This window comes from Dethiosulfatarculus sandiegensis, assembly GCF_000931935.2.
In the GTDB taxonomy this organism is placed as follows: domain Bacteria; phylum Desulfobacterota; class Desulfarculia; order Desulfarculales; family Desulfarculaceae; genus Dethiosulfatarculus; species Dethiosulfatarculus sandiegensis.
Map to the genome: position 1 here is coordinate 1 of NZ_AZAC01000005.1, position 56,564 is coordinate 56,564.

63 protein-coding genes, 1 tRNA gene and 1 other RNA gene are annotated in these 56,564 nt (G+C 51.8%); 52 read left to right on the forward strand and 13 right to left on the reverse strand.

Going from position 1 to position 56,564, the window contains the following annotated elements; all coding sequences use genetic code 11:
* The 3 genes from X474_RS25480 to X474_RS04950 form a co-directional block, all read left to right on the forward strand.
* The coding region (locus X474_RS25480; RefSeq protein ID WP_492226171.1) for an iron-sulfur cluster-binding protein at positions 1-124 on the forward strand (124 nt) is incomplete at its 5' end.
* Positions 125-197: 73 nt separating this feature from the next.
* A complete protein-coding gene (locus X474_RS04945; RefSeq protein WP_044347225.1) occupies positions 198-1,469 on the forward strand; it encodes a (Fe-S)-binding protein in 1,272 nt (423 codons plus the stop codon).
* Positions 1,470-1,662: 193 nt separating this feature from the next.
* Positions 1,663-1,950 (forward strand): hypothetical protein, encoded by a 288-nt coding sequence (locus X474_RS04950; protein ID WP_044347226.1) that lies wholly within the window; start codon positions 1,663-1,665, stop codon positions 1,948-1,950.
* 204 nt (positions 1,951-2,154) lie between these two features.
* On the opposite strand, the gene X474_RS04955 is transcribed toward X474_RS04950, so the two are convergent.
* Positions 2,155-2,613 carry an OmpA family protein gene (locus tag X474_RS04955; RefSeq protein WP_052514879.1) on the reverse strand — a complete coding sequence of 153 codons (459 nt, stop codon included), beginning with the start codon at positions 2,611-2,613 and terminating at the stop codon, positions 2,155-2,157.
* Between the two features lie 12 nt (positions 2,614-2,625).
* Complete coding sequence (locus tag X474_RS04960; RefSeq protein WP_044347227.1) at positions 2,626-2,925, reverse strand: hypothetical protein; 300 nt, start codon at positions 2,923-2,925, stop codon at positions 2,626-2,628.
* Between the two features lie 331 nt (positions 2,926-3,256).
* On the opposite strand from X474_RS04960, the gene X474_RS04965 reads away from it, so the two are divergent.
* The 3 genes from X474_RS04965 (at position 3,257) to X474_RS04975 (ending at position 6,866) form a co-directional block, all read left to right on the forward strand.
* Positions 3,257-3,805, forward strand: a complete 549-nt coding sequence (locus tag X474_RS04965; protein ID WP_044347228.1) for a YeeE/YedE thiosulfate transporter family protein — start codon at positions 3,257-3,259, stop codon at positions 3,803-3,805.
* Positions 3,806-3,815: 10 nt separating this feature from the next.
* A complete protein-coding gene (locus X474_RS04970) occupies positions 3,816-4,370 on the forward strand; it encodes a YeeE/YedE thiosulfate transporter family protein (RefSeq protein ID WP_044347229.1) in 555 nt (184 codons plus the stop codon).
* 147 nt (positions 4,371-4,517) lie between these two features.
* The gene (locus X474_RS04975) at positions 4,518-6,866 is read left to right on the forward strand and encodes an AsmA family protein (protein WP_044347231.1); all 2,349 of its coding nucleotides are present in this window, start codon (positions 4,518-4,520) and stop codon (positions 6,864-6,866) included.
* Positions 6,867-6,913: 47 nt separating this feature from the next.
* On the opposite strand, the gene X474_RS04980 is transcribed toward X474_RS04975, so the two are convergent.
* The gene (locus X474_RS04980; RefSeq protein ID WP_044347233.1) at positions 6,914-7,303 is read right to left on the reverse strand and encodes a hypothetical protein; all 390 of its coding nucleotides are present in this window, start codon (positions 7,301-7,303) and stop codon (positions 6,914-6,916) included.
* A 417-nt stretch (positions 7,304-7,720) separates the two neighbouring features.
* Complete coding sequence (locus tag X474_RS04985) at positions 7,721-8,728, reverse strand: hypothetical protein (RefSeq protein ID WP_156360631.1); 1,008 nt, start codon at positions 8,726-8,728, stop codon at positions 7,721-7,723.
* 977 nt (positions 8,729-9,705) lie between these two features.
* On the opposite strand from X474_RS04985, the gene X474_RS04995 reads away from it, so the two are divergent.
* Positions 9,706-10,443, forward strand: coding sequence for a tetratricopeptide repeat protein (locus tag X474_RS04995; RefSeq protein ID WP_052514880.1), 738 nt, complete (start codon positions 9,706-9,708; stop codon positions 10,441-10,443).
* A 495-nt stretch (positions 10,444-10,938) separates the two neighbouring features.
* Here X474_RS04995 and X474_RS05000 read toward each other — a convergent pair whose 3' ends face one another.
* Positions 10,939-11,658: a helix-turn-helix domain-containing protein gene (locus X474_RS05000; RefSeq protein ID WP_156360632.1), complete on the reverse strand. Its 720-nt coding sequence runs from the start codon at positions 11,656-11,658 to the stop codon at positions 10,939-10,941.
* 151 nt (positions 11,659-11,809) lie between these two features.
* Between X474_RS05000 and X474_RS05005 the strand changes: the two genes are divergently transcribed.
* The 15 genes from X474_RS05005 (at position 11,810) to X474_RS05065 (ending at position 20,504) form a co-directional block, all read left to right on the forward strand.
* Complete coding sequence (locus tag X474_RS05005; RefSeq protein WP_044347239.1) at positions 11,810-12,148, forward strand: helix-turn-helix domain-containing protein; 339 nt, start codon at positions 11,810-11,812, stop codon at positions 12,146-12,148.
* Positions 12,145-12,582, forward strand: a complete 438-nt coding sequence (locus X474_RS05010; RefSeq protein WP_044347240.1) for a hypothetical protein — start codon at positions 12,145-12,147, stop codon at positions 12,580-12,582. The genes X474_RS05005 and X474_RS05010 overlap by 4 nt, the downstream gene beginning before the upstream one ends.
* A 2-nt stretch (positions 12,583-12,584) precedes the next feature.
* Positions 12,585-13,079, forward strand: a complete 495-nt coding sequence (locus X474_RS05015) for a hypothetical protein (protein WP_044347241.1) — start codon at positions 12,585-12,587, stop codon at positions 13,077-13,079.
* 157 nt (positions 13,080-13,236) lie between these two features.
* Positions 13,237-15,204, forward strand: coding sequence for a DNA-binding domain-containing protein (locus tag X474_RS05020; RefSeq protein ID WP_231688288.1), 1,968 nt, complete (start codon positions 13,237-13,239; stop codon positions 15,202-15,204).
* On the forward strand, positions 15,201-15,896 hold the full coding sequence (locus X474_RS05025) for an AAA family ATPase (protein WP_044347242.1): 696 nt from the start codon (positions 15,201-15,203) through the stop codon (positions 15,894-15,896). The genes X474_RS05020 and X474_RS05025 overlap by 4 nt, the downstream gene beginning before the upstream one ends.
* A gap of 65 nt (positions 15,897-15,961) precedes the next feature.
* A complete protein-coding gene (locus X474_RS05030) occupies positions 15,962-16,525 on the forward strand; it encodes a helix-turn-helix domain-containing protein (protein ID WP_156360633.1) in 564 nt (187 codons plus the stop codon).
* On the forward strand, positions 16,506-16,682 hold the full coding sequence (locus X474_RS26010; RefSeq protein WP_156360634.1) for a hypothetical protein: 177 nt from the start codon (positions 16,506-16,508) through the stop codon (positions 16,680-16,682). Before X474_RS05030 ends, X474_RS26010 begins: the two co-directional genes overlap by 20 nt.
* Entirely contained in the window at positions 16,682-17,185 is a 504-nt protein-coding gene (locus X474_RS05035; protein WP_044347244.1) for a host-nuclease inhibitor Gam family protein, read from the forward strand. The genes X474_RS26010 and X474_RS05035 overlap by 1 nt, the downstream gene beginning before the upstream one ends.
* Positions 17,186-17,195: 10 nt before the next feature.
* Positions 17,196-17,477 (forward strand): HU family DNA-binding protein, encoded by a 282-nt coding sequence (locus X474_RS27205; protein WP_044347245.1) that lies wholly within the window; start codon positions 17,196-17,198, stop codon positions 17,475-17,477.
* 1 nt (position 17,478) lies between these two features.
* Positions 17,479-17,545, forward strand: an RNA gene (locus X474_RS25485) — hammerhead ribozyme type II.
* Positions 17,546-17,562: 17 nt separating this feature from the next.
* Positions 17,563-18,000: a phage protein GemA/Gp16 family protein gene (locus tag X474_RS05045; protein ID WP_044347246.1), complete on the forward strand. Its 438-nt coding sequence runs from the start codon at positions 17,563-17,565 to the stop codon at positions 17,998-18,000.
* Positions 17,990-18,343, forward strand: coding sequence for a hypothetical protein (locus tag X474_RS05050; RefSeq protein ID WP_044347247.1), 354 nt, complete (start codon positions 17,990-17,992; stop codon positions 18,341-18,343). The genes X474_RS05045 and X474_RS05050 overlap by 11 nt, the downstream gene beginning before the upstream one ends.
* Positions 18,344-18,706 (forward strand): hypothetical protein, encoded by a 363-nt coding sequence (locus tag X474_RS05055; protein ID WP_044347248.1) that lies wholly within the window; start codon positions 18,344-18,346, stop codon positions 18,704-18,706.
* A 116-nt stretch (positions 18,707-18,822) separates the two neighbouring features.
* Positions 18,823-19,860, forward strand: coding sequence for a serine/threonine-protein kinase (locus X474_RS05060; protein ID WP_044347249.1), 1,038 nt, complete (start codon positions 18,823-18,825; stop codon positions 19,858-19,860).
* A gap of 74 nt (positions 19,861-19,934) precedes the next feature.
* On the forward strand, positions 19,935-20,504 hold the full coding sequence (locus X474_RS05065) for a hypothetical protein (protein WP_044347250.1): 570 nt from the start codon (positions 19,935-19,937) through the stop codon (positions 20,502-20,504).
* 121 nt (positions 20,505-20,625) lie between these two features.
* Here X474_RS05065 and X474_RS05070 read toward each other — a convergent pair whose 3' ends face one another.
* From X474_RS05070 to X474_RS05095, 6 genes are read right to left on the reverse strand one after another with little or no spacing between them, the layout of a single operon-like run.
* Positions 20,626-21,915: a phage minor head protein gene (locus X474_RS05070; protein ID WP_044347251.1), complete on the reverse strand. Its 1,290-nt coding sequence runs from the start codon at positions 21,913-21,915 to the stop codon at positions 20,626-20,628.
* Positions 21,905-23,413: a DUF935 domain-containing protein gene (locus tag X474_RS05075; RefSeq protein ID WP_044347252.1), complete on the reverse strand. Its 1,509-nt coding sequence runs from the start codon at positions 23,411-23,413 to the stop codon at positions 21,905-21,907. Before X474_RS05075 ends, X474_RS05070 begins: the two co-directional genes overlap by 11 nt.
* Entirely contained in the window at positions 23,413-24,894 is a 1,482-nt protein-coding gene (locus X474_RS05080; protein WP_044347253.1) for a terminase family protein, read from the reverse strand. The genes X474_RS05075 and X474_RS05080 overlap by 1 nt, the downstream gene beginning before the upstream one ends.
* Positions 24,894-25,496 (reverse strand): hypothetical protein, encoded by a 603-nt coding sequence (locus X474_RS05085; RefSeq protein ID WP_052514882.1) that lies wholly within the window; start codon positions 25,494-25,496, stop codon positions 24,894-24,896. Before X474_RS05085 ends, X474_RS05080 begins: the two co-directional genes overlap by 1 nt.
* A complete protein-coding gene (locus tag X474_RS05090) occupies positions 25,493-25,795 on the reverse strand; it encodes a VpaChn25_0724 family phage protein (protein WP_044347254.1) in 303 nt (100 codons plus the stop codon). The genes X474_RS05085 and X474_RS05090 overlap by 4 nt, the downstream gene beginning before the upstream one ends.
* A complete protein-coding gene (locus X474_RS05095) occupies positions 25,795-26,118 on the reverse strand; it encodes a DUF2730 family protein (RefSeq protein ID WP_044347255.1) in 324 nt (107 codons plus the stop codon). Before X474_RS05095 ends, X474_RS05090 begins: the two co-directional genes overlap by 1 nt.
* Before the next feature lie 114 nt (positions 26,119-26,232).
* On the opposite strand from X474_RS05095, the gene X474_RS05100 reads away from it, so the two are divergent.
* The 27 genes from X474_RS05100 to X474_RS05230 all read left to right on the forward strand — a co-directional run bounded on the left by X474_RS05100 (position 26,233) and on the right by X474_RS05230 (position 48,816).
* The gene (locus tag X474_RS05100; RefSeq protein ID WP_044347256.1) at positions 26,233-27,084 is read left to right on the forward strand and encodes a hypothetical protein; all 852 of its coding nucleotides are present in this window, start codon (positions 26,233-26,235) and stop codon (positions 27,082-27,084) included.
* 17 nt (positions 27,085-27,101) lie between these two features.
* Entirely contained in the window at positions 27,102-27,461 is a 360-nt protein-coding gene (locus tag X474_RS05105; protein ID WP_044347257.1) for a hypothetical protein, read from the forward strand.
* 9 nt (positions 27,462-27,470) lie between these two features.
* A complete protein-coding gene (locus tag X474_RS05110) occupies positions 27,471-28,475 on the forward strand; it encodes a major capsid protein (RefSeq protein ID WP_082464156.1) in 1,005 nt (334 codons plus the stop codon).
* 65 nt (positions 28,476-28,540) lie between these two features.
* Positions 28,541-28,966 carry a DUF1320 domain-containing protein gene (locus X474_RS05115; protein WP_044347259.1) on the forward strand — a complete coding sequence of 142 codons (426 nt, stop codon included), beginning with the start codon at positions 28,541-28,543 and terminating at the stop codon, positions 28,964-28,966.
* A 2-nt stretch (positions 28,967-28,968) separates the two neighbouring features.
* On the forward strand, positions 28,969-29,415 hold the full coding sequence (locus X474_RS05120) for a phage virion morphogenesis protein (protein ID WP_052514883.1): 447 nt from the start codon (positions 28,969-28,971) through the stop codon (positions 29,413-29,415).
* Positions 29,412-29,924 carry a hypothetical protein gene (locus tag X474_RS05125; RefSeq protein ID WP_044347261.1) on the forward strand — a complete coding sequence of 171 codons (513 nt, stop codon included), beginning with the start codon at positions 29,412-29,414 and terminating at the stop codon, positions 29,922-29,924. The genes X474_RS05120 and X474_RS05125 overlap by 4 nt, the downstream gene beginning before the upstream one ends.
* Positions 29,905-30,231, forward strand: coding sequence for a hypothetical protein (locus X474_RS05130; protein ID WP_044347263.1), 327 nt, complete (start codon positions 29,905-29,907; stop codon positions 30,229-30,231). Before X474_RS05125 ends, X474_RS05130 begins: the two co-directional genes overlap by 20 nt.
* Positions 30,228-31,682 carry a phage tail sheath family protein gene (locus tag X474_RS05135; protein ID WP_044347264.1) on the forward strand — a complete coding sequence of 485 codons (1,455 nt, stop codon included), beginning with the start codon at positions 30,228-30,230 and terminating at the stop codon, positions 31,680-31,682. The genes X474_RS05130 and X474_RS05135 overlap by 4 nt, the downstream gene beginning before the upstream one ends.
* Positions 31,683-31,702: 20 nt before the next feature.
* Entirely contained in the window at positions 31,703-32,227 is a 525-nt protein-coding gene (locus tag X474_RS05140) for a phage major tail tube protein (RefSeq protein ID WP_044347265.1), read from the forward strand.
* Positions 32,228-32,266: 39 nt separating this feature from the next.
* The gene (locus tag X474_RS05145; protein ID WP_044347266.1) at positions 32,267-32,530 is read left to right on the forward strand and encodes a phage tail assembly protein; all 264 of its coding nucleotides are present in this window, start codon (positions 32,267-32,269) and stop codon (positions 32,528-32,530) included.
* A 150-nt stretch (positions 32,531-32,680) separates the two neighbouring features.
* Positions 32,681-36,580, forward strand: a complete 3,900-nt coding sequence (locus X474_RS05150) for a phage tail tape measure protein (protein ID WP_052514884.1) — start codon at positions 32,681-32,683, stop codon at positions 36,578-36,580.
* Entirely contained in the window at positions 36,573-36,779 is a 207-nt protein-coding gene (locus X474_RS05155) for a tail protein X (RefSeq protein ID WP_044347267.1), read from the forward strand. Before X474_RS05150 ends, X474_RS05155 begins: the two co-directional genes overlap by 8 nt.
* Positions 36,764-37,777: a phage late control D family protein gene (locus tag X474_RS05160; RefSeq protein ID WP_044347268.1), complete on the forward strand. Its 1,014-nt coding sequence runs from the start codon at positions 36,764-36,766 to the stop codon at positions 37,775-37,777. The genes X474_RS05155 and X474_RS05160 overlap by 16 nt, the downstream gene beginning before the upstream one ends.
* Positions 37,777-38,316 carry a phage baseplate assembly protein V gene (locus tag X474_RS05165; protein ID WP_052514885.1) on the forward strand — a complete coding sequence of 180 codons (540 nt, stop codon included), beginning with the start codon at positions 37,777-37,779 and terminating at the stop codon, positions 38,314-38,316. The genes X474_RS05160 and X474_RS05165 overlap by 1 nt, the downstream gene beginning before the upstream one ends.
* Positions 38,309-38,704 (forward strand): phage tail protein, encoded by a 396-nt coding sequence (locus tag X474_RS05170; RefSeq protein ID WP_044347269.1) that lies wholly within the window; start codon positions 38,309-38,311, stop codon positions 38,702-38,704. The genes X474_RS05165 and X474_RS05170 overlap by 8 nt, the downstream gene beginning before the upstream one ends.
* Positions 38,704-39,036 (forward strand): GPW/gp25 family protein, encoded by a 333-nt coding sequence (locus tag X474_RS05175; RefSeq protein ID WP_044347271.1) that lies wholly within the window; start codon positions 38,704-38,706, stop codon positions 39,034-39,036. Before X474_RS05170 ends, X474_RS05175 begins: the two co-directional genes overlap by 1 nt.
* Positions 39,023-40,144: a baseplate assembly protein gene (locus tag X474_RS05180; protein ID WP_044347273.1), complete on the forward strand. Its 1,122-nt coding sequence runs from the start codon at positions 39,023-39,025 to the stop codon at positions 40,142-40,144. The genes X474_RS05175 and X474_RS05180 overlap by 14 nt, the downstream gene beginning before the upstream one ends.
* Positions 40,137-41,453, forward strand: a complete 1,317-nt coding sequence (locus X474_RS05185) for a phage tail protein (RefSeq protein ID WP_044347274.1) — start codon at positions 40,137-40,139, stop codon at positions 41,451-41,453. The genes X474_RS05180 and X474_RS05185 overlap by 8 nt, the downstream gene beginning before the upstream one ends.
* A 2-nt stretch (positions 41,454-41,455) precedes the next feature.
* Complete coding sequence (locus X474_RS05190) at positions 41,456-43,726, forward strand: hypothetical protein (protein ID WP_044347275.1); 2,271 nt, start codon at positions 41,456-41,458, stop codon at positions 43,724-43,726.
* Positions 43,727-43,736: 10 nt separating this feature from the next.
* Positions 43,737-45,086, forward strand: coding sequence for a hypothetical protein (locus X474_RS05195; protein ID WP_044347277.1), 1,350 nt, complete (start codon positions 43,737-43,739; stop codon positions 45,084-45,086).
* A complete protein-coding gene (locus tag X474_RS05200) occupies positions 45,083-45,643 on the forward strand; it encodes a hypothetical protein (RefSeq protein WP_156360635.1) in 561 nt (186 codons plus the stop codon). Before X474_RS05195 ends, X474_RS05200 begins: the two co-directional genes overlap by 4 nt.
* Positions 45,636-46,232, forward strand: a complete 597-nt coding sequence (locus tag X474_RS05205) for a glycoside hydrolase family 108 protein (RefSeq protein WP_052514886.1) — start codon at positions 45,636-45,638, stop codon at positions 46,230-46,232. Before X474_RS05200 ends, X474_RS05205 begins: the two co-directional genes overlap by 8 nt.
* A gap of 102 nt (positions 46,233-46,334) precedes the next feature.
* A complete protein-coding gene (locus X474_RS05210; RefSeq protein ID WP_044347279.1) occupies positions 46,335-46,556 on the forward strand; it encodes a hypothetical protein in 222 nt (73 codons plus the stop codon).
* Between the two features lie 77 nt (positions 46,557-46,633).
* The gene (locus tag X474_RS05215; RefSeq protein WP_044347280.1) at positions 46,634-47,125 is read left to right on the forward strand and encodes a hypothetical protein; all 492 of its coding nucleotides are present in this window, start codon (positions 46,634-46,636) and stop codon (positions 47,123-47,125) included.
* Between the two features lie 3 nt (positions 47,126-47,128).
* Complete coding sequence (locus tag X474_RS05220; protein WP_044347281.1) at positions 47,129-47,347, forward strand: hypothetical protein; 219 nt, start codon at positions 47,129-47,131, stop codon at positions 47,345-47,347.
* 13 nt (positions 47,348-47,360) lie between these two features.
* Positions 47,361-47,909, forward strand: coding sequence for a C40 family peptidase (locus X474_RS05225; protein ID WP_044347283.1), 549 nt, complete (start codon positions 47,361-47,363; stop codon positions 47,907-47,909).
* 130 nt (positions 47,910-48,039) lie between these two features.
* Positions 48,040-48,816 (forward strand): DNA adenine methylase, encoded by a 777-nt coding sequence (locus X474_RS05230; protein WP_044347285.1) that lies wholly within the window; start codon positions 48,040-48,042, stop codon positions 48,814-48,816.
* Positions 48,817-49,290: 474 nt separating this feature from the next.
* On the opposite strand, the gene X474_RS05235 is transcribed toward X474_RS05230, so the two are convergent.
* Positions 49,291-49,367: transfer RNA gene (locus tag X474_RS05235), tRNA-Gly, on the reverse strand.
* Positions 49,368-49,604: 237 nt separating this feature from the next.
* Between X474_RS05235 and X474_RS05240 the strand changes: the two genes are divergently transcribed.
* From X474_RS05240 to X474_RS05250, 3 genes are all read left to right on the forward strand, one after another.
* The gene (locus tag X474_RS05240) at positions 49,605-50,900 is read left to right on the forward strand and encodes an adenylosuccinate synthase (RefSeq protein ID WP_044347286.1); all 1,296 of its coding nucleotides are present in this window, start codon (positions 49,605-49,607) and stop codon (positions 50,898-50,900) included.
* A gap of 437 nt (positions 50,901-51,337) precedes the next feature.
* Positions 51,338-53,332, forward strand: a complete 1,995-nt coding sequence (locus X474_RS05245) for a sensor domain-containing diguanylate cyclase (RefSeq protein WP_052514887.1) — start codon at positions 51,338-51,340, stop codon at positions 53,330-53,332.
* 166 nt (positions 53,333-53,498) lie between these two features.
* Positions 53,499-53,954, forward strand: a complete 456-nt coding sequence (locus X474_RS05250; RefSeq protein WP_044347288.1) for a hypothetical protein — start codon at positions 53,499-53,501, stop codon at positions 53,952-53,954.
* 273 nt (positions 53,955-54,227) lie between these two features.
* Here the strand turns inward: X474_RS05250 and X474_RS05255 are convergent, their stop codons facing one another.
* Positions 54,228-56,528, reverse strand: coding sequence for a Tex family protein (locus X474_RS05255; RefSeq protein ID WP_044347289.1), 2,301 nt, complete (start codon positions 56,526-56,528; stop codon positions 54,228-54,230).
* Positions 56,529-56,564: the final 36 nt, after the last annotated feature.

A 56,564-nucleotide genomic window follows, 5' to 3' on the forward strand; every position in this document is an offset into this window, starting at 1 on the left:
GGAAAACCGCATGAAATGCGGTATAGGAATTTGCGGGCGGTGCAACGTAGGGCCGGAGTATGTCTGCAAGGACGGACCGGTCTTCACAAAAGCCCAGTTGGAAAAAATGCCGGTGGAATACTGAGCTTGGCGCCCCCTCTCAAAAGGGGGGGGCGCATAACACAAAAACCAACTTTCCTTTAAGGAGTTTTATTAACATGAGCGAGAATATCGTTCCCAAGGATCTGGCCGGACAGATTCAGGAAAAGCTTGACGGCATGAACCTGAGTCAGTGCCTGACCTGCGGCACCTGTGCAGGGGGTTGCCCTGCCACAGGCCTGATGGATATGGACCCCAGAAAATTCGTGCGGATGCTGGCTCTGGGGCTCTATGAAGAGGCGGTTAACCACGACTGGGTATGGGTCTGCACCATGTGCAAACGCTGTCAGGCCGCCTGCCCCATGGATGTGGATATCCCCAACCTGGTCTTCTTCGCCAGGTCCCAGTGGCCCAGAGAAACCAGGCCCAAAGGCATTCTGGCCTCCTGTGACCACCACATCCGCTCCCGGGGCGGCGCCATGGGCGTGCCTTTGGATGACTTTAAATTCACCGTGGAAGACGTGGCCGAGGAACTGGCCGAAGAGCCTGGTTACGAAGACTTCAAGGTTTACGTGGATAAAAAAGGTGCTGAATACGCCCTTAACCAAAACTCCCGCGAACCCGTGACCGAGCCGGACGAGCTTATCCCCCTGTGGCGCATCCTGCACAAGGTGGGCATTGACTGGACCTATTACTCCGAGATGTGGGGCGGTGAAAACTACTGCATGTTCCTGGCCGACGACAAGAACTGGGAACACATCATCCGCTCCCAGGTCAGGCACCTGGAAGATTTGGGAGTCAAGTACCTGATCAACACAGAGTGCGGCCACTCCTTCTTCGCCCTTTGGGGAGGGTTGCGCAAATACAATATCTCCCACAACTTTGAGTTGGTCAGCATTGTCAACCTCTATGCCAAGTGGATCAGGGAAGGCAAGCTTAAGGTCAGCTCCGACTGGAACAAAGACCTTAAGATCAAATTCACGGTGCAAGATCCCTGCAACTCCACCCGCAAATCCCTGGGCAACTACTTTGCCGACGACCTGCGTTTTGTGCTCAAGGCCTGTGTGGGCGAAGAAAACTTCATGGAGATCACCCCCAACCGCAACAACAACTTCTGCTGCGGCGGCGGCGGCGGTTCCCTGCAGGCCGGATATCCCGAAGACAGACTGATCTACGGCAAAAAGAAATTCGACCAGATCATGAAGACCGGGGCCAATTATTGCGTGGTTCCCTGCCACAACTGCCACGCTCAGATCCACGAGCTGTCTGAGCATTACAATGGCGGATTTTACGTAACTCACCTGTGGACCTTTATCTGCTTGGCCATGGGAGAGTTGGGTGAAAACGAAAGGGTTTACCTGGGTCCGGACCTGGAAGAATTCGGTCTGTAGACAGGGTTTACAGGGGCAGGCGGCTCTGGGCGCAGAGCCGCTGATGCCTTAAAAAAAAATTAGTTTTCCATAGGGGGTACCCTGGCGGATATTTGTATCCTTTATCCCTAGTAAATAGATATTTTTTATATAAAAACATCCAAAAGGCTTTACCGCCCAGCAAAAAATTCTCGGGGGAAGCGAACTTAATCCAATGTTTACCATCAGCGACAAAGCCCTTAACCGATTGGAAAATTATTTAAGGGAAAAGAGCCTCTCAGGCATGATCCGCATCTCAGCCCAAAGAGATGACTCCGGATCCAGACTGGTGATGTCCTTGGACGCCCCCAAGCAAGAAGACGATCAATATCATTTTCACAAAACCACGTTCTTGATAAACAAAAAACTTGTCCGCGAGGTGGGGGAAATAAGGATTGATTTCATAGACCGGGAAGACACCCAGGCTTACTTAATTTCCTCGTCCCGCATTTTACCCAACTAGCTAATTTGAGCCCCAAGCCAAGGAAAAATTTTTCAACTCTAAAAAGTGTCTCATCCCCCCCATAAAAACCGGGGGCCGGCCTCATGTCCGCCCCCGGTTTTTATAATTCCTGCCTTAACCGGCCTATTGCCTGACCAGCTCCACCCGGCGGTTCTTGGCCCTGCCCTCTCCGATAACGTTTCCAGCCACAGGCTTGGTTTCCCCTTAACCCTTGGGGATAAACCGATTGGAATCCACCCCGAAGAGCCCCATAAAAACCACAACTGTCTCGGCGCGTCTTTGAAAGAGTTCAAGGTTATGATTGTCTGAGCCCTTGTTGTCGGTATGCCCTTGGACCTCCAGGTTTAAATCCGGATTCTCCTTGAGGAGGATGATCATATAGCCGAGCTGCTTTAGAGATTCGGGCACTAAGGTGGCTTTATCAAAATCAAAGAGAATTCCGTAAAGCCGCACTCTCCCGTCTGTGTCCAAGGCTTCTTCCATCTGGGCCGGGCCAAAGGCGAAGCTCTTCCTAAAAGGTTTTCCGCCTACAATGTTCAAATATTGCTGACCCAGGCCGGAATTGGCGGTCACCCTGCACCATGTTGTTCCGCCTTGTTGGTTGGGAAGAGTAAAGACCAGTTGACCCCGGTCTTCCCAAACCACCTTGCCTCCTTTTTCCAAGGCAGCGGCCTTTTAGTTCTCAAAAAACTCCAAGGTGTTTATATCCTTTACCCGGCTTTTATCGGGCTTTCTAAGTTCATACAATAATTGCCAACACTTGCCTTTTACATTTTTGTCCATTGGCTTTTTGTCGACCGGATTGCGCATCTTGAACTTGTATTGAATATATTTCATGTATTTACTCATACTTTTAGCCAAAACCGATCCGGGATAAGGCCTGATAAGGGGATGCTCGGGAACGGATTTGGCCCAAGCTAAATTGAGGCTCAGAACAAAAGGAAGAACAAGCATTGATAAAAGGAACTTTTTCATACTCTCTCCTTTCCTTGTACTCCCGAGCAGAGACACTAAACCTTAAAACATTACCCACCATACGACGTAATTATCAGGACATTACTTCTACAATCAAAAGCCTTTTCCAATCGGATCAGATAATCAACCGAAACAGATAAATTCCTTGCCTGAATATTTCCGATCTTCCTCCGAACACATGAATTATCCTTCTTTATATAATTCCATTCCCTCGCTCTGGTTTATGGTTGACGAAAGACAAAATCATGCCCACCATTTCAGGTGAGGGGATTTCATATTCCCGGCATTCTTTTTAGTTCCCTGATAATCACAAGAATACGAGGTGATGACCATGTATTGGAGCTGGTTTAAAAGCGGTTGCGCCTTGGGTGGATGCTTTCTCCTGGCTGTTTTACTGATCAAGCCCATAGGAGTCTCCACTCAATTTGTAATCTTTGACGGAATTCTGGCAAACACCTTCTCCCAGGCCCTGGTGGTTGAGGACAAAGAAGCAAAATCAGGTTACGCGAGTTCCAATCCCTATCTGAACAAATCGGGCGGTAAATATGCCAAGGCAGTGGCTAATCCCTTTAACTACAGTTTTCTGTTCGTGGTTTTCATGTTTGTCGGCGGTTTTTTGGGCAGGCTGAGCCAAAAGGGAGCAAAAATTGCCCAAATGCCTGATTATCACCAGGCCAATTTCGGAGGGGCCAAAACCACCCGCTATGCCCTGGCCTTTGTCGGCGGAATTCTGGTGCTCTGGGGTGCACGTCTGGCCGGAGGCTGCACCAGCGGTCACATGATGAGCGGCATGATGCAGACTTCCATGAGCGGGTATGTTTTTGCCTTGTCCGCCTTTGCCGCTGCCGTACCTGTGGCTATGTTGGTTTATAAAAAATAGGGGGATAAAAATGAACTTTATTCTGGCTGTCTTTTTGGGCACGCTTTTTGGGTTTGTGCTGCAACGGGTGGGGGCCGCAGATCCGGTCAAGATTGTGGGCATGCTGAGGCTTAGGGACATGCACCTGGCCAAGGCCATTTTCACAGGCATAGGGCTTTCTTCTACAGTTCTCTTTTTACTTCTTTGGCTGGGTGTTATTTCTCCCGGCCATCTCAGTGTCAAGGCGCTTTACTGGGGAGTGATTCCCGGAGGTGTACTGCTTGGGGCAGGTTGGGCCCTGGCCGGCTTCTGCCCCGGCACAGGGGTTGTGGCAGCAGGCAGCGGCCGCAAGGACGCCTGGTTCTTTGTGCTCGGCGGACTCTTTGGAGCGGGGCTCTACACCATGATGTACGGCAGTCTCAAAGACACCTGGCTTATGCATAATCTTTTGGGCGGCAAGGCAACCCTGGTCCTTACCGGCAAATCGGTTCCCTTAATCGACACTCCTTGGAGCCCTGTTCTTGCCATAGCCCTGGGTATTATTTTTTTGTTGGCAGCCAAGTTCCTGCCGGATAAGCTCCGCTGAGCCAAGGCGATTTTAACCCGACAAAAGCGCCTGGGCCTAACCCAGGCGCTTTTTTTATATCCAATATTCGAAAAACCGATAGCCCGCCTTGCTATAATGGCCCTAGCCTTGGCAAACTCCGATTAAACCCAGTTTAAATGAGACAGCATGCAAAAAAGGCTGCTAATCAAAACCATCAAATGGGTTCTGGGAATATTTTTATATGTTTTGGCAGGTTCAGTGCTTATATTGCTCTGCCTTATTTGTTTCCAGGTAGAGCTGGACCTTAGTGCACATAAAAACTTTCTGGCCCAAACCCTCAGTCGGCACCTGGCACATGACCTGCGCCTCAGCGGACCGGTTTTCCTCAGATTAGCTCCCATTTCCCAACTAAAGGCGCAACATGTGGCTTTGACTGTAAAGCCGGGCATCACCTCCGGCCTTGAAAGGGCTTCTTTGGCCAAGCTGGAACTTGCCTGGGATCTTTTTCCCTTGCTTAGGGGAGAAATCAGTTTCCAAAAGCTGTTCCTGGATCAAGCGGAGCTAGACATAACTCCATTGCAAAGATCAAATACCTCCCCAGGTAAACCCGTTCCCAGCCAAACCAACCCGAAAAGGGGCTTTTTCAACTTAACTCAAATTAAAGAAATCAAAATAAACCGCCTGACTCTTAAAACCAGATCTCCCCGAAAAGACACCCCGGTAAAGTTGGTCATTAAAACCCTGGATGGAGCCATACCGGAAAACCAGCCCGGTTGGCTTGACTTAAAAGGCGAGTATGAAAGGGAGGCGTTCTCCCTGGGTCTCAAAGTCGGACCGCCTGCCCTGCAATCAAAAGAAACAACCTACCTGCCTTTCAGCCTTTTTTATAAGGCCAGGGACGGACAATTGACTGCGTCGGGCAAACTATGGGAAAAACCGATGATACGGCTGGAGTTGGAGCTTGCTTTTCAAAACCTTGACCTGGCTGGAATTTTTCGAAAACTTAACCTGGGGCAAAGGCTTAAGGCAAAGGTCAGGCAAGTTGATTTAAAGGCCATGGTCAAGGGTTCAAGCCTCACGGAAATAGCGGCCCAATCCAGCCTGGAGATGATATTCAAGCGGGTGGATATTGAGTTCCAGGAACCTGCCCAAAAATCCGTCATTGCCTTTGAGTCCCCGGACGGAAGGCTCTCTATTCAACCTGGGAAACCTGTCTCTCTTATCCTCACCGGCAAAATAAACCGGCAACCGGTTTTGTTGGCGGCTGAGACAGCTACTTTTCCGGAGCTGCTGTCTTTAAAAACCGCTCCTTCCCTTAACGTGAAGCTGTCTGCAAAAGGAAACACCCTGAAGCTGAAAAAACAGAAACCCGGCCCTTTTAAAGGTGTCAAGGTGGCCCTGAAAGGCCGGGACCTCAAATCCCTGGAAGAGTTGACCCAAAAAAGGCTGCCTGCCATTGGACCTTATCATTTAAGCGGTTTGCTTAAGACCACTCCCAAAGGTTATGCCATTGACAACTTGCAAGCGAGGCTGGCTCAAAGCCGGCTGCAAGGCAATTTTGCCCTTTCCCTGGCAGATGCAAAGCCGAGCCTCAAAATAAACCTGTCCTCAGAATATATTCAGTTGAGAGATTTAGCCGGTCTTAAGCATGGGCAAGAACTTCCTAAAGCAAAACCAGATAAAAAACAAATCTCCACCAAACCCTGGTTCATATTTTCACCCGAATTTATGGAAGCCCTTGATTTTGAGGTGAGGCTCAAAGCGAGTAAGGTTCAGGCAGGCCAGGAAACCTGGGGCGGCGGGCTGTTGAACCTTAGCCTGCAAAACAAAAAACTCGTTTTAAATCCCCTGCACTTGGAGCTGCCCGGAGGCCTGGTAAAGATCAGGGGGCACTTTGCCAGACAGAACAAAGCCGCCATGGGTCTGTTTATTGATATTGAAAGGCTGGATTACGGGACTATTGCCAGAATGATTGCCCCTGAAAAGGATTATCAGGGGATTATCACCCTGAAAGCCAAGTTGAACTCCCAGGCCAAAGAGCCGCACAACCTGCTGAAAAATGCCCACGGCAAGTTTGATTTTGCAGTTTGGCCCACAGGCGTTGAAACAGACGCAATCGACCTTTGGGCCGTTAATCTGCTCTCTGCGGTCTTGAATCAATTCAAGAAAAATAAGGCCCGGCTCAATTGCCTGGTCTGCCGTCTTAAAGTGCAAAACGGCAAGGCAACCCAGGAGGATATCATCCTGGACACCAGCCAGATGCGGGTAAGGGGCCAGGCGGAAATGGATTTTAATACGGGAAAAATCTGGCTGCGTCTGGAACCGGCCGCCAAAAAACCCCAATTTTTCAGCCTGGCCACTCCCATTGAAGTCAAAGGCAGTTTCAAGGATTTTAAGGCAGGCATCCCGACAGGGGCAATATTATCGACAGCAACTAAACTCATAACCGATATGGCGGTGGTGCCCTTACAGATGCTCTTTCAAAAGACAGTTCCCCTGGATGGGAATGACGTCTGTACAGACCCCTTGAAGTAAGGCCCCTCCAGCCTGCTTACGCCCCCGAATTTGAGGCTAAACCCCATTTATCTGCAACGGGGCCTACCATTTGTGCGGGTAATCTGAGGTTGGATTTTAGTGGATGCGGTTGCCTTCTTTGGGACCCCTATCGCGGCAAACACACCGCTGATAAGGGCAAAAACCATGGGCATGACCATCAGGTGGCCGCCTACGATTATCCCCAGAATCGAGCAGATAATCAGAATAATACCGGGTTTTTTAGAGTTGGCACCCATGGCTAATCCTCCGAAAACAATGGTGAGCAAGGCAAACACAAGCTCACTCAAACCCAGCATTTGATTGCCCCCTCCCGCTTCAAATGTTCCGCTCAATTCGTTAAACGAAAAGGTGATCATGGCAGCCAAGACACCCAACACACCGCTTATTAAGGCTAAAATCCCCCCTACTTTTTGCATTCGACTCCCCCCATGCAAAATAACCTCAAGTCATAACCAAGTTTAACTTAACTTTGTTTTATTTACACCGTTTATACAGGGAAGACGATTATAAAGTACGAGATATTACCTTGACCTGGTTTTTTAGGCTTTTTTCCGGGAAAAGGACTTTTAAGACCATATGCAACCAGCAAGCACTCAACTTGCTGTAAAAATTAAATTGAAATAACAATGAGCTTAGAAGATCTAAAACTTGTTCCAGTATTAAGAGTGAAACTCATGCGCAAAAAACCTGACAGACCCAACAAATGCGGTCCACCGCTTCATAATACGCCTCCTTAAAAAAGCCATACGCTCTGCATAACCGAAGTAAAAAGCAACGCGACGATAAACAAGAGAGACATTTTTTATTGACCGCCTGTATGCGATTGTTGGCTATTATTTATACATGTTGAAAATTACAAAGCTGTTTACCATAAGATCAAATAGTTCTTCGTATTTTGCAAACCCACCCCGACCCGTTGACTTTCCATTTATTGATGTTATTACTTTGCCTTGGATTTGGATCATTTTGTTTTTGTATAAGAGAATATAACTAATTGCTTCCATGCCAAAGGTGTTTCTCACCCTCGACATATCCATTCTGAAATGCACCCACAAACCAGGCAAGTTCTCTAATGTTATTGCCCCACCGTTAAGATAGGTTGCATCATCAGGTATGTAATCTTGGATATTTTTCGGATTCAAAATGTCCAATACAACCTGTTCTGTTATTTTCTCTCCGGGCTGCAATGGAAGTTCTTTTATTAGGATCAGTAGAAGCTCATGCCCTCTGCCATTCTCACTAACAAATTTCTGTACGATATTTGGTCGATTTCCTTCTTTGGCAACCCAAGTTTTAGGGGACTCAATAGAAAACGCTACTCCCTTTGCTTTTCCGCTACCATTTATTGAATACTTAAATTTGTAACCGTCAAGAAATTCTCGCTCTGGATTATTTTCATAACCAGATTTAAAAAGCAGCAATGTCTCAATGACTGGTGATTCTATGGCTCCTTTTGCCCTTTCTCGGACTAATTCAACAAACTGACGAGCTTGGGTTTCTGATATTTGTTCAATGTTGATATGATTCTTAATTTGACTAGCAAGTTGTTTTTTAACTTCCTTCCATTCACATTGAACATGTTTCGCCATTAACGTATCCATGCCCTCAATAGAAGATTCGAAGGTTGCCCAAAATTCTAACTTTGCTATTTTTGCCAACCCTGATATGGATGGGTATTTTTTTGAAATTTCTCCCAATGAATAGATTTGACCCAAGTAGAAGCCATAAGCTTGGGCAATATCTTTAGCCAAAGCGTTAGAAAACCCAATTTCTGCAAATACATTTGGGGCCGATAATATTAAAACCAATAGCATTAAAATAAGGCAAATTGTATTTTTCATGGTCATCTCATATCATGCGACAGTTGCCGCGTTTCCAATTTTATCAGAGTCCTCACAGCCTCGGGTGGCGCCCAAATGCAGTCTTTTGATGCCCCAAGGCCGCAAATTAACATTACTTACTATTGGATACTATGAAAGTTGAAGGGCTATATCGATTCCCCCAATTTAAGTGCATGGTAACCCACCTCAATCCTCTCAGTCAATCGTTTGAAGTATTCATTTCAGCCTGTATTCAACACGCCCTTAACTGAAACTTGACTCCGGACTTGGGCAGCTCACCTACCGAGTGGTTATCTCTGGCTCCATGATCTTTTTCAAGGCATCAATCATTAAACAGCTATAGATGCGTGTTACTTACTAATATAAACAAATAGGATCTAAAGGAAAAATAGATTACTGAATTGGCTTGTCGAGTGTGGCGGCATGTACTGTTAAGCGATGTTTGGCATTGCAACCTTGGTTTATTATTTTAAAACTCTTGACTCTTTTATTTGGTTTGTATTGTACTTTATGGCGCTATTCTTTTATATTTCATACTCACTGTGCTGAAGTTGCATATTTCATAAGCAATTTATCAGCTAAATAGCGGTAAGATACGCTGTAATTAAAGCACGTTACACCTAAACAAAAAATTGGATTGGGGGGATAACAGTGAAAGATATATTGATTACGTTCTGCTGTAGAATATGTGACGCCCATGGATCGAGCGCGTCGTTCTTTGGGGTGGTATACCAGTTATTTACATCTATAAGTAGGCGCCCAAAACCAACTTGGCCGAGCATTTTGACAACCATGGTGCCAGTTGACTTTGTAGCCGCTATAGCGGTTTTTTTGTTTAGCCCTACACAGGCCCCCAACGAAAAATTGAAACATCTGCCTTTTGTGCCCACGGTGGAATCTTCCGCAATTCTCTGTACAGCTATGCGCCTACGCAAATTACAACCCCTTACAGCCTCAGCAAACAAAGGAGAATAACCATGCGGAAAACCATCTTAACCGCTTGTCTACTTCTGCCGGTACTGCTGGCCTACACTCCTGTTTGGGGTAACGATCAGGAATGCTTAGGCAAAAGGGGAGAACCACTCAAGGCGGTGGAATTGTACCTCAAGGACGCTGAGTTGGGAAATGTTGCGGCACAATTTAACGTTGCCAAATTGTACTTCCTCGGCCTAGGCACCCCCAAAGACTATAAACAAGCAGCTAAGTGGTATCGTAAAGCCGCCGAACAAGGATTTGCCGCTGCTCAATACTACCTAGGCTTTATGTGCTACCATGGCAAAGGCATGCCCCAAGACTATAGTCAAGCCGCGCAATGGTGGGTCAAGGCGGCCGAGCAAGGGGTTGCTAGAGCCCAATGCGATCTAGGCAGTATGTATAATGGATTTCTCCATGGGGTATCCGTTGACTATAAACAGGCAGCCAAGTGGTATCGCATGGCTGCGGAGCAAGGAGATATCGATGGGCTATATAATCTTGGCTCGTTCTACTTCTTAGGTCGCGGTGTCCCCCAAAACAATGTCTATGCCCATATGTGGCTCAACCTGGCAGCAGCGGGTGGCAACAAAAACGCAGTTTGGGCTCGTGATTTTGTAGCCGCATATATGACTTCAAAGCAAATCGCCGAAGCCCAACGTCTTGCCAGTGAGTGGAAACCAAAGATGGTCAATGAATTAGCCAACATGTTAATACCCACTAGCACGGGCTGGTATGAATAAAATTTGATAGGAGAGCTCTTTATGCTATCTCTGTTGCAGCCAACCAGTCCAAATCTGCGCTTCAGCCCACCCAGGAGTAATCCCGGGTGGGCATTATACGTTCGAAGCTGACGAAAAATATCTTTCCCCGCAACAGGTCACCGCATGGATGGACACGCCCCACTCTTTCGTTTTGGCCTCAGCCCCCGAGATGGGCGCCATAGCTCGGAGCTGGTATCCATAGTCTACTTTATGGAATTCGCGCCATAGGGCCCAGGGAAGTTATCCGGCGTGTAGCTAACGACATCTTCCGTCTGGTGATGGCCGATAACCATACTCTGTATAGGGTGCCAGGGGAGATGAGAATTGGCATGAATGGGGGAAAACGTAGGACTAAAATGGGACTAATCTAGGACAAACAGGGGCTTAGGATATTTTTGGGGTCGCAGTCTCGCGCAAAAATCGAAATGAGAAAAAATGCGAATATCAGCCCCAGTTTGCCAGATGATATGAGAATTACAGACTAGGTTTTATATGGGTAATCAGGGAGACTTTGGAAATCATTTTTGCGGGGATCTCCAAAGTTATCACTTCCTGAGGGAGTCCATCAACAGAGGGGGCGTAAGTTTCCAATGAAACGTCGCCTTTAGTGTCGCCCTCCCAATACATGCCGGTTGCCGCCAGAGAATCTACACGTTCCACAAATACTAAATTTCCATTTTGAGGCGCAGTTTCAGCGCTACAAAATATCAAATTTTTTGGGTCAATACCATAAGGGGTTAATGATGTATCCTCTGTTATCAAGGCAAATAAATCCTTGGCTTCAGGTGCTTCAAAAGGTTTTGGAGTTATCAGGGAAGTAGCTAATTTTACAAACCATCCCGGTCTCCCTGTTTCCCGTAGTGCAAAGGCTTTAACCATACCTGCGGGCGGGATGCCGCCATTTTTTACTGCTTGCTTTTTATCTGCCGCTTTTTGCAGATCATCAACCATTAACATCTCACCTTTACCGGTGAGTATCCAGTTTGCATTGATTCCCTTTTCAATCAACGCAGTAATGATTTTACCGCCCGGTACTTGCCCTCCCCGTTCGTAGTTTTGCCATGTGTTTCTTCCGGCACCAAGCAAGTCACTCATTTCTCGCTGGGTTACACCCAAATGCTTCCGTACCCGCATAAAACGCTCTTTTAACCCCTTATATAGGGAAACGCTAGCAGTATCATTAGTGTTACCCAAAGTGTTACCTTTCTATAAGCTAATATTTATAGTAGAAAAATAAGACATCTTAATAAGTTACGTAATGAAGAAATAAATTACGTAAAAAACTTAAGCGTTACCCTACAAAAACGTTTGACGGTCGTTTTAAAAGGGTATAACGTATAAACCCATGAACACTTATACACACCCTAAAAAAGCCAATCCCCCACAAGATTGGCACAAGGCAGACATCAAAGCTGCTCTGGAAAAAGCCGGATGGAGCCTTCGTCGTTTAGCCGAGGCTCGCGGTTATAGCCATTCAATGGTCAGGGCCGCTTTATACAAACCATACCCCAATGCGGAACGCATCATCGCGGACGCCCTAGGGTTAAGGCCCCAGGATATCTGGCCAAGCCGGTATGATGAGCGGCGTCCTAAACGCGGCATCGGCGGTTATGCTTTTCATAAGAATAACATCAACCGCCGGGTGCGCCGCAACATAAATAAAGACGAGGTGAATAGACAATGAGCCGCCGTGTGCGAGACACTTTGACTTTGAACCTCTTTAATGTTCCCACCCCGGCACCGCCTTTAACGGGTAATCTGGACCTGGATGTGCCGTTAAGAACGGCACTGGCTGACGCCCTAAAGCATGCAGATGACGACCGCCATAAAATCGCGGCTGAGATGAGCCGGTTAACGGGGCGTGAGGTTTCCAAGTTCATGTTGGACGCTTACACCGCCGAGTCACGTCAAGATCATAATTTTCCCTTTAGATATGCCGCTGCTTTTGAACAAGCAACCGGATCTTACTGCCTGACAAATCTTTTGGCCCAGGCCAGGGGGTGTGAGGTGTTGGTGGGTGAGGACGCCCTTTTTGCCGAGTTGGGCAGGATTGAAAAAATGGAGACCGAACTAAAGCAGCAAAAAGCAGCGCTTAAGCGCTTTATGAGGCGGAGATGACCATGAAAAAAGAGGGGGCTTTTAAAATAGAATTTCCGCCGGGAATTATGCTGGTCAAGTTTTTGGAGGTTTTTAACCTGGGGGCCAATGCCGGGTTGGACGGCGCTTGTCATACGACCTGTCCTTATGGTCTACCGGAACTGCCTGAATGGTCACAACGGGAATTGCTACTGGGTGACAACCCCGAGCAGACAGCCTGGTTGCTGGGTTGGCACACAGGCGAACTACGCAAAGCATATAAGGGCGAACGGTTTATTAACGAGGAAATTAATTCCGCAGGCATGATGGCCGCTCTTCTCTGGTATGGGCTTTGGGAAAAAGGACATGGCAGTAAATGCCCTGATCCAAGCATCAGGAGGGTGATTCTGGAGGGCAACCGCGAGGGCATACCGAGCTGGATTAAAAACAACGGTTGGACCTTGCCTCGTATCCCACATCACCCAGATCACTATATCGGCACGACCATCCAGTACGCTTCCGAGGTGGGAAATGCCTAAAGACATTATCCGAAAGCCAGACGATAATTATACAGATTTAAATGAGATAGCTACCGCTTTAGGGGTCTCAAAAAAAACGGCTTCACTCAGAGCTACTCGGGAAGGATGGTTTTTTAGAAAGGAAAATGTGCGAGGGGGCTCGAAGAGACTCTTTGCTTTGACTGATATTCCTGACGATGTGCGCGCGGCGGTAATCATTTTTAGGGCACGGAACCTGCCTACGCCCATATTACCTGCTGAGAACAAGAAACCCATTCCTGAAAAGAAACATGCCGAAGGGTTGGCCCGTTACCGACTGGTTGGTCTTTGGCGACAGTATCGCAAAGACAATAAGCCCAAATCCAAGGCGGATTTGGCTTTTCGTACTGCTTACAACTCCGGCGAGCTACACCCCTCCATCTTTAAAACGATAGGCCCGATCACGCAATCCACCTTGTATAGATGGGATAAGGATTTAAGGGACGCGGGTGATGACTACCAAATACTTTGCGACACCAGGGGCTGGGCGCAAGCTGATGGGGTGCAGGGGCGGATAGGGGATGATGCTGAAGAGGTGTTTCTCAAGCTTTGGCTTGTAGATAATCAGCCTTCGGTGAGCTTGGCTTATCGCGGCATGTGCGCGGTTTTGGAAAGCCGGGGTCTGCCTATACCAAGCAGGCGGAGCACTTATCGGTTTATGAAACGATACGATAAAGATCACCACGACATAGTTGTGCTTATGCGTGAGGGGGAGAAGGCGTTAAAGGACAAGGTCGGCCCATATATCACACGCGACAGCGGCATTTTAGAGGTGGGAGACGTGATTTTCTCGGACGGTCACCGCCTTAATTTTGATGCCATCCACCCCTTAACCGGTCGCCCGGCGCGGATGACCTTAATTTGTTGGTTTGACTGGGCCTCCCGCATACCCGTGGGATGGGAGGTGATGCCTGAAGAAGACACCATCTCCATCGCTTCCGCCCTTTACATGGCCATAAGGCACCTCGGGAAATACCCCAAAGTAGCCTATATCGATAACGGCAAGGCATTTAAATCCAAATACTTCTCGGAAAAAGCAGACCTTGGCGAACTGGACGGCCTTTACGCCCGCCTGGGAATAGCAGTACAGCACTCAAAGCCCTATGAGGCCAGAACCAAAATAGTTGAACGGTTTTTCGGGAGCTTTGACTCCCAATGCGCCCGCCTTCTACCCAGCCACCGGGGATCATCGGTGGCAAACAAGCCCGCATATTTAATGCGCAACGAAAAGTTCCACCAGGCGCGACACAATAACTTCGTTCCCACCCTGGCCCAATGCATGGAGATCTTCCGGATCTATGTAAATTGGTACGGAGATCAGCACCATCGCGGAATCAATAAAACGCCATGGGAGATTTTCAACGCAGGCAAAGGGCCGGGTGTGGACACCACCGAGTTGACCCGCCACTTCTTGTGGCGCAAGGAAGTCAAGCCCAGCCGCTGCCGGGTGAAATTTGCCGGGATCAGCTACGAAAGTGACGCTCTTTACGGGCTGAGTCAAAAACTGATCGCCATGTTTTCCTGGGCCGACATGAGCGTGATCCATTTATACACCAAAGACGGACGCTACCTTGGCCCGGCCAAGCCGGTGGAAGCCTTGAACCCACTGGCCGCGAAATTCGGCACTGACCTTGATTTACAAAAGATATCCGACGCAAATAAACGCCAGGCGCGCCTAAAATCCCAAACAATGCGGATTGTCAAGGAAATGGACCTGGGGCCTGAGGCCTTGCACGCCTTCCCCTGGATTGCGCCCCAAGAAGAGCGACGCCAGCCCTTGCGATTGGTCGAAAAAACATCTGCTGAACCGCCTCAAACCGAAGAAATTACTCAAGCCGAAACAAAAGCTATTGAAGATTTGCAGCGTAAATACCTTGAGCGCAAATCCAATCAACCAGGGTATGAGCGGCCTGAGTTTCGAACGCCGCTGGACCGATATAGCCATCTTTTCAATCTCAAGTTTTTCGAAAACACAAAGCTAATCGCCGAGGACTTGGAATTTATGACCAGCTATGAAGCAAGCGATGAATTCCAAGTCACCAGCCGCCGTTTTGAACAACTAAAAAGATTACGCCAAATACAGCTTGAAAGGAGCGTATCCAATTGAAACGCGACGTCTTTATTGAGACGGAAAACGTCTCCAGATTCGCGGCTGCCTTAACTCTGGCAGAGGACACTGATTTTGGCCGTCCCGGCATGATGATGGTCAGTGGTGAGGCTGGTCGCGGTAAGACTGTAGCCGCTAGAAGTTCCCATGCCGTGCGTGGCGGGATCTATTTAAGGGCTTGGCAAGACTGGACTCAAGCAGCCTTTTTACAAGCCCTTTGCCATGAGGTTTGCGGGGCAAGACCTCATGGCTCAAATCGCTGTAAAGTCCGCATCGTCGAAGAATTGGAGCATGAGCGCCGCACCATTTATATGGATGAGGCTGATCGCTTGGATATTGGAAGGCTTGAGGATTTACGCGACATTCATGATGAAACCGGCGCTCCTATAGTACTTATCGGTGAGCAGGGCCTGCCTGCCAGAGTTGCGGCAAGAAGTCGTATTGATGACCGCATTCCCGGTGAGTACCGCATTCCATTCGCTCCTGTAAGCCAACAGGATATCACTCTTTATGCCTTGGAAGCCGCCAATTTGGTACTGGAACCAAAGGCATGCAAGATCGTCCACACCTTTTGTAAAGGCAATTTCCGCCGGGCTCACAATGCAATAGTCAGTTTGGATCAAATGGCTAAAGCCGTACAGACAGATCAAGTGGACGCTGCCATGGCCAAGAAGTTGCGAGGGCTCAAATGAAAACCGAGGGGGCAAGCAAGCTTAGGCGGGCTCTTCAGGGCATGTGTCCTGATGGTGCATGCCAGGTGACGAACCGGCAACTTTTCGAAGCCCTGGGCTTGGAGACTGAGCCGGAGAAGGCGCGGCTTAGGCGCAGAATCGACACCTTGGTGCGCCGCAAGGAGCTTATCCGGATCAGCCCAGGCGTATACCGCTACAACGCCGATGCCGCGCCCAAGCGTAATGGCGAGGGGTATAAGCGGGTCTGGCGGGCGATTCGATCAAGCAAGCCCGGCTGGGGTTATGTGGATCTGGCCCGGATCACCCGCATGTCCTACACCATGGTGCGCCGCTACTGCAATTGGCTGGATGACGAGGGATACATAGCGGCTGTTGGTCGCAATGGGAACACACGCCTTTATCGTGCCACACAAAAAGCGAAATCAACACAGCGCACACCTTACCCACCGATAACTAAAGACCCGTTTGAAGCCGAACGCGGGGCCGCGTGCCGCATTGTGCGCCTGATGATGGAATCAAACCCATCCCAAAAGGGGTGCGCCAAAAAAATAGTTAATGATTGCCAATTATTACTGCGCCGTTTTGGCGGCGAAAAAGAGGGAGGCTCAAATGATCAGCACAAAGATTAGGAGATCGGTATTGGAGATAAAGTGCCTGGTTCAGAAGGCCATGTCCATGCAATACCTGGAGAAAACAACTCATCACCTCAACTCTATTCTTGCCGAGTGCGAAAGGGTGGAGGGGCTGGAAAAGGCGGTGATCCGACCGGATCAGGAGGCCGCTTAATGCCGCGTAAAAAGCCGACTGCCGTGATTATCCAGACCCTTGACCAGGCCAATGATGTGCTTGCGCAAATTGGCAAGCTCATGCGGGGGGTGAAAGAAGTTGAGTTGCGAATGGGAGAAGAGATCGCGGCTATCAAAACGGCGGCTCAGCAATCGGCTGCTCCCGCCCAGGTCAGGATTAAGGAACTGGAAACCGCACTAGCAACATTTGGGCAGCTCAATAAGCAGGAACTCTTTGCAAAGCCTCGCAGCAGGGAATTGCAATTTGGGGTCATAGGTTTCCGCAAATCTACGGAAATAACCACACTTACAAAGCTCAAGCTATCTAATGTCTTGGAAAAATTGAAAGAATACAACTTTTTCGAGGCAATCAAGAAAACGGAAAAAGTTGACAAAGAGGCCCTACGAGACTGGCCGGATGAGCGGCTTGAGTTGGTCGGCATGCGTAGGCGGGAAAAAGACGCATTTTTTTACGAGATAAAAACAGAACAGCTTAAAAAGTAAGGAGGGACCCATGAACAAGAGGGATCTAACGATTCAGGTGAGCGAAGCTGTGGGAAACAAACTTAGTAAAGCGATTTGTTCTCACATAATTGAGTGCATTCTGTCCTCAATCACGGCGGCGTTAATGAGGGGAGAAAGTATTAAAATTACCGGATTTGGCACCCTAAAGGTGACGGGGCGCGCCGCCCGAAGGGGACGGAACCCCCAAACAGGTGAGAAAATTAATATCCCCGCCCGGAAGACTGTGCGATTCAAGCCAGCCAAGCTACTGAAAGCAGTAGTTAACCGCTAAACCGCGAAACCGCCCGTTTTTGGGCGGTCGCAGGGGCGTGGTGGCCCTTGCCTGATGAGCAGCCACAACGGAAAGGACAATTACAATGACTCGCCGTGCTCTACTCGCAAAAGTTCATATCGGCAAGAAATCGCTCTGCTGGAGCGATGATGAATACCGTGACATCCTGCGCGCAAGGTATGGGCGTGACAGTGCTTCAAAATTAAGCAACGCCCAGTTGTTCGATTTATGCGCCCATTTTGCGCGCCACGGCGTTGATTACAAGGGCAAAAAGAAAAGCAAAAAAGGCGCGTATTACAACATTCCTGAAACCACCCCTTATTATCATCAAAAATTATACATCTTGGCCCTTTGGAACAAACTTGGCTGGAAGATAAGCGGTATTGACCTGCGCTGCAAAAAGCAGTTTGGGGTTGATAAATTGACCTGGCTTAACGATCAGTACTCGCTGCAAACCCTGGCCAAGGACCTTTATAGCCGCTGCCAAAAACGCGGCCTGGACCCAACCCCTCATGGTAACTGAGATCGAAAAAGTCGCAGCGGCTGTGCGGGAACAATATCCCAGCATACACGCCTTTTGCAGGGCCAGCGGCTTGAGCAGGACTGTGGTTTATCAGGTATTGGGTGGCCGGTATCAAGGCAATATCGGCCGCCAGCTCACCCGGATAAACCAGGCCCTTGCCTCCCAAAAACAGGAGGCAACAAAGTTGCCTTCCGTGGCCGAGCTTGAAGAAATCATCCGCCTGGCCGCCTGCAAGCGCTGCCCGGTCGCGGGCCAGGCGGAGATCTGCAAGAAATGCGCGCCCACCCACCTGCTGCAGGCGCAGGCGGTTCACGACTTTTTACAAGGTAAATTAGGAAGATAAATGGCCGGAAGCCTCCTGATGGAACTGATTGCATTGCTTGGGCGGGACAACGCCCTATTGCTGTGCGAACAGATCGGAGGCGCAAGCTATTACATCCCTGCAAAACCCCGGCATTCCCACCCCTTTATCCCCTATATCGGCATGGACGGCATGGAGGAGATAAGCAAGCGCTGGGGCGGGATTGAGATCTCCCTGCCCAAAGCCGAGGCCATGCGCAAAAGAAACGCCGTATCCGCCCTGAACAGCCGGGGGCTCAGCTCCAAGGAGATCGCGCTCCGGGCAGGCTGCACAGAGAGGTTTGTGCGTAAGGTGCGCGCTGATCTGCGTAGGCGAGAACATAAAAAGTTACCCTTGTTCGGATAAAGGTTTTCCCCACCCATACCCATTGCCCCTGCCAAGCGAATCGTCTTGACTGTCTGTTGATCATAGACCTATAAAATATAGTTCAGGCGTCCGAGAATTTTCAGAGGAGGCAAGCAATGGGAAAGGGCTTTGAAGACCCTAAGTGGAAGTTGGGTAACAGGCTCGGAGAAGGTGGGCAGTCCCACGTATATCTTGCCACTGAAAAGGGCAAAGAAAATTCAGGCAGTTATGCATTAAAGAAGCTTAAAAATACGGCCTCAGACCAAGCATATGCAAGATTTTACAATGAGATAGATGCAGTCAAGCAGCTTGACGACCCAAATATTATCAAAATAGTAGATTACTCTGAACCAGACTCAGCGGAACATTATTATGTGATGGAATATATAGAAGGTGCGCAGAGTTTGGATAAAGTGATTTTCTCAGATCAGAATCCATATTATAAAAACGCTCTTAAGGCTTTGGATCTTTTTGAGCAGATATGCCTGGCGCTTGAAGCTTGTGCGCATGCTGGGACACCTGTTGTACATAGAGATATTTGCCCTCAAAATATACTTTTTCTGAAAGATGAAAAAATAAAGCTCATTGATTTTGGCTTATGCCAAATGGAAAATAACAATCTAATAACTTTGGTTGATGAAGGTGTGGGGACCGCCAACTACATGGCCCCGGAATGTGAATCCGGCTCAGTCGGGTATATTACGGCAAGAGCCGACTTATATTCCGCAGCAAAAGTTATGTGGTCGGCAATAACCGGTGAAAGGGCTTTTGCCCGCGAGAGCCCGGTATTTAGACACAATTCTATGAATCTTAAGTGCAATGATGAGCCTGCCACCTGGCATTTATGCCATTTATTTGAGAAAACCATTAGAAATGACCCTAACAACAGGTGGGGGTCAGCCCAGGAAGCCCTTTCCGCCATAAAAAAAGTGAGAAGAATTGTGCGTAATGGTTATCTGCCCCTTGAAGAACAATCCTTTACATGCCCGAGTTGTGGTTTTGGTGACTTGGAGCCATTTCCAGGTGGACCCCTTCTTTCCGGAATAAAGCCACCAAACATTCAAGCCAAGCGATGCCCTTACTGCGGTATCTGCCTGGTCTTTGATTCTGAAATAATAAGCAAAAATCTAGAATCAAAAAGGAACCTTGACTAAATACAAGGCTTAGGCAACAACGGATTTGCCGGTTAAATTCAAAACAGATTCATTTCTTTTACTGGGGGGTAAAAATGGCCAAATTTGGAAGCATTCTTAAACTTGCTGGGCTCTTCCTGATTGTACTTTTTGTTGGTTACCTTATTTTCTCGCCAAGCACTGAAGAACTCTTGGCATCGGCAAGGGATTCATCTGAAGTCACCAAGGAATACGCTCCGCAAATAAAACACTATTGCCGCTGGGTGGATAAAATCAATTCCCGAGCTGTGAGCAGTTGGGAAGCCATGGTAAGCGGCCTACGGAACTTTGAAGGCGGGGCCATAAGTATTGATCAACTTCAGGGTATGGTTTCAAAGGCCAGGTATGAATCCGGGCGGGCAAAGGACAGGTTTTTGAAGCTTGACAGCCAACTTCCGGATGGGCTTTCCAGCGAATTGAAGGCCCTTTGCCGCCAGATCAATGAATTTTACTTTGGGGCTTACCGTTGCCGGGAAAATGCAGCGGAGAGCCTGTCGGACTTTTTAGAAGCCCGCGACCCGGACGATCGCAAGGAATTTAAGGCAATGATAGGAGACGCTGTCTTTTTTGCGCGTAAGGCCCAAGCAGATCTTTTGGCAGCCAGGGAAAAAGTCGGTATTAATTGACTTTGAGGCCTAAAAATCGTATCTTATAAGTGGAAATAGCGCGCACCCGACCCCGGTGGGGGGGCTCAGTAGGAGGCGTGCTTGAACCCCGGGAGCCCACACCCTCCTGGGGTTTTCCATTTCAAGGCTCTCTATAAAGCAAGCCTCCAATTCTCAATTTATCCAATTCAGCAATGTAATTTTTGTCAGGCTGGTAAACCGTGGCCCCGGTCCAATTATTTCCGATCAGATTAAATACCGCGAATCCCCCGGTATCAGCGCCCTGGCCTGAAAAAAGCCTGATCAAACGAATAGTATCATACCGCCTGCCGGACACGATCGTAGGCACCCACCAAACTTCGTAAGGGCTTTTGATTGTGCGGGCCAAAAGCTTCATATAAGGCCCTCTACCACGCTTTGTGGCCTTCAGCGTCAAGCCGTTCCGCTTCTTCCTCATCAACAATAAGTTACTGATAACTACCGGAATAGGCTCATCAAAATCAGTAGGAATATTGTGGACAACAGATTCATTAAAGCCTATTCCGAATTCTTTTAAAAATGCCTCGGCATAATCCCGATCAGTCAAGTTAGCCGGTAGGATGTAACCTTTAGACACAGGCAGGATATGCCGTTTTTCCAGGATAGCCAAATCCGGCTTACAATACGGACCTTCGGCCACAGCAAAAGACCGGCTCCCCTGCCTACAGATTGCCTTGGTGGCCAAGTCCACCAACTTAACACCATCGTCCAACTCTCGTGGAGCCAGGCCGCTTAGCCAGTCGCGCCCAACATTCCCGGCCCAGCCCGGATCTGGGGCCAGAGGCCGGGCAGGCAGGCGGTTGCCGGAGACCGGGTCTATGGGTTCGACCAGGCGGGGCACCCGTGACTCAACTTGGATGTCTTTAGCCTCAACTTGGCGCTTGGACAGGGTTTGCACGGTGCAGCGGCATTGGAAGCCATTGGGCGGATACCATGTGTCCCAAAATCCATGGTCGTGGGGAAAGACCTTGCCGTTTAGCGCGCTGTGGGTGGGACGTGTGCGGCTGTCTTTGACCGCTACATAGCGCCAATAAGGCCGCCGTTTAGCCGTGGCCTTCATTTGGGCAAAGCGCCCGGCCTGGTAGGCGCTCTGCATGTTGGTGCGGTAGATATTCTCAATCCGCCAGGCCTTCTTACCGGTCCAGCCTTTCCGCTCCATCAGTGGCCGCAAACGCTTCTTGAATTGGGCAAGAGTCTCGCCTTTTTCAAGCGCCTGGTGTAGCGCGGTGTGGATAGTTTCAACCTGGCTGCGCCTGGCCAGGCCGGAGACGGCAAATGCCCGTGCACGGGCTGCATCGCTCAAGGCCTCAAATTCAGCCTTACTTACCGGGGCCTTGCCTTTCCAGAATTCAAGCGCCGCCTTAGGGCTTTTGGTTGCGGCCTCAATCTGCATCAGATTCTGCCCTCACCGCTGTCCGGCCCATGAGATCGGCTGCGGTCATCAAATCGGCCAAAAGTTCTTCCTGTTCCTCCATGGCTAGGTCTTGGCCTAAATGTTCGGCAAGCAAGAGCTGGATGTCTTCCCAGGTTTCAGCCTTATCTAAAAGCGGGAAAAGATCGTTTAGGAATTTCTCATTTTGCTTGGCAGCTTTGGGGAGGATTGATTTGACCAGGTCGTCAAGCAGATCCTGGTGATCAGTTGCGGTTTCAGGTTCGGCAAACCCGGCCTGCTTATCGTCTTTTCCGTCGGCATCTATGCCAACTACTACAAATTCGTCGGGCTGTAGGCCGTATCTACGCTCGAAATGAGCCGCCGTGAAGCGGACGCCGCAAGAGTAAAGTTTGTTATCAAGCTTGGCTTGGGCCTCATGGTCTTCCGGCTCGCTGTAGCCAAACACCGGGGCCTCAATGGCCGATGAATTGATATCGCGATAGACCCTTGCGATTGCGTTCAGGGCGGCGGTGATAAGGCCCTGATCAGAATCGGCAATATCGTCGGCTACTTTGTAATGGGTCTCAGAAGCGGCCCGGCTGCCCTGGCCGTCCATTTCCGAGGTAAGCGTCTGGCCCATGATGACTTTTGATATGGCCTTGTCCCAACGGCTGAGAAAAGTATCAAACTGATCACCACTGTTGCCTTTAGCCTCCACCAACTCAACCTGGGCATCAGAAGGGATTACAGCCACGGCATCGCGCACCATGGCGGCCAAATCCGCTGCCATTTGTTGCTTGTCTGTTTTGTTCGCCCCCTTGGGGGCCTTGCCCAGCACCCAGGGCTGCCCATACCTATCTAAAAACCGGGTGTAAAACTGGATGCCGCCACGCTTGAAGGCAACAGGCCATAGGCACCGGGACAGCAGGCGGAGGCCATAGGGGTTTTTATAGGAAGGGAAATGCCTGGCCAGGACAGCCTTGCCCCAAGGCAAGGGGGTTGCCTCGCCGCCTCCCGAGGGCTTCAGGCACGGGACTCGGGCTTCATTAAAACAAAACCACGACCTAGGCTTGGCGATGATATTTTTGAGGCGGTACTTTCCACCTTCAATTCTCCAGATAAGTTCCAGCCAGGTCGTTCCAAAAAGCGGTGCGTCCAGGATCTCGGAAAAGACATCCCGCAGGGCGATGCCCTCCAAGTCCTTAGTCAGATCTTCGCATAGTGATTTTGCCTGGCTTGTCGCTGCCTTTCCCGGCAGCAATCCCGGCTTGAAGTCATAATCATTATTGTTAAGGACACGTAATTTACGATTTTGTATAACAGCGCAAACCTGATCATCAGCGCTTAAATCCTCCAAAACCTTGGGGTCGTCGCCCCTTTTCAGCAAAATTGGATCTGGATCTGGAAGGAGTAGCGCCTGGTCTGTACCGCCAACCAGATCAGGGGATGCCAGCTCAACCAGGAGGTCTTTGTGATCTGAAAATTCAATGGGCGAACCGTCCGGGCCGTAGAGGTGCATCAGTATCCTCGCATAAGTGATTTGACCTCATTTCGAGGTATTGAGGTTGTCTCCCAAGGCTCTGGTGCCGGGGTTACGGCACGGGCATACTCTGCCAGGGCCAAGGCGACGGCACTGTCGCAATGCCTTTGTCCATCAACGCTTTTACTATGGTTTTCAGGGGGCTTTGCCACGCCGTTTATGATTTTAATGCCGCGTAAGTCATCTAAAATCGCGTCATTTTTGGGCAATGATGTTTCCCGGTCTTCAAGGGCCGCCTTGACCCTGGGCATATGTTCCCGGTACCAGGCTGCGCTGAGCATGACTTCGGATATAAGGTCCGGGCCGTACATTTGCCGGGCAAACTCAGCCAAGGCCTGACCATTTCCCCTTGCGTCCAGCGCACCGCCACTGAAGCGCGGCAGCCGGTCAACGATGTAATAAAGGATTTGCTCTTGAGTGCGGAACGGCGCTTTGCGCTCCTCAAGCACAAAAGGTGTGGCCCTGGCCAGGGATTCCTGCTGAGCCAAGGGCCAGACCACAGACAAGTCGCCGGTGCGGCCAAAATCTTCCCCAAAATAGTGGCGAAGATTTACGTGCAACTTAGTCAAAAGGGGATCTAGCTTTGCCTGGCACCAATCCCTGGTATCCCTGTACGCGGTGTCCAGCGGCCAATCCACAAAGTCATTTGCAGGCGGCTCCCACCTGATAACCGGTATCCCCGCATCCATGCAGGATTCAATCAAGTTCCTGGACAACCAGGCTCCCTTGGATTGGGACGGGATGCAGTCCAACTCTTCGGCTGCGTCATCACCGTAAAACGCCCTGATTTCCGCTTCCCATTTTGCCTCGGCCTCAGGGCTCCATTTCTGCTTTGTGCGGCGGCAAATGCGCTGATAGAGGCCACACTCCAGGGCCTGTTTAAAAGTTGTCTGGTGTAGGCTATAAGGTTTCTTACCCGCCAAGACATCCTGGATTAATTCATTGAAGGGATTATCTGCACCGAAGTGGGTTGAAAGAACCGCCACCTGCCCGCCCCACATGAGAAAAGCCATGGCGGCCTTGAGCAGGCCCGGCAGGTCGTTGTGGAAGGCGGCTTCGTCAATAGTGACCTTGCCCTGCCGCCCACGGAGGTTGGTGGGGCGGCTACTCAAGGCAACTATTTTATGGCCGGAAGAAAAGGTGATTTTGAAGGTCAAAATGTCGCGTTCATTATCACCTATTACTTCAGTGATGGTCTCCTCGAAAATTTCCAAGACCACGCCGTGCATTGTTTTTGCCCAGTTGGCAGCGTCCCGGATATACTCTTCGGCCATATCTTTGTTGTAACCGATGTAAAAACAATCCATTCCGCCTTCAGACCGTTTGAGCGCAGCTTTCAAAACACTATCCAAGGCGTCTGTCCAACTTGCGCCAATGCGCCTGCTTTTTTCCCACACCCGCACGGCGGCCAGGTCGTTAATCCAATCCTGCTGGTTTGAGAGTAAAACCGCTTCTGACATCAGCCGTCGCCCAAAATGCGGTTGCGGATAGTTTCGACCTGGTCGGCGGTAAGACCTTTGTTGGTGGCGTTGTTGTTTTCTTTAGGTTGCATCTCGGCCACCAGAGAGAGAGCATCTTTGATACCTTTCACCGTTTTTAAATCGACCTCAGCAGGATCTGCCAACATTCGGCCAAGCTTAATCTCAACTGCTTCTTGCAGGGCTTGCGCAGCGTCTGCCTGGCTCGTTATCTGACGGGGTTTGGGTGTAGACTTGGCCGCCTGGATCTGGCCATCCCGCTCGGCCTGGGCATGCTTAAGCGCCATGTCCTCAAGTTTTGCCACGGCAAACCCGATCATGGGGTCGCGGGAATCAAGCAACTCTTTGATCATGCCTGCCCGTGCAAGCACAATGTCTGCCTTCATTTCCGATTCAGCTCGGGCCAGTGATTCCCGCTTTTCACGCCAGCCGTATTGCTTGCCCCACCTTTTTAACGTTGAGGCTGCTATGCCCATTTCCCTTTCGACTTGGGCATAAGTAAGGCGGGCCACGCAATAAAGCTCCTGCGCCTGCCAGACGGCTTCAGGCGGGTATTCCCGACCGTTCAAAGGGATTACACTCACTGCCGTTCCCCCGGCCTGGGGCGGCGGACACCGGGAGCAGTCGCCCGGCCCTTGGCCACGTCAGCGCCCCGGTCTGTGAGTGTGGCCACCCTGCAGGTGTCAACACCGCCCAGGGTGATCAAACCCTGTTCAGCCAGCCATGATAACTCAATCCGCAAATTGTCCCGGCTGGGAGCAAAACCGAAAGTTGGAACCATGTCCAGGAGCAAGGATTCATTGAGTGCGTAATCGCCTTCTTCCTCTAAAAGCCGCAATATGGTAATTCGCAAATGCTCACTAATGGTTTGCCGATAATCCATTACTTATCCCCATTATTTAAGAGATGATCCTCTTGCCTTTCCACCACTCTTTCCAAGCGTTCCATGATGCGATTAGCCGCTTCCAGGCGTCCCGAAAGTTCTGCAATCGCCAGGTCGATTTTATGTAAATCTTTTGCCATTTTTTGGGTGGTGGGAAGATCGCAAATTTGCATTTCGAGTGCATCGAGGCGCTTTTGGTGTTTACCGATTTTGCGGTTTAGATATATCCCCCCTGGGATAGCTACAGCGCCAAAAAACCTTAAAATCCAATCTAATAGCCACATCGCCACCTTTAAAACCTCTTGGTTGCTGGCTGGTTCCATCGAGCCTCCTTTTTGCGCAGTGTTCACTGCCGCAGGCTAGCCTGCGGCAGGCAAGAGCGTAACCCGGAACCGTTCCGGGTTACGCCTGATTTTTAAAGGGAATATAGTCGGGACATGAACAACTGGACTGCAATATTTGAGACAGGCAAGCATACCGATTCGGCGGGCGTAGAGCGCGAATTTGACCAGTCTGACCTGGATAAAATCATCGCCTCTTATGAGCCGAAAAAACACGAAGCTCCGCTGGTAATCGGGCATCCAAAAACCAACAGCCCTGCATTCGGATGGGTCGAAAGCCTGAGGCGCAACGGCAATAAGCTGTACGCAAAATTCAAGCAAGTCGGCGATGAAATCAAAGATGCCGTTGCCGCCGGACATTACAAAAAGAAATCAATTTCGCTTTATCCGGACGGCAGTTTGAGGCACGTGGGCTTGTTGGGCGCGGCACCGCCTGCAGTGAAGGGCCTGGGCGATGTGCAGTTCAAGGCTGACGAAGAATACACGGAATATAAATTTGCCGAGGCGGAAGCGGCCAAGGCCAATGAAAGGAATCAGCAAATGGATGAGCTTGAAAAGCTGAAGCAGGACGTAGCCGCCTTGAAAAATCAAGTGTCCGAGGTGGAAGCGGCCAAGGCCAAGGCCGAACAGCGGGCCAAAGCAGCTGAACAGGCCTATGCCGAGCGGGAAAAGGCAGATCAGGCCAAGGCCAGGGAAGCCCGGTTCTCTGAGCTACTCAAGGCAGGAAAGGCTTTACCCGGCGAGAAGGAAGCAATGCTCAACCTGGCCGAAGCCCTGGGCAGCGCCGGGGAGATCGAATTCGCGGAAGGGGAAAAGAAAGCAGCCGAATCTGCTTTCTGGGGCCTATTCGAAGCCCGAAAAGAAAACGGCCTTTTGACTGAATTTGCCGAGCCGGATGCCGAAAATAGTGACAACGGCAGCCGGATAGACCCGGCTAAAACCTTTTAACCCTAAGGAGGTTGAAATTGGCAGATTCCGTTCATAATGCGGTCGTGGGGGGCACCTCCGTATCTGAAGTTGAAATCCTGGGCGGCCCTGGGCCTCATTTCGAAAGGGATTATCCCAAAGGCACCGGCGAGTTGACTGTGGGCCAGCTTGCTGCAATCAGTGATGCAGACGGCCTGGTCTACGCCTATGACCCGGCCGACACAAACCTGGACGTCGTAAAAGGTGTTGTTTCCGCCCCGGCAGAATCAGCCGCGACAAACGTGCGCTTGCTTGTGTTTGGCCACGTTAACCGCGTCCACCTGAAAGTCGGGGCATCAGCCGCAGATGCAGCCGCCCTGCTGGCCTTGGAAGAGCGCCACATTTACCCGGTGGGATAAGGAGCATCCATGTTTATCGTTGATCTAAGCAAATATTTCACCGCTCAAAAAATCGCCAAGCGTTTTGAATCCATGCCGCCTATCAAGTCCACTGTGCTTGATCTGCTTTTTCCCGAGGCCGTGCGCGAGCAGTACGAGTCTCCGGTTATTCCCATATCCGAAATCGCCCAGACGATCAACGTGGTGCCGGTGGTGCACCGTGGGTCTGCATCCATTCCCCTTGACGGCGACACCCAGCTGACCGGCTTTGTCGAGCCTTTGCCCGTGCGAATCCATACGCAGATAAGCGCCAAGGACCTAAACGACATGAAGCTCCTGGGCGAATCCAGCCGCGAGAAATGGGCCAAGCGCCGCCAAGAAAAAATCAGGCGGACAGTGCGGCTCAATACGGAAGTTTTCGCTGCCCAGGCCGTTCTGGACGGGAAAATCAGCTTCCCGCTGTTGCAGTCAAACGGGCAATACCAAATGTACGAAGTAACCTACCAGGGCCAGACCATCCAAAGCGTCAACGTGGCATCCACCTCCAAATGGAACGCAACGGAAGCCACCCTGGTCAAGGTCTATGAGCTCCTGGAAGACATGGCCGACGCCCTGGACAATGAGGGCTACGGCGGAGACAAGGTCACCCTGGCCGGTAAAACGGCCTACAGCGCCTTGTTGGCCCTGATTGAAGACCTAACGGAAAAGCCCAAGGTGCCGGTAAGGGTCTCGGAAAAGGGTGAAATCATCATCGGCGGCCATACCGTCAGGAAGCTGGCTGAAAGCTATCGCAACCCCAAAACCGGGGCGACAGTCAAGAAGCTGGCCGACGGCGAGATCCGCATGATCAGTAAAGGCTACACCAGCCTGTTTTACGCGGCGGTGGACGACCTGGACGCCAACCTCCACGCCATGCCCATGTTCGTCAAACCAATCCCGATCACAGATCCCTCGGGCTACAAACTGGTAGGCGAATCCAAGCCGCTTCCGGCGGTTGCGCCCAAGGCCACCTGCAAGGCGATTGTGATCGCTTAAGGCCCCGTAACCCCAACCAAGCCTTTGCACTAGTACAAAACTAGTGCAAAGGCCGCGAGAAGCCCATGTACGCATCAAAGGCAGACCTGGATAAGCTGATCGCCCCGGACCTGATCGACCAGTTGTGCGATGACGGCCCTGGCGGCCAGGCCCCTGATGATGTGATCGCAGAGGCGATCGAGCAGGCTGACCGTGAAATTGATGCCTACCTGGGCCAGATAAGCCCGGTGCCCCTTTCCCCCGTGCCGCCGATCGCAAATATGATCAGCGCCAAAATCGCAATCTATAACCTGCACCGGAGGCGGCCGCATCTTGAGCTGGGGGAATGGGGCGAAGAATACAAGCGATGCGTAAAGCTGCTTGAAAAAATAGCAAAAAAGGAAATAAGCATCGGGACTCCTGACGACGGGGGAGGGCAAAGCCAGGCAGCCGATCCTGCCCGCATGGCTGTGGTTACGCCCTCCCCCTATTTTGATTTATCGGATTTTTAGCCATGGCCGGAATAACCATCGAACTCGCAGACAGCGAAATCAAACAGGCCCTGCGTGACCTGCGCAGGCTGCTGGCCGACCCTGAGCCCCTTATGGCTGAAATCGGAGAAATCGTCTTATCCCAAGCCCAAGACAGCTTCCGGGAGCAGCAATCCCCGGCAGGCGATGCCTGGCAACCAAGCCAGCGCGCCTTGGAACAAGGCGGGCAAACGCTTATCGATACTGGCCAGCTTTTGGCCTCGCTTAATAACGAAATTGAAGTGATGCCGGATTCGGTCACTGTAGGCAGCTCCAAAATTTACGCCGCCATCCACCAGTTCGGCGGTGATGCCGGGGCAGGCCACAAAGTTCAGATCCCGGCCAGGCCCTATCTGCCGGATGAAGAGACCGTTGACATGGCTGAAATCCGGGCCGCCATAGACGCCCATTTTGAGGAGGCCTACAGGTGATTTACGGGGATTTGATAGCCGTCGAATTCGCGGTCCTGGATGCCTTGGCCGCTGACCAGCAGCTCAAAGCCTGGGGCATCGAGCCGGAAAGCCTGCCCGGCCTGTCCAAACACGATGAACTGGCGCGGCTGTTCCGGAGGCATCCGGCAGCCGGACTTTATACCCCGCGCGGAACTTTTGAGCGAAGCCAGGACGGCAATATCCAATACGAATGCGGCCGCATCCTGATTCTCGCGGCCGGGGCAAACTACAGGAGCCCCTCTGCCCCTCGGGCCGGTGGGCCAAAGCTCCCAGGAGCTAACCACATAATTTCGCGTTGCGCTCAAATCATCACCGCGACCTGGCCGGAGCCCACCGGGAACATAGCTGATATCAAGCCCAAAAACTGGAGCCTGGTTTGGTGTAACCGGCAAATAGCAGTGTGTGTTTTGGAGATTGAAACCAAATTGGCACGCCCCCTCCCACCATCACCACAGGAGATAAAAACCTATGGCGCAAGCTACGAATAAGGAAAAAAAAGAAGCCCAAAAAGCAGCCCCCAGCCCCATGCCCAAAAAGGCGGCCACCACCAAAAAGCCTGCCGGGCCGGTTATTTACATGGGGCCGAACCTGCGCAACTTGATCACTCACGGCCAGGTCTTTATTGACGGCAGCCCGCCGATTCCCGGCGACCTGGTCGAAGTAGCCACCCCGCTGTTTTTGCCGGTTGATGATTTACCCAAAGCCAAGATGGAGCTTTCCAGCACCACGTCTCCCTTAAGCAAGGCCTACGCCAAGGCCAAGGCCGCACTTGAGGAGGGAGGGATTATTAAATGAGCTACAGCCACGGCGTATACGCCAGCCAACTGCCAACATCAATCGTGCCGCCGCGCCGGGTGTATTGCTCCTTGCCCGTGATCATTGGCACCTCACCGGTGCATATGATCTCGGAAGGCATAACCGGCGCTGTGAACGAGCCGGTATTGGCCCACTCCTATGATGAGGCGGTCAAGGCCCTGGGCTATTCGGAAGACTGGGGCAAATACACCCTGAGCGAGGCGATCTACACCTACTTTGCCTTGTACGGGGTGGGGCCGATTGTGCTTATCAATGTGTTTGACCCGGCAACCCACAAGACTGAGGTGACTGACGAGGCCGCGACTTTCGCAGGCGGGATCATCACCCTGGCCAATCCCGGCCTGGTGAGCGATCCGGTTATAAAAAGCTCTGACGGTGTCACCACTTATGTGGCGAACACTGATTACACCTTTGACAAGATAACCGGCGTGATCAGCCTGGTTGAAGGGGGATCAATTACAGCCGGTGCCGAGGTCAAGCTCACCTATTCCTACGGCGACCCCGGCAAGGTAACTTCCAACCAAATCATCGGTGGTGTGAATGCCGAGACTGGGGCAAAATCCGGGTTGGAACTTGCAAACGAGGTCTTCCCGCGCTTTGGCCTGGTTCCTGCTTTGATCCTGGCCCCTGGCTGGAGCCATGATCCGATCGTGGCGGCTGTAATGGCCACCAAAGCAGACAGCCTAAACGGCGGGCATTTCGACGCCATGGCCGTAGCTGACATCCCCTGCGACGCCAGCGGTTGCACCAAATACAGCGACGTAGCTGCCTGGAAAGCCACCAACAACTACACAGACAGCAACCTGGTCGCCTGCTGGCCCATGCTCAAGTTGGGCGACAAGAAGTTTCACCTTTCCACCCAGGCCGCAGCCCTTATGGGCAAGGTGGATGAAGCCAACGACGACATCCCTTATGAAAGCCCCAGCAACAAGCCCCTTGAAATGAACGGGGCCGTCCTGGCGGACGGAAGTGAAGTCTGGCTCGGGCCGGAAAGCGCAAGCTACTTAAACGGCCAGGGCGTAACCACTGCCCTTAACTGGAACGGCCGCTGGACACTTTGGGGCAACCGCACTGCAGCCTATCCAACCATTACGGATGTAAAGGATTCCTTTATCCCTGTGCAGCGCATGTTCCGCTGGAAGGCAAACGAGTTTGTCTTGACCTTCTGGCAAAAAGTCGATCAGCCGATCACAAAGCGCATAGTGGAATCCATTGTTGACTCCGAGAACATCCGCCTAAACGGCCTAGCTGCGCGGGAAGCTATCCTGGGCGGCCGCATTGAATTCCTGGCCGAAGAGAACCCGGTAACCGATTTAATGGACGGCGTCATGGCCTTCCACCTTTACCTCACCCCGCCTTCCCCGGCGCGGGAGATCTCGGCACGGCTTGAATACGACCCCGGTTATCTTTCCACCCTGTTTGCCCGTTAGCCCGAGAGGAGAACTGAATTATGGAAAAAGGCAAGATACCCCAAATATTGAATAACTTCAGGGCATATGCCGACGACGGCGCACTTCTCGGCACAGTGGATGTGGAGCTTCCGGAGTTGGAGGCCATCACCGAAGAGATCAAGGGTGCGGGCATTGCAGGCACAGCTGATATGCCGATCCAAGGGCATTACGGTGCGCTTACCCTGAAGCTGAACTGGCGCACCACAACTGATGCCCAACTTGCCATGACTGCGCCCAAGGCACACAAAATCGAACTGCGGGGCTCGGTGCAGACATATGACAGTACAAACGGCACCTACGCCACCACCCCCTTGAAAATAGTCACCAAGGCCATCCCCAAAAAGACACCCCTGGGCAAGCTGGCCAGCGGCGAAAAAATGGACGCAGGCAACGAATTCGAAGTGATCTATCTCAAGCTTTTGCTTGCGGACAAAGAATGGATTGAAATTGATAAGCTCAATTTTATCTGCAAAATCGACGGCAAAGATTACCTGGAGAGCGTGAGAAGCGATTTAGGAATTTAAGCCCAGCCTGCCATTTGAAATGAGAAAGGACAACGGAAAATGATCACCGTGAAGCTAAGCGCGCCGGTTGTCTGGGACGAAAAGAAGCATGACAACCTTGACCTGGACTTTGAAAGGCTCACTGGCCGGGATCTGATTGAAGCCGAAAGCGCCCGTGATGCCATCAACGCCGCAGGCAGCCAGGTGGGCTATGGCCTTTGCCTGGCGGCCAAGGCCCTGAAAAGGCCGGTTGACGATTTGTTGGATCTCCCCGCCAGAGATGCCAACGCCGTGGCAGCGGAAGCCATATCTTTTTTGCTCTAATCGCCTGGCCCGGCAGGCAAGATGCCTTTGTCCTGGCCCTGGCCCTGGCCAGGGCGGGCTATGGCAATGCGCCTGGCTGGCTCCTGGTGCCGGCCAATGAACTGACCGACTGGGCAAATGCCGCCCTAACCCTAAGTAATAAGAGATAATGTGGAAAAGAGACTTGCTTTCATAATCGGGCAAAAAGGAGCCCGTAAAACTGCCGCTGCATTCAAGCAGGTGAGCGAATCCATTTTCTCAACCGAAAAAAGGGCGCTTGCCTCAGATCGGGCAAACGCAAAGGCCAGGCAGGCCTGGGGCGCAAGCAATGCCGAACTTAAGCGGACAGGCAAAGCCCTGGGTAAGACCAACCATGCCATAAATAATCAAACAAAAGAGCTACAGCACTTAAGCCGGGAAAACAAAGACGCTGCCCAGGCTTTGCGCTCTTCCGGCATTGCGGCCAAACTTTCAGGCGGTAAATTCCAAGGCCTGCAATCCAGGCTGCATGAGTCATCCCGCCAAGCCGGGCAGATTCAAGGCTACCGAAACCTTAAACGTGAGCTGAAGGCCCTTAAAACCGAAGCCAAAGCAGGTGGAATCAGCGCCACCCACGCCAAAAAGGCCTGGCGCGCCAAGGCAGATGAACTCCGGAAAACAAGCACAGCTTTAAAGCGGGCAGGCATAGACACAAAACGCTTATCAACCCACGAAAAGCGGCTGGCGAGCGATATAAAGAAAACCAACCAGGCCATGGCGGCCCAGATTGCCAAGGCTGGAAAACTGGCCGCTGCCCAAGCCAAGGCCGCCAAGGGCCGCCAGATTCGGCAAAGCGCAGCCTCTGATATCACCGGCCTGGCCGTGGCCGCAGCGCCGATTATTGGGGCAGGAAAAGTTGCCATCGATATGGAATCAGCCATGGCTGATGTCCGGAAAGTGGTTGATTTTAAGGGCTATGAAGGCGGCATAGCTGCGTTTCAAAAAGAGTTGGTCAAGTTAAGCGCAAACAAAATACCGCTTAAAGCGACAGAACTAGCAGCCATAGCCGCTGCAGGCGGTCAGCTTGGAGTCGCGGCCAAAAATCTTAGGCCATTTGTCACAACTACCAGCAAAATGTCCGTTGCCTTTGATATGGCCGCTTCAGAGGCTGGTGAAGCGTCTGCAAAACTTTCCAATGTTTACGGCATCCCCATTGGGCAAATAGAGCTTTTGGGCGATGCGGTAAACCATCTCTCAGACAACACCGCCGCCAAATCCCGCGAAATAGTCGCGGCAATGCTGCGTATCGGATCAACCAGTAAACAGTTCGGCCTTTCTGCGGCCAATAGCGCGGCTTTGGCTGATGCATTTATAGCCCTGGGCAAGCCACCGGAAGTCGCAGGCACGGCAATCAACAGCATGTTGACAAAGTTGATGACTGCAGACAAGGGCAGTGCTGCTTTTAAGCGGGCGTTAAGCGCGATCGGAATGGATGCCTATGAGCTGAAAGACGCCATTAAAAATGATGCCCAGGGGGCATTGATGGAATTCCTGGAAGCGTTGGAAGGGGCTGATCCCGACCAAAAAATGGGAATCCTGGTTGATTTGTTTGGCCGCGAGTTTGCCGATGATATAGCCACGCTCGTAGGCAGCATGGATCAATACAAAAAAGCCGTAGGCCTGGTCGCTGATAAAACCAAATACGCCGGTAGCATGCACCGGGAATTTGGAAACCGAGCTTCAACCACGGCCAACAAGCTGATCATGCTGACCAATAAGTTTACTGCCGAAGTCTTGGGCTTTGGCGGTGGGCTTAAACCCACTCTTGATTCGGCCATCGACGGAATCGGCGGCATCCTGGACAAAATCGCCGCCCTGAGGGCTGAGTTCCCCTTACTCACCGGTGCCGTACAAAAGACCGTCGCTGCACTGATCGGCGGCGTTGTCGCGTTCAAGGCACTCAAAATGGCTGGAAAGTTTTTCGGCGGTGGGCTTAAGGAGATGTGGCACGGCGGCAAGGCCCTGGGCTACCGGTTTGGCCTGGGCGGCAAGAAAGGGCGTACAGGCCGGGCCGGGCGTAAGGGGAGAGGTGATTTAGTCGGAGCCCTGACCGGTGGGGTGAGTGGCGCTGCGCCGGTTTTTGTGACCAACTGGCCAGGTGGTATGGGCGATGGGTTGGCCGCAGACCTGCCGGGAGAAGGTGGTAAGAAAAAAGGCAAAACCAGGGGTAAAAAGCGCTCATTACGCTCCCGTGCACGCACCCGTTTTCGGGCAGGCAGGCGCAGCCTTGGCCGAAGGCTGGGCGGCCTGGCCAGTGCGGCCAGGGGTGCCGGGGCCTGGGCAACCGGGGCGGCAGGCAGCCTGGCTATAAATGCGGCCACCTCCGGTTCAGGGGCCAAAGTCGCGGCTAACACCGCCATAAAAGCAGCTAGTTCTGCCGGAAAAATCGCATCCAAGGCAGTGGGCAAAAGTGTTGCCAAGGTCGCGGCCAAAACCGGGGCCAAGGCCCTGGGCAAGTCCGCCCTGAAAAAGATCCCCGGCGTAGGGCTGATTGCAGGCGCGGCCTTTGGCCTTGAACGGGCGCTAAGCGGTGATTTTTTGGGCGGGCTCATGGAAGTGGGTTCGGGCCTGGTGAGTTTGATACCGGGCATCGGCACTGCTGCATCTTTAGCTATTGATGCCGGGCTGGCAGCCAAGGACATTACATCCGCACCCACATCGGCAGAGGAAGCTCTGGAAGAACCGGTTGCGAATAAAAAACCGGTTGCAGCTCAAATTAAAGCCAAGCCTGAGGCAAAAAAAGAAGCAGCCAAGGCGGAACAGCCCAAGCCAAAGGCAACAGAAAAACCCACACCGGCGCACCCCATTCCCGGCCTGACGCTTCTCACAGGCTCTATTGCCGGGCTCCAACATGTCCTGGGTATTGACCTAGTCAACGCCATTTCAGCGTTAAAAGAAAAAATAACCCTGCGCACAAACCAAGAAGCAAAGCCAAAGCTGGCCACCACCCAAGCCCAGGCCAAACCCAAGCCCATGGCGGTGAACATCTCGACCGGCCCCAAAAAAGAGGCCAAGAAAACCAGTAGCCCCATACCCTCCGTTCCCGGCCTGGCCCTTATTACCGGCTCATTACTTGGCCTTAAAAATGTCCTTGGCATTGACCTGGTCAACACTGTCATGGGCCTTCGGGAATACAAGGCCACGGCATTGGAACGACGGGCACCGGTGGCCGCTATCCAGGCCAAACCCAAGCTCATGCCGGTAAACCTTTCTACCGGCCCTAAAAAAGAGACCAAGAAAACCAGTAGCCCCATGCCCTCTGTTCCCGGCCTGGCCCTTATTACAGGCTCATTGCTTGGCCTTAAAAACGTCCTTGGCATTGACCTGGTCAACGCTGTCATGGGCCTTCGGGAAAATAAGGCCACGGCATTGAAACAACAGGCACCGGTAGCCGCAACCCAAGCCAAGCCCAAGCCCATGGCGGTGAACCTTTCGCCCGGCCCCAAAAAAGAGGCCAAAAAAACCAGTCGCCCCATGCCTTCTATTCCCGGCCTGGCCCTTATTACCGGCTCATTGCTTGGCCTTAAAAATGTCCTTGGCATTGACCTGGTCAACGCTGTCATGGGCCTTCGGGAATACAAGGCCACTGTATTGAGCCAACAAATACCGGTAGGCACCACCCAAGCCAAGGCTAAGCCCCTGCCCATCGCAGCCAAGCCAGCAACCCAGATTGAACCAAATAAACACCTTAGTTTTATTGGCAATATTCCAGGGTTGGCTCAATTAAATACAACTTTGGCAAAATTGAGCCACCTGATAAAGCCCGAGCCGCCCATCCAAGGGCAAGGCAACATAATCACTGAGGCGATTTCCCAGCCAACGCCGATATCACAGATGATTGATCGGCTCCACAGCCCAGGGCCTATCGAGATAGCCCTGGACTATCACCCAACTATCCATGCACCGGGCGAAGACACAAAATCAATAAACCGGGCCTTGGTAAACGATCGGGTGGAGCTTACCCGCCTGGTCGAACGAACAATTGAATCCGTATTCTCACGACAAACCAGGTTGGGGGTGGGCAATGCCTAAGTCCTACAACACCACCCAGGGCCAGGCCTGGGACCAGATCGCCGCAGAGCTGTGGGGGCGCGAAGACCATTTGCACCACCTTTTGGCTGCGAATCCAAAACACCGCCACCTGCAGATCCTGCCTGCTGATCTCAAGCTGAATGTGCCGGATATATCAATCCCCGCCGAAGAGGAGCCGCCGCCATGGCAGAAAAGATAGCCAGAAAGGCCCGCTTGGAACTGATCTACCGGGGCGTGGATCTGGGTGAGCATTGCCTACTCGCGGATTACACAGATCACGCCCACGGCCAGCTGGATGAACTCTGCGCGCACTTGGAGGACAGGGACCGGAAATGGCAAGGCCCCTGGCGGCCTGCCAAAAGCGAGGTGGTCCGAGCGGTTATCCATTGCCACGACTGGTTTGTTCCAGGTGATCACCTGGTTTTGAATTGTGGGGAGTTTGAAATCCAGGGGATCTGCCTCTCCGGCCCGCCCGACACAGTGGAGATCCGCGCGGTGAGCCGCCGGGTTTCCAGGAACGCTCAAGCCCAAAAGAAAAGCAAGGGTTGGGAAAATGTGGATCTGAAGGCAATCGCCGGGGCTGTTGCTGCCAATGCTGGCCTGGCCCTGGCCTGGGAGGGCAATAACCCCCATTACGAGCGGGAAGACCAGCGCGAAGAATCAGACATGGCCTTTCTACGCCGCCTCTGCCTTGATGCGGGCAACAGCATCAAAATCGCAGACAGCCAATTGATAGTGTACTCCGGCAAAAGCTTTGACCAGCGCGGCCCGCATGGCCAAATCAAGCGCGGCGAAACCTGGCTGATTGATTACCGATTCGATGCCCAAAGCTTTGACAAATACAAAGGCTGCGAGGTGAGTTATTGGCACCCCGACCTGCGCCTTATGATTAAAGGCGAATGCTTCCCAGCCGATGCCCCGCCCACAGGTGAAGTCCTGAAAATCAACCAAGAAGTCAAAACCGAAGCCGAGGCCAACGCCCTGGCTGCCTCAAACCTCCGTCGGAAAAACCGCTCTGAAGTAAAGGCCGATTTCACCCTGATGGGTGATCCCCGATTGCGGGCTACTCAGGTGCAAGAGGTTAAAGGCTTCGGCAAATACGACGGCCGCTATTTTGTGGACGAAGCCCGGCATACGGTGGACGGCAGCGGGGGCTACACAACCGCGCTTAAGGCCAGAAAGGTAATCGGATACTGATGATCGCCTTGGACTCAATAGAGCGCCGCTTGACCGCCTTGGAAGGTGCCATGCACCAAGTGCTTAGAATCGGCGTGGTCACCTTGCAGCTTCCCGAAAAGGGCAAGGTGCGGGTGCGGCTCATAGATGCCGATTGCCTGGAAACCTATGAGCTTACAGTGCTTTATCCGGCCACCTATATGGATAAGGCATACAGGATGCCGGACATCGATGAGCAGGTGGTCTGCCTGTTTGTTCCCTTTGCCGACGGCCTGCAAAAGGGGTTTGTCCTTGGCGCTATCTATTCAGACCCAGACCCTGTGCCGGTCTCCTGCCCAAACAAAACCCACATGCGATGGGTGGACGGAACCTGGATGGAATACGACCGGGCCGAAGGCAAGATGCAGATCCATTGCCGAGGCAAACTGATCATTGCGGCGGGCGAAGGCGTGGAGTTCCTAACCCCCGTCGTGCGCCTGCCCTACCAAATGACCGGGCCGGGCGAGCCGGATTTGAAGCCCATTGAAGTAATCCACCAGGAGACCGAGTGCGATGGCTAAGGGCGATCAAATAGGGGCATTCGGCCCAATCTGCTTTGAAACAAGCATGGCCCACATCCGCACTTTTGAGGATTTGCGGGAGGAAAACCGGGCCAGATACGCCACCCACGATGTGTTGAATCTGGAACAAAAGCTCCAATTCCTGGGACTGGAATTAATCAAGGTTGGGCTGGCCATGAAATTCCACCAGGCGTTCTGCGTTCCCCAAGACGAGCTAACCCGGCTAAGGCAAGTAGTGCGTGACCACAAGGCCCACACCCTGATGATAGGCGGGCTGAATCTGGGTGAATTCGTCCTGGAAGAGTTAACCGGCACATGGACCAGAGTGGCAAATGACGGCGTGCTCTTATTCGCCTCAGCCGATGTTCGGCTCAAGGAGTACAGGTGATGGCGGAATTATTAGTTGATTCAAGCCCCAGACCCATTGAGTTCGCGCCCGGCGACCTGGTCACCGACGTGGCCCAGAATGTCCGCATGATCATAACCACACCCAAAGGCAGCGTGCCGCTTGACCGTGATTTTGGCCTTGACTTTGGCCTGATTGATCAGCCCGCCCCCAGGGCCAAGGCTTTGTTAGGGGCTGAGATTGTTGACCAGGTACGGAAATACGAACCAAGGGCCAAGGTTCTGGCCGTGAATTGGCAGGAAATTGAGGTTGAAGCCATGGGCGGCAGGTTGACTCCGATCGTGAAGATTGAGGTGCAGGATGAACCTGAATAGCCTTCCAGAAATCGCATTTTGTGAAACCGATGCGGCCAAAGTGGAAGCCGCAGTGATCGCGGACTACGAACGGATCACCGGCAAGGCCCTGTATCCCGGTGCGCCGGAGCGGCTTTTTTGCGAAGCTGTGGCCTATGTAATCGCGTTGCAGCGGTTCCAGATTGATTATGCGGGCAAAATGAACCTGGTGACATATGCCGATTCCGGCTACCTGGATCACCTTGGCGCGCTTTTGAACACCACCCGCCTGGGGGAATCACCGGCCAGCACCACCCTGCGCTACAGCCTGGCCAGCCCTTTGAACTGGGATGTGGTGATATACCAGGGCAGCCGGGTTACAGCCGACGGCTCGCTTTATTTTGCCACCGACCAAGAGGCGGTTATCCCGGCCGGGCAGAACAGTGTTGAGGTGGTCGCCACATGCCAGGCCCTTGGAACCGTGGGCAACGGCTTTCAGCCTGGCCAGCTTAACCAAATGGTTGACCGCCCAACCTACGTGGCCACAGTGGTCAACACCGCCATCTCCCTTGGCGGTGTTGACTCTGAAAGCGACGCCCGCTTTCGCGGCCGGGTGCAGCTTGCCCCGGAGCGGCTATCCTGCGCCGGGCCAAAAGACGCCTACCGATACCACGCAATGAGCGTGAGCCAGGCCATTTCCGATGTGGCCGTCTGGAGCCCTGCGCCTGGCAAAATTTCCGTATCCCCGCTGCTGGCAGGCGGCGAGATGCCCACCCCGGAGATCATTGCCGCAGTAGCCGCCCAAATGGGTGACAAAAAAGTGCGGCCCCTCACCGACCTGGTCACCGTCCATTACCCTGATGCAGTGCCTTACAGCATCAACGGCAAATACTGGGTATTGACCAGCTATGCCAACCAAGCCGCAGCCATTGAGCGCAGGGTGATAGCCGAGGTGGATAACTACATTGCCTGGCAAAAGGCGAAACTCGGCCGCAGCATCCGCCCAAGTGAGCTGATTGCTCAAATCCAATCGATTGACGGCATCCAGCGGGTGGAGGTGGCCACCCCGGAATTCCAAAGCCTGGAACCCTGGCAAGTAGCCCAGGCCGAAAGCGCATCTATTATATATGGAGGGCTGACCAATGAGTGACACCCTCCAAAGGTTGCCCCCCCCCAGCATTTCTAGCGACGGCCAAATCCAGGCCGCAGCCGACGGTAGTGGCGTACAGCTTGATTCCGTTGCCAAAGCCATCGGAAATATCCACATCTGGTCCCGCCTGCCCGAGCTTAGTGAAGACCTCCTGGACCACCTGGGTTGGGGGCTGCACATTGATGGCTGGGAATACGCGGATTCCAAGGCAAAAAAGCTTTGGCTGGTCGAAAATGTTTACGACTGGCACCGATTCAAGGGCACCGAATACGGGTTGGCCTTGTATTGGCGGGTGCTGCTTAACCGCGAACTCCTGGCTGCGTCACCGCCCACAAAATCCTTTTGTGGGGCTTCGCTCACGAATGAAGAGCGCCAGGCATTTGAAGCGCCGCATCCTGAAATCAGGGTCTATCCCTTTAGAAATTTGGGGCAAAAGTGCGGACTGGTTTGCGGCGGCTGTTTGGGAAATCCAGGGGCCGACTTAGCCCGCTACCCCAACACCTCGGACGCCCTTTTGAGGATAGGCCAAAAAGTTGAACTGCATGATCCCCTGGACGGCAGCGTGACCGACTTACACAGCCTCTTGATTGAGCGCGAAAACGTGGAGCGCATCGGCCAGGAGGTGGTGGAGATCCGCAAGCCCACCACCAATCGGGGACAAGTTTGCGGCCGGGTATTAAAAGGCTGTGTGATTGATCATCAGGCCTGCCTGCGTTTCTATACGCTAAAGCTCAACCGGGCTTACAGGAATGAAATTGAACGCCGTCACACCTTGGCCATTAAGCCCAGCCTTGACCCAATCAGCATTTACCCCCGTGAAATTTACCAGCCTGCACCGGCGTATGGTGTGTTCCCGACGAACCGATGGACCGATGTTTATCCGGACACCAACCGCTGCATTTTGAACAAAACATGTTTAAAACCCAGCACAGCGGCAGAACGCGTATATAAAAGCGCCCGCCTTTTTGATCCGGCCCGGGCCGTCCCCCGTGCTCGCCGGGCTATCAAATTTACAGGCCGGTTTTGCCTGAGCGGCCTGCCCGCCCATACGGCAAGCGTAGCCGTGGATGCAACAGCCAGAAGGCGGGGCAAAGGCATGCACTTAGGGACTGGAATTACCCGCACAAACCACGCCTACACATCCTCAGCCAAAAAGCGCATAGACCAGATATGCAACGTTGCCCGCCTGTCCAAACGGGCTTCAGACAAGCTCTTACTGTCAATCACAAATCATCGTGTAGTCAAAGCAAGCTCCGGCGTTTTGGCGGGTAGCGCAAAAGCCGGTGATTACCAGATGGAGGTTTTTTAGTCATGGAACGTCAGGTTATTTACAGAGACAGACAAGAACTACAAGCCGCAGACCTGAACAACGCCCAACTGTTTGCCGACGAATCTTTCCAGCACGTCATCACCGATGCGATCACAGCTGAAAAAATGTTTGTAGGGCTGAATATTACCAGCCCAGCCGCCACTGAAATAGAAATCGCCGCCGGACGGCTTTGGGATGGACCGGTGGGAAAGGTTTTCCGGAAAGACGAGGCGGAGCGTATTTCCATTTTTTCATACTTACCGGTCACCGATGAAAAATGGCTGGCTATCAGTGTAATCGGCCAGGAAGTGGAAACCGATATCCAGCCCCGTGATTTTGAGATCGATGCCGAAACCGGCCAGATGGAGCCACGCGCCGTGGCCATGGAATCCCGCAGCGAGGTTGTTAGCTTAATTACCCCCGGCATGGAAAGTCCGGACCCGCAAAAGCCGGAAGAGCCCACAAATTACACCCTGGTTGGTTATGTGCTCCTGAACTCAAGCGGAGTCCAGGAAATCGAAATGGCCGACAATAAAAAGCTTATGAGGCTTTTCGACACGCATCAGACTGTACTCGCGAATGCCGCATGGATAACAACCGCTGCCCCTAAGATAGCCAGCCTTATGACAGACATGAGCGCGTTGATGGCAAAGATTAATGCCGCGACATCCGGCAATATGATTGTCGCAATGGCAGGGGATATCGCAGCGATCAAAGAGACGTTAGCGCTGCCCAGCTCATACAATGCTTACGAGTCGGATGATTTTTTCCTTATTGACGAGTCCGACGAAACAGACCCAACTTATCACGCCCGCATTGACATGGGACTTCGTTTCCCCTGGGCCGGACTCACCGAGCAACAGCTTGCCCTGTTCAATCCCTACGAGGTATCCGTTGTCAATAAAAACGGACTGGTGCTTCCCGCATATGACCTTGAGGCCAGGCTTAAAACAACAGGTGGGGCCGGCAGCTTAAACATCAGCCAATATGCATACAAGACCAGCCAGCGCGTTCTTGGCACTCGTACACGTGTGCGTATCTACTACGGCGAAGGCAACAAATGGAAAAAATCGGGTGGGAAATGGGGGCATAATCTCACGCATAGGGTCGTTGACAGGGTGTTCCACGCTCCAGAGACACCGCCAACCACACCAAAAGGCGAACGCATACGTAAAGATGTTGTCGCTAAAATGTTGAAGGACGACGGGACATACACAACTTACATAAAATATACATGGATTGAGCCGTATTGGTATACGATCAATACAAAACACACGATCAATGGCTGCGAAATCGCACAGACCGTGCTGATCAGTCAATCAGGTTGGCTTGCTGAAATCGGGCTCTGGTTTAGTAAAGTTGGGGCTGACGGCGCTGTACACCTTGCAATTTGCGAATGCTCCGAAACAGGAGAACCCCTCCCGGAAAGGGCAATCGCAATGACTCAGGTGGAGGCCGCAAACCTTTCAACAGGCGAGGTTCCCTTCCGATTCCCCCAGCCCGTTTTCCTGGATGCGGGGAAACGATACTCACTGGTAATCGCAACGGGGGGTAATCATTCCGTTACTCTGGTTCAGGGCACCGAATATATACAAGGCACGCTTTTTAAGAGCACCGATGGCGACTACTATCAGCCTCACACAAATTACGACCTGAAACTGTCATTGTATTTCTGCCAATTCCGCGAAAACCGAGTCACTGTTGGACTGAACCCAATAAGTCTGGCTGAGGGCATCTGCGCCCTGGACCTCTTGGCCCCCTGGACCGAGCCTGCCTCCACCAGCCTAGTGCTTGAGTACCAGGCTGACGGGACCGGCACCTGGGTTCCGGTTGCGGGCAACACATCAGACGCCTTGCACAACCTCCCCGCGATGTGCAATTTACGGGCGACATTTGTCGGAACAAAGGACTTGATGCCCGGGCTCGAGTTGCCGGGTTCGCGCCTGCGCGCACAACGTCCGGACGTTGATTTCTTGCATTTGTCTACAATGCGGACCCTGTCCACCCCCAGCGCCGATATTGATGTAATCCTGCTCCTCGATGATTATGACCCGGCACATCACACTTGCGTTGTGAAGCTGATTGACGGGGAAACCGAATACACCGGCACTGTGACAACAACTGCGCTCGATGACCGGACAACACGTCATGTGACACATTTTTCGCCAAATGATCCTGCCGGGATCACAAATTACAAAATCAAAATTCAGGGCACAACAGACAGCGCATTGCTGCCGTATATCGTTTCACAACGTATGGACGTGGCTAAGTAGGAGCAATGCAATGCGTAGATTCGAGCAATACAGGATTAAAGACAGCGTTACCCCGCTTAGCGGTGCAACTTTCGGCCGCATATTTGGTGATATTGACGCACGGATACACGCACTCGAAGCACAAAAAATAACATGGGAACAAGCAGTAAGAGAAGTTCAAGAGTTTGGGCTTGAGCGGATCAACGGTGTGATTGAACCCGTTTTGAATACTGCCAATTCTAAATTCACTGATATTCAAACCGAGCTTGCTGCCCTACATGAAACACGGGCAGAGTTCGAGGCGTGGTGGGCTTCGCAAGGTGCAGATATCACGGCACTGCAAACCAGGGCAACGGAGCTCGAAGCCGACTTAGCCTCTTTAAACGGGGACTTGGACGGCGGTTGGGTGTGTAACTCCTGGGATGTCTTTTATGTGGGAACAGACCAGTTTTCCATAGCCGGTGACGTGGCCGGGCATTTTCCGGAAGACCGCATGGTGCGAGCCCAGTTAAGCACGGGCTATGTCCATGCCCCGGTTCTGGGGGCGTTTTATTCCGCAGGCATGGACCAAACCCTGGTTACCCTTAAGACTCCCGTGCTCAACAACACCATAAGCCAGGTGAACCTGGGCATATTGACGCCTGGGGAGGGAAGCGCGCTTCCCGGGGATGTGGCCAGGGTGGAGCCGGGATATATGACCCTTTGGGCGGATTACAACGATTCGTCATCCGTTACCGTGAGTCCAGGAAAGGTGATGATTAACGGCAGGTTGTACCTCGTTGACACCCCGATTAATCACACTGTCGGCCCGAGTGGGGACAACTGGTATTGGATTATGGCGGCAGCGCCTAGCTCGGGCAGTGCGTTGACCGCCAGCGAGATCACCAGCACCACTACGGTGCCAACCTATGATGGGGCAAAGGATGGCTGGTATTCGGCGGATGGACTGAAACGATGCATTGGTTTTGTGCTTGCTCAGGCTGGGGCGCTTAGGCCTTCATCCTTACAAAGATCCATATTAAGTATGGAGAGTACCGTAGTAGTTTACAGCACGTCTTCCTGGCCATCAGTTGATACATTGGTTACTGTTGGCCCACCTCTTAAGACTACAAATCAAATAGGGATATATATCCGTAATAACACGGGAGCCCTAGAAAATTGCAACCGTGTATTTATCGGCAATGGTATCGCCCCGTATTCGAATTCGGGCGATGGTTTTGGCCTAATTATCGGCGATTCCGGCATCACGGATAACACGTATCAAGCCGAAGCCTTGCGAATAACAAACAGTAGTGGGCAAATCTGGACAAAGAGTGACTACGGTCAGCAGGGCTCTCTCTATATCAAATGTGTTCATCTACCGGGAGGGTTTGGACGATGAAGTATGTTGTTGATCTGGCGACAAATAAAGTCGTCGAGTCTGCATTCTCGGGTACAGATTTAAGTAGATTTGGTGATGGGTTTATCGTGCTTGATTTAGTTTTACAGCATCCATTTGATGATTACACATACAACCAAATAACCGGTGAACTGGAGCACACGCCACCTCCTGAGCCCACTCCAGCCGAGGCCCTGGCCCTGGCCAAGCGGGCCAAACACCGCGAGCTTAAGCGCAATGTGCAGAGGTTTATTCGCTTTAAGCCCGACGGTTCTACCCGCTATGACACAGACCTTAAGCTGAACCTTATGGATTACATAAATGAGCGAAAAGAGGCGGGTTTAAGCCCGGCTCCGGCTGATGCGGTGCGGGCTTGGATAAAGGCGGTGCAAGGGGAGTATCGGGATCTGAGCGTTACATTGCAGGCGGCTTTGAACCAGGCCGGGATTGAGGCGGTGGACATAAGCCTTGAGCGGTTGGAGGGGCTTTTTGGGGCGCAAGGGGTGCGCGCGCCTGACCCGGATATCTACACCCGTGATCTGTGGGGGCATGATGGATAAAAGGCTACTGCCCTTCAGGCAACAATATTACGGGGCATTTCTGCCCGCAGTTAACTTCGTGCTTGATCATGAGGGTTGGGGCAAAGAGTCTGACCACCCCGCCGATCCGGGCGGTCGAACCAGATTTGGCATAAGCGCCAGGCACCATGGTCGGGTGCCCTTAACCCTGCCCCGAGCCCTGGAAATCTATTTCCAGGACTACTGGCTGCCTATAAAAGGCGAATCATTACCGCCCCTTTTGGATCTTGCCTTGTTCGATTCAGCCGTGCTTTGCGGAGTGCGAAAGTCAGTTCAATGGCTTCAACTTGAGCTTAATGACCTGCTATCCCCAGACCAAAAGCTTGAAGCTGATGGAATCATAGGCCCCAAGACCATGCAAGGCATTGATGCCGTCACCGGCATTTTAGGGTCCGAAAAACTGTTGTGCATGTCTTGCCGATTTCGTTACCTGGTGTCCGGCCTGATTTGGCGCAGGCAAGCCTACCACGCCAAGCGCGTTGCCCTCCGGCCGGATCAGGCCAAATGGGGCCACGGCTGGTCGCGCAGATGCGCGGCTTTGGTCAAAAAAGTTTGGAATGGGATAGGATGAATTAGCGAAAAAATGGAACGCACTTAAAGATAAAAAACGATAATTTTATTATACACTATTATCGTTTTTTCGCCATAAAATTAACTATTGGAGGCAAGCAAAATGCAAGAAAAAAAGGAACAAAAACCGGGTTACAAAACCACAGAGTTTTGGGTGACACTCGCTACATGCCTTACCGGAATCGGCGTGGCATGCGGCATTTTGGGACAAGGCGAGGCCGACACCCTGGTCTCAAGCGTGGAGCGTATAGCAGGGGGCCTAATCGCTGCAATCCCGGCCGTCGGCTACTCACTGAGTAGGGCCAAAGCCAAGTCCGGCTCCTAGATTAGTGGATCTCATGAGCCGGGCGGGTGGCCGCATTTGAGCCACCCGCCATTTAAAACCAAGCCAGGAGGCCTTAAATGATCAGAAAGCCGTTTCTCCTAGCCCTTATTACCGTAATGGCAATCGCTTCCGGCTGCGCCAGTAAAGAAGAAAAGTTGGCATACTATCAGGCAAATATTGAAGCTGCCAAGCATCAAAAGCCACTCCTCCTTTTAGAGGCTAAAGAAGGCCAAGATATCCAACTAAAAGGGGTCAAATCTCTCGTTGTATATGCCCCCAGGTCGGGTGGAATAACCCAATACCGGGACGAAGCCGCAGCCTTGGCCCGTGAAGGTTTGGGAATCGCTGGCACAGTAGCCGGAATTTACTTTGGTGGGCAGGTCGCGGTTGCCCTAGCCGATACAGTAGGAAAACACTCCGGAAAAAACTATTCATTTACAAATAGTTTCAACCCAAGCGCCCCCGGCAGTTCAACTGGCTACCAGCCCAACAATTCAGGTGATTTAAGAAATCAACCCGTTCAACAACCAAAAGTTATCCCGCCTGTCGTAGTTTCCGAAGGGGAGTAAGTCATGAAAAAGATGTCGGTAAATGATTTTTTGCAGATAACAGTTGATCATTTCAATAACTCTCATCCCTGCCCCTGCGATGTCGAGGTCACGCTGGATGACGGCCAAAAAATCGAAACTAGAACCCGTAAAAAGGCCCACTTGCTAGGCGGCCACACCCCCGTCATTTGGCTTGATGGGATATCCGGTTGCTACCGGCTGGATAGGGTCCGCCCAATCTAATTTGGAGTGAATAATGGTAATTACACTGGAGGCAAAAAGCGGCCGCGATTACGGTCCGGGCTGGTTAATGTTCACCTACCGCCCTGGGTTTCTGAGCCACAACATAGCCACAGCCACGGCTGAAAAACAGCACGACGCAGGCAACCTGGTGGCCACCCACACGGGTTGGATCACAACTGATTTTAAGGTGGCCGAGGCCCTGGGCCATGGATTCACCTTGACCCCCATAGAGGACTACCTTAGGCCCATGCGCAATGTTTTCGCCTGGTTCAAAATGCCTTTCGGAATGACTGATACAGCCACCAAGGCCATGACCGATTTGGCAAACGATTGGCAAGGCCGCGACTACGATTTCGAGGGAGTCGGCGGTTTTGTGCTGCCGATACTAGGCCAAGACGAAAGCGCATTATTCTGCAGCGAAGCCACGGTCAAGGCGCTTCTGGCGGTTGAACACCTAATGAGCCGCCCGTTGCCGCCGGTCTTTCACACCCGGCCGCCCCACAAGTGGAGCCCCTACGACCTGGAAGCCTGCGATGCGTTATATAGACCGCTTGCCGCATAAGGTGAGCAGGCGGGGAAGCTGCAACTCCCCCGCTAACCAGGCTGCACACACAGCCAGGCCACGGCCTAAACCGCTGCTCATATCGCGCATAAAATATAGCGGTTTGGACCGATAGAGGCAAACATACGACATGCAAAACAAGAGTTTATTACGTGGATGGCTAGGCGGAAAATACCGCCTGGCCAAACACATCATCACCAGCCTCCCCGAACATAATTGCTACGTTGAACCGTTTTGTGGTGCGGCCTGGGTTCTATTTACAAAGGAAGAAAGCAAGGTTGAAGTACTAAATGATCTCAACTTGGATGTCATCAATCTATATAGAGTCGTTCAACACCATCTTGAAGAATTTATACGTCAATTCAAATGGATACTGGTCCATAGAGATGAGTTCAGCCGCTTGATGCGCGTTCCACCTGATACGCTCACAGATATCCATAGAGCAGTCAGATTCTTCTATCTTCAACGCAATGGCTTCGGCGGCAAAGTTCCGGAAGCCGGATCATCCTTCGGATACGCAACAACAAGAGCCCCAAAGCTGAATTTATTAAGGCTAGAAGAAGAGTTAAGCGCCGCACATCTCAGACTCTCCGGTGTCTATCTTGAACATTTGCCGTATTCGGATGTGATCAGAAGATACGACAAACCCTGGACTGTTTTTTATATCGATCCTCCCTACTGGAATTGTGAGGACTATTACGGCAAAGGGCTATTTGGCAAAGACGACTTCCTTGCTCTGGCATCTCAACTATCCGTAATTAAAGGTAAATTCATTATGAGTATCAACGATGTACCTGAAATCAGGGAGACATTCAAAGAGTTTGCATTTGAAGAAGTTACGCTATCGTATTCTGTAGACAAAAAAAATTCCTGTAAAGCCAATGAGTTACTTATTTCGAATGTATAGCATTAGGAAAGACTAAATGCACAATGAAAGACAAAGAAACCAAGCCGTACAAGATAGTTGAAGATCACTCTCGTCCCTGTGGGCAATCGTATTACATGCTGGTTTGCCCTTTTTGTGGTGCAAAAATCCAAGCATATAAGTGGTCATTAGCTGGATCTGGGAAAAAATGTAGCTGCGGTGCTTATTTTGATTCTCGCAGAGCAGCTAAGTACTGATAATATCATGGATAAATTTACATGATATTATTAAACCTGAAATACCGGGTGTAACATCAAAGAAGACGGAGGCATAATTCTCAAATTAAATGGCACGAATTCTCATTTCGCGTGGCCGCTTACAACGATGCGGTTGTTTGGCAGAGCGGCTTGGGGGAGTTAGGCGCTGAATTGGTCCCCATAAAATCCTGGGACAAAACAGGATAAATAATATTAGGGGATTGCCGTTAGACAAGCCCCTAATATTATTTTTAAATTTTGGAGCGGGAGACGGGATTCGAACCCGCGACCCTCAGCTTGGAAGGCTGACGCTCTAGCCAACTGAGCTACTCCCGCATACAAATCGGCAGTATATCACGGGCCAATTGACCTGGCAAATTCCGGAAGCGCATTTTCCTAAAACAGGCCTGTTTTGGTCTCGGATGTTAGAATAGGATTCATAAAAAGATCTGGCCTGACCGGTCAACTTTATCAAAAGCAAAGACCACGTTGACACATCCATTCCGGTCAAGTAGTGTACATAGGGTTTGTCTCAAGACGTGTGTTTCTTTTTAATCTGGAGGGTTTTAGCCCATGGCGTGCGTAGTGATAGTCGGAAGCCAGTGGGGCGACGAAGGCAAGGGTAAAATCGTGGATCTGCTCACAGAGCAGGCCCGTGGCATCGTCCGCTTCCAGGGAGGCAATAACGCCGGTCATACTCTGGTGGTGGATGGGGAAAAATTTATCCTCCATCTGATCCCCTCCGGTATCCTGCATGAAAATAAAACCTGCTACATTGGAAACGGTGTAGTGGTTGACCCGGCGGTTTTGCTGGAAGAGTTGGATAACCTGGCCAAAAGGGGAATCCAAGTCGGGCCTGATAAATTGCGGCTCAGTGAGCGTGCACACCTGATAATGCCCTATCACATGGCTCTGGACATGGCCAGGGAGGCCGCCAAGGGCGGTCAGGCCATAGGTACAACCGGCCGGGGAATTGGACCTTGTTATGAAGACAAGGCCGCCCGTTCGGGTATCAGGGTCATTGACCTCACCGATCCCGACACCCTCAAGGCAAAGATAGAGGCGGCTCTGGTCGAAAAGAATTTCCTTTTGGAAAAACACTATGGTCAAGAGCCTATTGACGCCCAGACTGTAACCGATCAGTACCTGGCCATGGCAGAACGACTAAAGCCCTATATCACAGACGTGGCCCTGGAGCTGGACCAGCTCTGGCAAAAGGGAGAATCGCTTCTGTTCGAGGGGGCCCAGGGCGTACACCTGGATATCGACCACGGCACCTATCCCTTTGTGACCTCATCCAACCCTTCACCTGGTGCGGTTTCCACCGGAGCGGGAGTCGGGTCCAACAAGCTTACCGGTGTCTTAGGCGTGGTCAAGGCCTACACCACCAGGGTGGGCGGCGGCCCCTTCCCCACTGAGCTGGAAGATGAAGACGGCCGCTACATGCAGAAGGTTGGAGCTGAATTCGGGGCCACCACAGGCCGTCCCCGCCGCACAGGCTGGCTTGACAGCGTGGTGGTGAGCCAGGCCGTGCGCCTCTGCGGCATGACCGGCCTTTGCCTCACCAAGCTGGACGTGCTCACCGGCCTTAAGACCATTAAGATCTGCGTGGGCTACCAGGCTCCGGACGGCAGCGTACTGAAATCAATGCCCGCTTCCCTGGATCTTTTGGGTGAGTGCAAGCCGATTTACGAGGAAATGGAAGGCTGGGAAGAGGACATCACCAATGTCCGTAAATACGAAGACCTTCCCCAGGCCTGCCGCAATTATCTGGAAAAGGTCAGCCAAACCTGCGGAGCCCCCCTCAGTGTAGTGAGCGTGGGCCCGGCCAGGGATGCCACCATTATTCTGGATGATCCTTTTGCCTGATGACTAATGAAGGGGCTGATCAGATCAGCCCCTTCCCACACACCCCTTGCCAAGCGCCCTTAACAAGTTCAACAGATCAAAACCAAAATAAGCGCCTTAAGCCAAAGTTCCTCAAAGCCTTCTTGTATTAAAAAATAACTTGGCCCCAGTTTATTTACAGACAGTTATTTTTTTCTTTTCAAGGCCTGGCTTTTAGCCTTATCCTCTCTATCTTGACCCGTCACCATTTTTGTTTTTCAAACACAGCCCATTTTGTTCCCCTGCAAAGGGCCAGGGTTTAGGCTTTGCTTACCTATGCTAATTACTTTACCCTTTTATGAAGAGTTTTATATAAGGTTACGGCGTTTACTCTCCCGACCCATCAGGGGGCCCAGGCAACGGGTCTCCTGGATGTGCCTGCCGGTCAACAGCATGCTGGAAAAGGCTAATCTGACCTTATGCGAGAAACTTTTTATCTTATAAACTTTGCCCTGGTAACGGGTTGCAGCCTGCTTTTGGTCAGCCGTCTTAGCCAAAGCAACCCCAAAAAGCCAACCAGCAGAGCCTTGCTGAGATGGCTTATGGGGTGGGTTGCCTGGGCGTTTTTTGACCTGATGGTGACCCACGCAAGCTTGAACTATAGCCAGGAAACAACTTTCCTGGTCTACAGGGTGCTCTGTTTCTCCTTTGTGCTTATCCCCGGGTTGGGCAGTGAATTGATGCTGGCCCTGATGCGGCCACCAACCCCAAAAGACCGGCTTTCGCTTTACGCTCCCCTGGTTTTGCTCTATATTTCCCAATTTTTCATGCCGGATCTGGTCGGGGCCCGAAACTACGCTATTTTCCTGGGCTCAGAGCAATCGCCGGGAATGTGGAATCTGGCCTTTTTCTTGTTTACATTTTGCTATGTAGCCTTGCTCATACCCAAGCTGATTATCAGCACCATCAAAGAAGAAAACCCGAAGACTCGCCAGGAAAAGCTTCTCATGCTCATAAGCGGTTTTTTTGTGGTGATCAGTATTGGGACAAGCCACTGGCTGACAGCCAGCTATGGGCTAAAGTGGCCTCTCTTTGGCAATACAAGCTGCATTGCCATAAGCCTGGCAGCCTATTGGATTATAAGCCAATCCGGAAGCCTCTTTCCCTCCCGCTCAGGTATGGAAAGCATTTTCGAAAAAACTCCCAGTGGTTTTGCAACCTTGCAGCATGGGCGGGTGATGTGGGCCAATCCGGGAATGGCGGAGATGCTGGGCCTTTCAGGGGTTGAGGAGCTAACACACCGCCAGATAACCAATTTTTTGCATGATTCATCAAACAAGGAAAATAAAACCGGTGTTCACCAGGCAATCTGGGAAAATCAGGAGTTCCTTGAGCAGGTAAACCTCTCCCAATCTACGGACAAGCCGATCACCTGCCTGGCCCAAACTGTCCTCATAGATGAAAAAAACCAGGCAAAGGGCGTTTTTCTGGGGTTGACCGACTTAGACAGGATAAACGACCTGCAAAACAGGCTTAGCCGCTCAGAATCACGCTACCGGGCGCTTATTGAGCAGGCCTGGGAATTGATCCTGGTAATACAAAATGAAAAGGTGGTTTTTGCCAACTCGGCAGCCCTTGAATTTTATGAAGGAACGCCGGGAAAAAACAAACCGGTCAACCTGCACCAAATGATCCACCCCGACCATCTGGAATCCACAGAAGAATACATTGAACACATATCAGAGGGGCAGAAGCAGCCGGGTATATTGAGGGTGAAACTGATTAACCTGAAAAACGAATCAATCTGGACCGATATGGTTGCCAGAGCAGTGGATTGGGAAGGCGGCCCGGCCCTACAGGTAGTCTTCAGGAATGTCAGCGACCGAATAAAACTTGAGCAGAAACTGGAGAAACTCGCGGCCACCGATCCCTTGACCGGGGTGGACAATCGCCGCACCCTGCATGAAAAGGGTCAGAACGAACTTATCCGCTGCCGCAGGTATGGATCTTCCATGGCGGTTATGATGATAGATGTTGACCACTTTAAAAAAATTAATGACACCATGGGGCATTTTGTAGGAGACGAAGTACTGAAGGCCCTGGTTAAGCATTGTCTTTACACCCTGCGCACAACCGATTTTTTCGGAAGGCTTGGGGGCGAGGAATTTGTAGGTGTATTAACTGAGTCGGATATCTCCCAGGCGCGCCCAGTGGCCGAGAGGTTAAGGGAATCACTTGGGCAATTAAAGGTGCCCGCCGAGCCACACCCGGTCAGTTTCACTGTCAGTATTGGCTTGACTGCCAATGAATTCGGTGACGCCTTTTTTGAAGAGATCGTGCACAGGGCGGACCAAGCCATGTATCTGGCTAAAAGCCGGGGGCGAAACCAAGTGGCTGAACTTGAAGCCGATCGGGAAGATCAAGACACAGGAACAGCCCCCCCAAACCAAGCCTCGCAAAAGCCAAAAGAGTGAGGCTCTTTTTTTAAAAAATCAGCTGAAATATTGATGCGAATATTTTCCTTAAATGCCAATAGTTCAACACGGCAGGCTCTTTGTTTTCAGTTTGATAATAATAAGACATTTTCTAATGGTGGACATAAGGCGGCTGCCAACCACAACATGCGGGAGGGAAAAAATCATGCAACGAAAAGCTCTCACCATTTTCCTGGCTTTTTTTATTTGTATTTTGGTCGGTTACTCGGCCCATGCCAAGACCAAGCCGCCATATTACCAAAAAGTCGAGGCGTTTTTCGAGATCCTGGAAAAAGGCGAGGTTGAAAAAGCGGTGGACTATATCTACCAGGATAATCCCTGGGTCAAAAAAAAACCCGACCAGATACAGGAAGTAAGGGGAAGGCTGGTTGGCGCATCCAAATATGTCGGTAAATACCTGGGCCACAGCTTTTTGCAGGAAAAGCGGGTGGCAGGCAGGTTTGTTCAGATCACCTACATGGTTTTGTATGACCGCCAGCCCGCTGTTTTTTCTTTTCGCTTTTACCGGCCAAAACAAAATTGGCGCACCCAGGGTTTTTCTTTTAACTTCGATCTGTATGAGATGGTCAGCGAGGAAGTTGAAAAAACTCTCTTCAAATAAGCGGAACAAACACCCCTGCCCACTGGTTCAGAGGGCGGAGGCTCTTTTGTTAGGGCCGTTAACAACAAACCTGCAAGCGAGCCATGAGAACACCCTGAAAAACCAAAATTTACGTGGTGTTTAAAAATGACGGCCAGCCGGATTGCGAGGCTCTCCCGAGATGAGCAGCCAAGCCGATTGGGAACCCCTTAGGTTCAGACGCATCTGACAAAGGCGGAAAAACAAACAGAAAAACCTCTGCCCCCTGGTTCAGGGGCAGAGGTTTTTTATTCTTTAGTTTCCGGTTAATTTGCTTAACTGGCGGGCAAAGGCATCGTTAAACACCTTGGGCTGGGGCTTTGCTCCCTTGGGCCTGGCTTTTTTGCCCCCACCCCCCCTTGGCGGCCTTTTTCCCTGGCCTTGAGGGGAGGCATCCTGGGGCTTGCCCTTGTCTTTTTCCGGCCTGGCGCTGCGCATGGAAAGAGATATACGGTTTCTCTTTTGATCCACTTCCAGCACAGTTACCATTACCTTTTGCTGGACCTTGACCACCTGTCTGGGGTCTGAGACAAAACTGTCTGCCAACTCGCTTACATGGACCAGACCGTCCCTGTGCACCCCAATATCCACAAAAGCCCCGAAATTGGTCACATTGGTAACCACACCGGGCAGACGCATACCGGTCTCAAGGTCTTCGGGCTTTTCCACACCCTCGGCAAAGGAAAACTCTTCAAATCCCTGACGCGGGTCACGGCCCGGTTTTTCCAGCTCGGTCAAGATATCGTTGATGGTGGGCAGCCCCACTTCTTCAGTAACATATCTGGAAGGATCTATATTTTTACGCAAGCTCTGGCTTTTAAGCAGATCCACAACCTGGCACTCAAGATCCCCGGCAATTTTCTCCACCAAAGGATAAGACTCCGGGTGCACAGCCGAGGCATCCAGGGGATTTTCCCCGTTTCTGATCCTGAGAAAACCGGCTGCCTGTTGAAAGGCCTTGGGCCCCAGACGAGGCACCTTCATGAGGTCCCGTCGGGTGGAGAAAGGTCCGTTTTCCTGGCGGGTGTTAACTATATTTTTGGCCAATGCCGGTCCCAGACCGGATACATGGCTTAAAAGCTCCGGGCTGGCTGTATTTACTTCAACCCCAACAGCGTTCACACAGCTTACAACCACATCATCCAAACTGCGCTTTAAATCCCCCTGGTCCACATCGTGCTGATACTGGCCCACGCCAATTGCCTTGGGATCAATCTTCACCAATTCGGCCAAGGGGTCCAAAAGCCTGCGGCCAATGGAAACCGCGCCCCTTACACTTACGTCCAGGTCCGGGAATTCCCTTCTGGCTACATCAGAGGCGGAATAAACACTTGCCCCGGATTCACTGACCACGTAAACCGGGCGGCGGGGATTCAGCTCAAGGCTCTTGCAAAGGGCCTCGCACTCGCGACTGGCAGTACCGTTGCCCACAGCCAGGACCTCAATGCGATACTCTTCGCAAAGACTGGTCAACTTTTGACGCGCATCTTCCCTGTTTTTGGCGGACAAAATATTTATCAAATCATGGTGTAAGAGAGCGCCCTGCCGGTCCATGCAGGCCACTTTACAGCCGGTGCGATAACCCGGATCCAGGGCAAGCACCCTTTTAAGACCCAGGGGAGCAGCCAACAGCAGTTGACGCAGGTTTTCGGCGAATACCTTAACCGCCTCTTTTTCCGCCTTTTTCTTGGTCAAAAGACGCATCTCCGTCTCCATGGCCGGACACAAAAGGCGTTTGTAGGAATCCACCAGGGCCTTTTCCACCTGTTCGGAATCCAGGCCCGGTCCCTTAAGAAACAACCTGCCCAAAAGGGCAAGGGCTTCTTCCTGGTCCGGGGCAATGCGGAAGAGCAAAAAGCCTTCCTTTTCCCCCCTGCGCATGGCCAGCACCCTATGGCTGGGCGCAGACTTGGCAGGCTCGCTCCAGTCGAAATAATCTTTGTATTTTGCGCCCTCTTCTTCCTGACCAGTGCCTACCTTACAGGTGATCAACGCCTTTTTCTCAAACAGCTCCCGCATGTGGGCCCTGGCTTCCGAATCTTCGTTGATCCATTCGGCAATAATATCCCTGGCCCCGGCCAAGGCGTCTTCCGGATTTTCCACTTCCTTTTCCGGATCAACAAACTCCAGGGCTTTGGTCAGGGGATCTGCTTGGTTGTTTTGCGCAAACACTGTCTCGGCCAGGGGCTCGAGCCCCTTTTCCCTGGCTTGCATGGCCCGGGTGCGGCGTTTTGGACGGAAAGGCAGGTAAACGTCCTCCAAGGTGGCCATGGTTTCAGCCGCCTCGACCTTGCTTTCAAGCTCCGGAGTAAGCAACTCTCGCTCAGTCAGGGACTTGATGATGGCGCTGCGCCTCTCATCCATATCCTTAAGCTGGCCCAGGCGATCTCTTATGGCCACAATGGCCACTTCGTCTAAAGCGCCGGTTGCTTCCTTTCTGTAACGGGCGATAAAGGGCACCGTGCTTCCGTTTTCCAAAAGTTCAGCCGTGGCTGAGACTTGCTTCAGTCCCAGTTCGAGCTCCTGAGCCACCTTAGCAATATTTCGGTCTTTCATAAGCAAACAGCTTTCATCCTGTCAATAAGGACGCGC

Coding starts and splice junctions, on each gene's coding strand:
- X474_RS05185 (WP_044347274.1), top strand. CDS start 40,137: ATGAGTGACACCCTCCAAAGGTTGCCCCCCCCCAGCATTTCTAGCGAC.
- X474_RS04965 (WP_044347228.1), top strand. CDS start 3,257: ATGTATTGGAGCTGGTTTAAAAGCGGTTGCGCCTTGGGTGGATGCTTT.
- X474_RS05070 (WP_044347251.1), bottom strand. CDS start 21,915: ATGCAGATTGAGGCCGCAACCAAAAGCCCTAAGGCGGCGCTTGAATTC.
- X474_RS05115 (WP_044347259.1), top strand. CDS start 28,541: ATGTACGCATCAAAGGCAGACCTGGATAAGCTGATCGCCCCGGACCTG.
- X474_RS05135 (WP_044347264.1), top strand. CDS start 30,228: ATGAGCTACAGCCACGGCGTATACGCCAGCCAACTGCCAACATCAATC.
- X474_RS05170 (WP_044347269.1), top strand. CDS start 38,309: ATGGCTAAGGGCGATCAAATAGGGGCATTCGGCCCAATCTGCTTTGAA.
- X474_RS05130 (WP_044347263.1), top strand. CDS start 29,905: ATGGCGCAAGCTACGAATAAGGAAAAAAAAGAAGCCCAAAAAGCAGCC.
- X474_RS05215 (WP_044347280.1), top strand. CDS start 46,634: ATGATCAGAAAGCCGTTTCTCCTAGCCCTTATTACCGTAATGGCAATC.
- X474_RS05205 (WP_052514886.1), top strand. CDS start 45,636: ATGGATAAAAGGCTACTGCCCTTCAGGCAACAATATTACGGGGCATTT.
- X474_RS04975 (WP_044347231.1), top strand. CDS start 4,518: ATGCAAAAAAGGCTGCTAATCAAAACCATCAAATGGGTTCTGGGAATA.
- X474_RS04960 (WP_044347227.1), bottom strand. CDS start 2,925: ATGAAAAAGTTCCTTTTATCAATGCTTGTTCTTCCTTTTGTTCTGAGC.
- X474_RS05145 (WP_044347266.1), top strand. CDS start 32,267: ATGATCACCGTGAAGCTAAGCGCGCCGGTTGTCTGGGACGAAAAGAAG.
- X474_RS05035 (WP_044347244.1), top strand. CDS start 16,682: ATGCCGCGTAAAAAGCCGACTGCCGTGATTATCCAGACCCTTGACCAG.
- X474_RS05120 (WP_052514883.1), top strand. CDS start 28,969: ATGGCCGGAATAACCATCGAACTCGCAGACAGCGAAATCAAACAGGCC.
- X474_RS05175 (WP_044347271.1), top strand. CDS start 38,704: ATGGCGGAATTATTAGTTGATTCAAGCCCCAGACCCATTGAGTTCGCG.
- X474_RS26010 (WP_156360634.1), top strand. CDS start 16,506: ATGATCAGCACAAAGATTAGGAGATCGGTATTGGAGATAAAGTGCCTG.
- X474_RS05255 (WP_044347289.1), bottom strand. CDS start 56,528: ATGAAAGACCGAAATATTGCTAAGGTGGCTCAGGAGCTCGAACTGGGA.
- X474_RS05045 (WP_044347246.1), top strand. CDS start 17,563: ATGACTCGCCGTGCTCTACTCGCAAAAGTTCATATCGGCAAGAAATCG.
- X474_RS05140 (WP_044347265.1), top strand. CDS start 31,703: ATGGAAAAAGGCAAGATACCCCAAATATTGAATAACTTCAGGGCATAT.
- X474_RS05190 (WP_044347275.1), top strand. CDS start 41,456: ATGGAACGTCAGGTTATTTACAGAGACAGACAAGAACTACAAGCCGCA.
- X474_RS05210 (WP_044347279.1), top strand. CDS start 46,335: ATGCAAGAAAAAAAGGAACAAAAACCGGGTTACAAAACCACAGAGTTT.
- X474_RS05060 (WP_044347249.1), top strand. CDS start 18,823: ATGGGAAAGGGCTTTGAAGACCCTAAGTGGAAGTTGGGTAACAGGCTC.
- X474_RS04980 (WP_044347233.1), bottom strand. CDS start 7,303: ATGCAAAAAGTAGGGGGGATTTTAGCCTTAATAAGCGGTGTGTTGGGT.
- X474_RS04945 (WP_044347225.1), top strand. CDS start 198: ATGAGCGAGAATATCGTTCCCAAGGATCTGGCCGGACAGATTCAGGAA.
- X474_RS05200 (WP_156360635.1), top strand. CDS start 45,083: ATGAAGTATGTTGTTGATCTGGCGACAAATAAAGTCGTCGAGTCTGCA.
- X474_RS27205 (WP_044347245.1), top strand. CDS start 17,196: ATGAACAAGAGGGATCTAACGATTCAGGTGAGCGAAGCTGTGGGAAAC.
- X474_RS05220 (WP_044347281.1), top strand. CDS start 47,129: ATGAAAAAGATGTCGGTAAATGATTTTTTGCAGATAACAGTTGATCAT.
- X474_RS05180 (WP_044347273.1), top strand. CDS start 39,023: ATGAACCTGAATAGCCTTCCAGAAATCGCATTTTGTGAAACCGATGCG.
- X474_RS05050 (WP_044347247.1), top strand. CDS start 17,990: ATGGTAACTGAGATCGAAAAAGTCGCAGCGGCTGTGCGGGAACAATAT.
- X474_RS05245 (WP_052514887.1), top strand. CDS start 51,338: ATGCGAGAAACTTTTTATCTTATAAACTTTGCCCTGGTAACGGGTTGC.
- X474_RS05095 (WP_044347255.1), bottom strand. CDS start 26,118: ATGGAACCAGCCAGCAACCAAGAGGTTTTAAAGGTGGCGATGTGGCTA.
- X474_RS05055 (WP_044347248.1), top strand. CDS start 18,344: ATGGCCGGAAGCCTCCTGATGGAACTGATTGCATTGCTTGGGCGGGAC.
- X474_RS05110 (WP_082464156.1), top strand. CDS start 27,471: ATGTTTATCGTTGATCTAAGCAAATATTTCACCGCTCAAAAAATCGCC.
- X474_RS05100 (WP_044347256.1), top strand. CDS start 26,233: ATGAACAACTGGACTGCAATATTTGAGACAGGCAAGCATACCGATTCG.
- X474_RS05015 (WP_044347241.1), top strand. CDS start 12,585: ATGAAAAAAGAGGGGGCTTTTAAAATAGAATTTCCGCCGGGAATTATG.
- X474_RS05005 (WP_044347239.1), top strand. CDS start 11,810: ATGAACACTTATACACACCCTAAAAAAGCCAATCCCCCACAAGATTGG.
- X474_RS05075 (WP_044347252.1), bottom strand. CDS start 23,413: ATGCACCTCTACGGCCCGGACGGTTCGCCCATTGAATTTTCAGATCAC.
- X474_RS05065 (WP_044347250.1), top strand. CDS start 19,935: ATGGCCAAATTTGGAAGCATTCTTAAACTTGCTGGGCTCTTCCTGATT.
- X474_RS05230 (WP_044347285.1), top strand. CDS start 48,040: ATGCAAAACAAGAGTTTATTACGTGGATGGCTAGGCGGAAAATACCGC.
- X474_RS05010 (WP_044347240.1), top strand. CDS start 12,145: ATGAGCCGCCGTGTGCGAGACACTTTGACTTTGAACCTCTTTAATGTT.
- X474_RS04950 (WP_044347226.1), top strand. CDS start 1,663: ATGTTTACCATCAGCGACAAAGCCCTTAACCGATTGGAAAATTATTTA.
- X474_RS04995 (WP_052514880.1), top strand. CDS start 9,706: ATGCGGAAAACCATCTTAACCGCTTGTCTACTTCTGCCGGTACTGCTG.
- X474_RS05225 (WP_044347283.1), top strand. CDS start 47,361: ATGGTAATTACACTGGAGGCAAAAAGCGGCCGCGATTACGGTCCGGGC.
- X474_RS04985 (WP_156360631.1), bottom strand. CDS start 8,728: ATGAAAAATACAATTTGCCTTATTTTAATGCTATTGGTTTTAATATTA.
- X474_RS05155 (WP_044347267.1), top strand. CDS start 36,573: ATGCCTAAGTCCTACAACACCACCCAGGGCCAGGCCTGGGACCAGATC.
- X474_RS05195 (WP_044347277.1), top strand. CDS start 43,737: ATGCGTAGATTCGAGCAATACAGGATTAAAGACAGCGTTACCCCGCTT.
- X474_RS04970 (WP_044347229.1), top strand. CDS start 3,816: ATGAACTTTATTCTGGCTGTCTTTTTGGGCACGCTTTTTGGGTTTGTG.
- X474_RS05090 (WP_044347254.1), bottom strand. CDS start 25,795: ATGGATTATCGGCAAACCATTAGTGAGCATTTGCGAATTACCATATTG.
- X474_RS05240 (WP_044347286.1), top strand. CDS start 49,605: ATGGCGTGCGTAGTGATAGTCGGAAGCCAGTGGGGCGACGAAGGCAAG.
- X474_RS05160 (WP_044347268.1), top strand. CDS start 36,764: ATGGCAGAAAAGATAGCCAGAAAGGCCCGCTTGGAACTGATCTACCGG.
- X474_RS05250 (WP_044347288.1), top strand. CDS start 53,499: ATGCAACGAAAAGCTCTCACCATTTTCCTGGCTTTTTTTATTTGTATT.
- X474_RS05080 (WP_044347253.1), bottom strand. CDS start 24,894: ATGTCAGAAGCGGTTTTACTCTCAAACCAGCAGGATTGGATTAACGAC.
- X474_RS05165 (WP_052514885.1), top strand. CDS start 37,777: ATGATCGCCTTGGACTCAATAGAGCGCCGCTTGACCGCCTTGGAAGGT.